Raw genomic sequence first — 56,060 nt, forward strand, 5'->3', positions numbered from 1 at the left:
AGCACAAGAGACAACGGCAGCTCGTTGACGCCGACGTTGAAGGCTTTGGAAAGAGCCAGAGCGATCTGGACCGCGGAATAGGCATCGTTGCACTGGCCCACGTCCATGAGTCGAGGCAGGCCGCCGATGGTTCCCAGGTCTTTGTCAAAGAAGCGAAATTTGCCACAGGCGAGGGTCAGAACCACGCAGTCCTGGGGAACCAGTTCCACGAAACGAGTGTAGTAGTTGCGGCCAGGCTTGGCGCCGTCACAGCCGGCCACCAGGAAGAAATGGCGAATGGCTCCACCCTTAACCGCTTCAATCACCTTGTCGGCCACGCCAAGCACGGTGTTTCGGGCAAAGCCTACCATCACGTGGGCTCCGTTGGTGTCTTCGGAAAATCCGGGAAGTTCCAAGGCCCGTTGAATAACCGGCGAAAAATCCCAACGGTCCACGTGGCACACGCCTGGCCAGCCCACCACGCCACTGGTGAAAATGTTGTCCTTGTAGCTTTCCTGAGGCTTCTGAAGACAATTGGTGGTCATAAGAATCGCGCCGGGAAAGGCGGCAAATTCCTTGGCCTGGTTCTGCCAAGCGGTGCCGTAGTGGCCATAGAAATGTTCATATTTCTTCAATCCCGGATACCCATGACATGGCAGCATTTCCCCGTGCGTGTAGACGGTGATGCCTTTGCCTTGGGTTTGTTTGAGCAGTTCTTCCAGATCCTTCAGGTCGTGACCTGAAACCAGAATGGCTTTGCCCTTGCGATGCCCCAAAGGCACTTTGGTGGGCACGGGATGACCATAAGTGCCCGTATTGGCAGCGTCCAGAAGCTCCATGGCGCGAATGTTGATCTCCCCAACGCGCAGGACGCGACCGACCCAATCGTTCAAAGCGAGGTCCAACCGGACGGTGTCAGCGAGGATTTCCTGCAGCCCCGCATAGACCGCCTCGTCTTCCTGGCCCAGAATCTGGGCGTGATCAGCATAGGCGGCCACGCCGCGCAGCCCGAAGATCGCCGTGTGCTTCAAAGATCGAATGTCCTGATTGGGTTCGGGGTCCTTGTCAAAGCCGACGGCTTCCCCCTGGCGAACCATTTCGGCTACAGAGGTCGCAGGTTGCAGAGTCGCTGGGCCTTGCGCGAAGTCGACAAATCCTCCAGCCGCCTTGACCCGGGCCTTGAGCTTTTCGCGCATTTCCACGGTTTTTTGGATAAAGCGAGCGATATCCTCGGGGTCAAAGTTCACGTTGGTGAGCGTGGTGAAAAGGGCCTCACAGGTAAAAACGTTGACTTCTCGGTCCGAGACGCCGACCTTGCGGCCTTCCACCGCCACCTGGCTCAGCCCTTTGAGCGCATGGGTCAAAAGATCCTGCAGAGCCGCCACATCGGGCTGTTTGCCGCACACCCCCAGCTTGACGCACGCTTCATTCTTGGCCGTTTGTTCGCATTGATAACAAAACATGGGTGCCTCCTTTTGATGGGGTTCAACCTGCGGCCCTCAAGAGCCGCCTTTCCTTGCTGCACGATGGCAGCATAAGGGGTAGAGGCATCCAAATCATTGACCTAGGTCAAAAAGGGTCTCTTTTTTCACAGATACTGCCCGCCCAGTTCATCGATGAGCGCATCGATGGGTTTGCCGGTTTCTTGTTCCAATTCTCTGCGCGCCCTCGCTAGCCGTGGGCGATAGGCGGGAAGGTCGTCCACGCACCGAAGCGCGCCGCCGTAGCGGCCCAATCGATACAGAATGCGATCGTCGTCGGAAAGGGCCAGATACTGGTCGATAATATCCAGGAGCTTGGGCTTGTCGTGAGGAAAAGTTCCTTCCAGGTTTTCCAACAGATTTCTCATGTGGTCCGACGTGAGGGTGCTGTGAAGGCTGTGCAGGTTTTCAATCATGAGGCGGATTTCCCTCACAACGTCGTCGTCGCTTAGGGTTTGAAACGCGCCCGATTGAAGATGCTCCCACAGAGGCGTGTTGGGGGGTACGCGCAAGGTGCGCAGTCGAATGAAGTGTGGATCGATAGCTTCCAGCACACGTGCCGTTTCCAGCGCGTGCTCCCGGCTCCATTGCGCGCCGCCAAGACCGGGCATGACGTATTCCGAAAGCGTCATGCCGGCTTCTTTGACTTTGATTCCGGCTTCGATGTGTTGCGCCGCGGTGGCTCCTTTGTCCATGAACTTCAGCACCGTGTCGGATCCACTTTCTAACCCGATGTGCACACGGTCCAACCCCGCTTCGCGCATTTCGCGCAGTTCTTCAAGACTCTTTCGCGCTAAGGTGGCGCTGCGGCCGTAGCTGGTCACGCGCGTGATGCCTGGAACTCTTTCCTTGAGGTAGCGCAGGGCTTCCACGAAATCCTTGGTGCGCAGGACGGGGTTGTTGGCATCCTGAAGGAAAACGGTGCCGTCCCCGTGATAGAGCCACACGGCGACATGGCGGTAGGTGCCGCTCTTGGTGGAATCCGTAAGAATGCGCTGAAGAACCGCCTCACTGACGGCGCCCCCTTCCCCCATGGACCAGGACAGGGCTTTGACGTCGTCCACGATGGCGCGAACCGTATCGATGTCAGCCTTGATCTCGGCCAATGAGCGGCGGCTAAAGGCCTGTCCCTTGTAAACGGGGCAAAAGGCGCAGCGGTTCCAGGGGCAGTTTCTGGTGAAGCGCAGAAGCAGACTGCGGGATTCACTGGGTGGTCGAATGGGTCCTTGTTCAAAGTCAAAACGCATACCAAACCTCCATGGTCGGGCCAAAGTCGCCCAATGGTTGAGTTTCTTCAACGGTGTCAGTATACTGTACAAGGTGTTGTGCCCCGAGAGTCAAGCCACGATTCGACGAGGAGTTTAAGGCATGGCGGAAGAAAAGTTCACGGCCGTCTATCTCATGGTGAGGCAGGAGGAACTGCGCCCCGAGGATCAAGGGTCCTACGAAAGGCCGCTGGCGGAGCAAAAGGAAGCCTGCCTGGCTTTGATTCAAGAAAAACTTCCTCCGCAAGAACAGGAACCCGTCAGCTTTTACACACGCCGCTCCCAGCTCTTCATGGATATGGAACGCAAAAAGGTCAAGCGGCTCGTGGTTTATGAAGTGGAGCGGTTAGCGGCAAACAGGCAGGAACTGGAAGGCATTCTCTTTGAGTGCCGATCGGCAGGTATTCCAATCCTTTCGGTGCGCTGAAAGCACGCAAGGCCGGTAGGGTTTCCTCCGGCCTTGCCCAAGAAACCGCATCAGGCGATCTTGACCTCCACCTTTCTCGGTTTGGCTTTGTCCACCTTGGGCAGGGTGAGGGTCAAGACCCCGTTCTTCATGGCTGCTTCGATCTTGGATTGATCGATGACGCGACCCAGAGTGAATTGCCGGAAATAGTCGCCCACCCCGTATTCGCGAAGCAACATTGTTTCCCCTTCACCTTCTAAAGTCACCGTGCCGCGAATCGTCAGCTGATCGTCGCGAAGATCAATATCCACATTTTCCGGCGAAACACCAGGCATGTCCGCCACAAGCTTCAGAGCATCCTGCGTTTCGTAAATATCCACCGCCGGAATGTAGACGGGAATGTTTCGAGTGGTTTCCGCTTGGGTCTGCACTTCCTGTTTTTCCCTTACCTGAAGGTCCTTGTCGGCCATGATCGTCACCCCCTTGTGCTCTCCTTCATGGACGTCGGCATCTCAAACGGTTTTGACAGCGATCTGTTTCGGTCGGACTTCCTCGGCCTTAGGCAGTGTAATCTTCAGAATGCCGTTCTGAAACACCGCCTCCACCTTATCCACGTCAATGCGCGTCGGCAACGTCAAGCTTCGACGGAACCGGCCGAATTCCCTTTCTCGGCGGTGATAACTCACGTTTTCCTCGGCTTCATGGCTCTTGCGCTCCCCACGAAGCGTCAGGGTGTCCCCTTCCACCGAAATGTCGAGATCACTCGCCTGAATTCCGGGAAGTTCAGCGCGCACATAAAGATTGTCCTTGTCCTCACTGACGTTCAGCAGAGGGAAAACGCCCATCCTTAACGGGCGAATACCCCGAAATCCCGCGAAGAGGCGATCCATCTCGCGACGAAGCCGATCCATTTCACGTTCCATTTCCTCAAAAGGTCGAAAGAGATCTGCTTGGTCGGACCAACGCAGCAATGCCATGGCGATAGCCTCCTTTCATATTGAATTTACTTGGAAAAATGTGTTTGTTTCGATCGAAAATTAAGTTTCTTGGGCAAACCTGTCAAGATGGGTCCCGAAACATTGACAAGATGTGAGGAATCTTCTAGGAGTCCGACGATGGCAGCAACGGGGCAATGAGGTGGACGCCGAGTGAAGACGTTTGAAAAGGAAGATCCTCGACTGGAAGGGATCGGCTGGGTGCCCGATTCGGGACCGTGCTCGGGCGTGTACGTGTTGGCGCGCGGCCGGGTTCTCATCGATGCGGGCAACATGATGGGGCTCGTGGATCATCTGGAAGAGATGGCTCCTTTGGACTCCTTGGCGCACATTCTTTTGACCCACACCCACTTTGACCATGTGGGGGGGATGGCGGAAATTTATCAAAGAACCGCGCCCGATGTGTTTGTGCATGCGGTGGCGAGGGAATACGCGAGGTTGCTGCGTTCGCCTTTTCCGGAATTTTTTCAGGCCCTTGAAGATGCGGGAAAAATTCACAGGGTTCACGACGGCCAGGAGATTGAAGGGACGGGATTGAAGGCTTTGCATGCGCCGGGGCACACGGCGGGTGATCTGTGTTTTTATCATGAAGAGGCGCAGGCTCTTTTCAGCGGCGATGCGGTGCTGCCTTTTCGCCTGCGCTTCTCGGCGATTCTTTCCAAGCCGGATGATCTTTGTGGGGGCCGCCTACAGGACAAGGTGAAGAGTCTTCGACGACTCCTAGGCTTACCCGTCAAGCACCTCTTTCCTGGGCATGGCGAACCCGTGCTTCATACAGGAGCGAACCAGATCAAGATCGCTTTAGTGACCCTTTACCAGACCCTTTATGAAAATCCTCCCGAGAAAGCGTGGCTTCTCATGGCCCAGGATCTGGCCGACATCGGGCAGCCTGAGGAAGCTGCGGAATGCCTCAAAAAAGCCAGAGCCCTGGCTCCAGCCTCCCAAGACGTGGCGCGGGTGAGCGAGTTGTTAGGCCTCAGCGCGTAGGGTTCTCAGCCCACCATAAACAACAGGCGCACGCGAAGCTCGAGCGCGCCTGTTGTTAGGGCACAAGATTTTCTGTCCTGTCTTCTACTGGCCGGTTCCGAGAATCAAGACGATCTGGGTTTTTTCTTCATCCTTGGTCACGACCACGTGAAATACCTTGTCGCCTTTGCGCCAATGCCCTTGTATGCCTTCCGCGTGGTTCATTTCCATTTGCGTTTCCCAACCCGATTGACTGAGGGCTTGCTTGTAATAAGCGTAGACCTTTGGCGACGGGTCCGTTGAGCTCAGAACAACTTGCGATCCCTGAGGGGTTTTCATGGCCATTTCCACCTGGGAGCCCGGATATTGGGTCACGGCGCTCTTAATGTCGTTGGGGTAGTCCACCTGGGCCGAAGCTGAAATGGCCGCCAAAACACATCCTAAAACCAGCATGAAAGCAAAGAGCCGTCGTTGCATGAAAGCCTCCTGAATCCTTGGGTTTTCGGTGGCTCGTAGGCCGTGCCACGACGGCCCCTAGCGTTCCGCTGATTTTAGGATTCAGAGAGACTTTCAGCAATGAAAAACTGGGTTGAAGTGAATCATCTCCACCAGAGATCAAACCGGTCCAGGTTCATGACCTTGTTCCAGGCCGAAATGAAGTCCTGGACAAATTTTCCTTGGCCGTCGGCGCAGGCGTACACCTCGGCGATGGCTCGAAGTTGAGCGTTGTGCCCGAAGATCAAGTCGACGCGGGTGGCCGTCCATTTGAGGGTTCCTGAATCACGGTCGCGCCCTTCAAAGAGGTTTGAATCCTGCGTGCTGGGTTGCCATTCTGTGCCCATGTCCAGCAAATGGACGAAAAAGTCGTTGGTGAGGGTTCCTGGCCGTTGGGTCAAGACGCCGTGGGGCGCCTGCTTGTAGTTGGCATTGAGGACGCGCAGCCCGCCGACGAGCACGGTCATTTCCGGAGCGGTGAGGGTGAGAAGCTGGGCCTTGTCCACGAGCAAATGCTCGGCCGGAATGCTGTAAGGGGCTTTGAGGTAATTGCGAAAACCATCATAGAGAGGTTCCAGCACGGCAAAGGATGCCACATCCGTTTGTTCCTGCAGGGCATCCATGCGCCCGGGTGCAAAGGGAACCGTGACGTCGAAGCCAGCCTTTCTGGCAGCCTCTTCCACGGCGGCACAGCCCCCCAAAACGATCAGGTCGGCCAGGGAAACTTTCTTACCCCCGGAAGCGCCGGCGTTGAACTCCTTTTGCACTGCCTGAAGCACATCAAGCACCTTGGCCAATTGCTCTGGCATGTTGACTTCCCAGTCTTTTTGCGGGGCCAGGCGAATGCGGGCTCCGTTGGCGCCGCCGCGTTTGTCGGAACCTCGGAACGTGGAAGCCGCAGACCACGCGGTGTAAACGAGCTGGGACACCGAAAGGCCGGAGCTGAGGATCTTCTTTTTAAGCTGTGTGACGTCCTCGTCGTCGATCAGGGGATGGTCCACAGTCGGAATGGGATCCTGCCAAAGAAACTCTTCGGCCGGAACGTCTGGGCCCAGGTACCGACTGCGCGGCCCCATGTCCCGGTGCACCAACTTGAACCAAGCGCGGGCAAAAGCGTCGGCAAACTCGTCGGGATGTTCCATGAAATGCCGGGAAATCTTTTCATAGATGGGATCAAACCGCAAAGACAGATCCGTAGTCAACATGGTCGGGGGATGTTTCTTGGTGGGATCGTGGGCGTCGGGCACCACCGCCGGCGCTCCTTTGGCGACCCATTGGTAAGCCCCCGCCGGACTCTTGGTTAATTCCCACTCATAGCGGAACAAGTTGAAAAAGAAATTGTTGCTCCACTTGGTGGGCGACACGGTCCATGTGACTTCCAGCCCACTGGTGATGGTGTCAGGGCCTTTGCCCGTCCCGAAGCTGCTCTTCCATCCCAGACCCTGCTGTTCAATGGGTGCGGCCTCAGGTTCCGGACCCAAATGGGATGCCGGGCCGGCGCCGTGGCACTTGCCGAAGGTATGCCCGCCGGCAATCAAAGCCACTGTTTCTTCGTCGTTCATGCCCATGCGCGCGAAGGTCTCACGAATGTCCTTGGCCGCCGCCACTGGATCCGGATTGCCACCGGGGCCCTCAGGATTCACATAAATGAGGCCCATTTGCACAGCCGCCAGAGGGTTTTCCAAATCGCCTTGCGCCGTGTGGCGCCGGTCCTCGAGCCATTGGCCTTCAGAACCCCAGTACACACTTTCATCCGGCTCAAACCAATCCACCCTTCCGCCGGCGAACCCGATGGTCTTGGCGCCCATGGATTCCAAAGCCACGTTGCCGGCTAAAATCATGAGATCCGCCCACGAGATCTTGCGGCCGTACTTTTGCTTGATGGGCCACAGAAGGCGGCGTGCTTTATCCAGATTCACGTTGTCTGGCCAGCTGTTGATCGGCGCGAAGCGTTGCTGACCGGAGCCGGCGCCACCGCGCCCGTCCCCAATGCGGTACGTGCCCGCACTGTGCCATGCCATGCGAATGAAGAGTGGACCATAGTGGCCAAAGTCCGCCGGCCACCATTCTTGGGAGGTCGTCATCAGATCCCGAAGGTCCTTTTTGACGGCTTCCAGGTCGAGAGAGAGGAATTCTTTACGGTAATCAAAATCTTCGCCCATGGGGTTCGCCTTGGGACAGTTCTGATGAAGCATCTTGAGGTTTAACTGGTTGGGCCACCAGTCCTGAATGGATTTGGCTTCGGTGGCGCCGGGAGCCGAGCGTTGAGGGCGATCGTGTTCCATGGTGTCTCCTTTCTTTCTGGTGCTTTCTTGAATGGACGCCGTGCCCCCTTTGCTGAAACAAGGCGCCTCGTTTCGGACGCTCTTTTTCAACAGCGCGGGCAACGTGAACGTTTGTTTACCCGAGAATGTTCCCTTGGGGAGCCGCGGACGCCGCTAAATGTCCTGGCGCCTTGCGTGCTCGGACCCTCGGCAAGGATCAGGGCATTCTCAGGGCCGGTTGTCGACACCTTCCCTTCGTTGGCACTCGGGGCAGATGCCGAAAAAATCCAGGCGGTGCGAGACAATGGCAAAACCCGTCTTTTGAGCCATTTCCTCCGCCAGCTCTGCAATGCTCACCAATTCAGGGTCCATGATGGTCTTGCACCGCAGACAGATCACGTGAGGGTGTGGGTAAGGCTTCAATCCGTCGTAGCGATTGCTCATGTTCGGAAAACCCAATTCCAGAACTTCATGGAGTTCCTTCAATAAAGAGACCGTCTTGTAGACTGTGGCCAAGCTGGTGGTGGGAAACTGGCGGCTCACCTCCGTGTAAATGTCTTCGACGCTGGGATGGGCTTGGGTGGACACCAAGGCTTGCACAATGGCCAGCCGCTGGGGTGTCATGCGCAACCCATGTGCCTTGAGCGTGTCAACCATGTGTTGCAACCGCTCAACCGGGTCATGGCCTGAGGGGGTTGGCACCATGCGCCCAATCCTTGCGTCTCGAGGAATAGTTAGGGAAAAATCATTCTCAAAAGAGAAAAAACCTTTAAAGACAAAAAATCAAGAAAAAAATTGTTCGGGATTCAAAGCCAAGGGCTGGGGCAGCTACTGGCGTGAGTTCACACAGAAGGGATGTGCGTCCATGCCAGAGCTATTTTCGGCGTGAAGTTGGGTTGGGAAAGGATCAAAGAAAAAATTTGCATGCGAATAATGTGCATGCTAAAAAAACGTGAAAATTCTCTCAGCGTCAAAGGAATGGCCATGCTTCTTCAAGACTGTTTGTGTTTTCAGCTGGCTTCTCTGAGCCGATCCATGGCGCGCCATTATCGCGAGCGCATCACCCCCTACGGACTCACGCACACCCAGTTTTTCATGCTCTTGGCGCTCTACGAGGAAGAAGGGGCCACCTTGAGTGTCCTTGCCGAAAAGACCCATTTGGATCGTCCCACGGTCACGGGCTTGATCGACCGCTTGGAGCGGGACGGCTGGGCCGTGCGGCAGGCCGATCCGCAGGATCGCCGGTCTTTCCGCGTCTATCTCACTCCAAAAGCCAAGGAACATCGGGAAGTGCTGCTTCGAATCTACCATGAGGTCAATGGAAGGCTCTTGGAACAATTGGGAGTCGAAGAGTGGAAGCGGTTTCGGACCTTGTTGGAACGGTTGGGGTTTGGGGATGACGAAGAGAGTTCGACCCCTTTGTGACGATCCCCCGAACCGCCGACGATGCTTTTCATCCGCCAAGGGGGCTTGGCCCGAAGAGAAGGGAAAACTTTCTCAAAGAGCTGAAGGTCGAGAAGCCTGAATGCCTATGAAAATTCTTGCCATAAATGGAAGCCATCGCAAAGGCTAGAACACGGCCACCATGCTCGAAATTGTCTTGGAAAAGGCGGCAAAGGGTGGTGCCCAGACGGAACTGGTGTAGCTGGTGGACTACAGGATTGAGTATTGCCTGTCTTGCCACCGATGTCTTGGCGAGGCGCGCTGTGCCATTGAAGACGACGACATGGCCGCGTTGGCGGGGAAAATGATGGCTACCGACGCTTTGATCCTTGGTTCTCCCGTCTACTTTGGAAACGTGACCGGAAGGCTGAAAGTCTTTATGGATCGAACGCGTTGGCTCCACATGCGGAAAAACCTCCTGGCGGGAAAGCTGGGAGCTGTCGTGACCCATGCGGGATTGCGTCAAGGCGGGCAGGAAATCACCCAGGTGATTCTCGAGCGTTTCTTGATTTCGCATGGTTTGCGGCTGGTGGAGCCTCGAGGCCCGGGCCGCCCTATTTACAATACCGGAATCTCAGGAACCCTTTTTGACGCCGTGGATCAGGGACGGTTTCGGTGGAAAAAAAGCGTCCTGGACGATGCCCTTACGGTGGAAATGTGTCGGGCTCTTGGCCGAAACCTGGTTGACCTCGGTGCCTCAATACCTGGCTCAGGCAAGGCCTTTTCCGATAGCGTTATTGATAAGGAGCCGGGGGACGCTTTTCCTGGGAGCGTGGGCCTCTGGCCTGCAAGAATGAAAAGCAACCAGGATACCCATTCATGAACACGATATCAGGACGTTGATCTGCGGCCGTCAACGGCTCATCGCTTCCGCACGGATGCTCGGGGAATGAGAGAAAAAAAGGAGGGGAGCATGTGGGATTCAAACCGAGAGGGGTTCGAAGCATTCCATGCCATGTTTTATCCTCGAGCCGTGGCTGTGGTGGGGGCCTCCACTCATCGCGGCAAGGTGGGAAATTTCGTGTTGCGGTCGGCCTTGGCGTCCCACGTGGAAAAAATTTATCCCGTGCATGCCGGAGGCGCCCGTGAGATTTTGGGCGTCAAAGCCTATCCGTCCATTGGGGATATTCCCGACGACCATGTGGATCTGTTCCTGTTTGCCATTCCCCATGAGCACATTCTTTCCAGTTTTGAAGCAGCAGTGGTCAAGGGATGTCGTGGCGCCGTCATTTACACGGCAGGTTTTCGAGAAGCGGGCCAGGAAGGCCTTGAAAAGCAGCGGCGTTTGCGGTCCATGGCCGATGAGGCCGGCGTCAAGATTATCGGGCCGAACACCATGGGGTTTTATCGAGTCGACAGCGCCATGAACGCCACCTTCATGCCGGTGCTTTCCGATTTCTTTCAGGAAAAGGGGCGCATCACGGTGGTCAGTCAAAGCGGGGGGGTTGCGGGCTTTGCGGCCATTCGCTTTGTGGAAGACCGAGTGCCCATGGGCACGCTGGTGTGTCTGGGGAACCGGGCCAACGTAGAATTTGCGGACATGCTGGACTTTTGCGCCCACGATAAGGAAACCTCCGTGGTGGCTCTTTTCATCGAAGGTCTAGACGACGTTCGGCGTTTCTATGAGTCGGCGGCTCGGTGTGCGGCTCAAAAGCCCGTGGTGGTGCTGGGAGCGGGCTATTCGGCGGCAGGTCAAAAAGTGGCGCGATCGCACACGGGAAGCATGGCCCGGTCGGAAGCCATCTATGACGGTGTGTTTCGACAGGCGGGGCTGATCCAAGTGCGCACGGTGGAGGAACTGGTGGACACGGCCAAAATCCTGGATATCAGCCCTCGTCCCCAGGGAAACCGTGTCGGTGTCATCACCCACACCGCGGGGCCGGCGGTGTTGGCTTCGGATGTGCTCTCCCACAAGGGTCTCGTCCTGGCAGAACTCAGCAAAAAGACCCAAAAGGCCTTGGTGGCTCGAAAGGTGCTCGCTCCTTTTACACCTCCGGAAAACCCCGTGGATTTGACCACCTTTGGCTACCTGGACCGCCGGCTCTATGGGGATGTTTTGGAGCTCTTAGGGGAAGACCCCGGCGTGGATGCTGTGCTGGCCATTTGCATTTCGGCCTTGGGGGATCCATATGTGGCACCGTTTCCCATGGAAGCCTTTGGGCGAAAGGCGAGACAGATCGGAAAGCCCGCCGTTTTTGTCTGGGGGGCACCGTCTTGTGCTTCGGAGGAATTTTTGGCGTGGAAAAAAGCTGGCGTGGCCGCCTATGCCACGGCGGAGCGAGCGGCAGCGGCTTTGGCCAATCTTTGGGCAGCGAGCCGGCGTGGCCGCGAGGTCCAAAAGGCCGTTAAAGAGAAACCTCTGCCGGAGTCCTTGCACCGTTTTGTACAGGATTTGCGTTCCCTGGGCCCCAGGCTCTGTGGGGAAACGGAAACCAAGGAGCTTTTGCAACGGGCGGGCCTGCCCACGGCGCGCACCGTGGTGGCCGCCACGGAGGAGGAAGCCGTAAGGGCGGCCGAATCAATGGGCTACCCAGTGGTTTTGAAGATTGTTTCTCCGGATATTGTTCACAAGAGCGATGTGGGCGGCGTGCAATTGGGCCTCAACGATGAGGACGGCCTGCGTCGAGCCTTTCGGGCCATGATGGAACAGGTGAGGCGGGCCGTGCCCGAGGCGCGGATTCTTGGAACGGCCGTGCAGCCCATGGTGCCTGAGGGCCTTGAGGTCATCGTGGGGGGATTTCGGGACCCGCAGGCCGGGCCGGTGGTCATGTTTGGTTTAGGCGGCATTTGGGTGGAAGCCTTCAACGATGTGGTTTTTCGACTGGCTCCGGTGTCAGTTGATGAAGCCCGGCGCATGATCGAAGAGATTCGAGGGAAAAAAGTCCTCGAAGGCCTTCGAGGCAGGCCCTCGGCAAACAAGGAAGCCTTAGCCCACCTGATTGTTACCATCGGTCAACTGATGGACCAATTACCCATTCAGGAAATCGACGGCAATCCGGTCATGGTGCACGGCAACACCTACACCATTGTCGACGCGCGGATGAGCGTGTTCTAGGGATCTGGCAGCTTCTTCCAGGGATCCTGTTGCATAAGCGGCGCAAGCCGGGAAACCTCTTGGCGCTTTGCGGCGCGACTACAGAATTTAACAGAGAGTGCATTTTGCCGGTCAACATCCCAAAAGGCTGACCGACGAAATGCGCCTGCGTGCCTTTTCGAGTTGGTCATGTCCATGTCGCAAATTTTCAAAATGGGCGGGCAGAATGAGCGATGGGTTCCGGGGGATTGCCTGAATGCAAAGGTTTTCGTACCGAGATGTGAGGCTGCGCTTTGTCCGGGGACGGCTTTGGATCGGTCTTCGAGTCCAAGAATCCGCCGAAGTGCTGTGGCGGATTTTCACGGACACGCGGTGGTGGCCTCTTTGGGGCCCCAGTGTTCGACGGGTGCAGGTCCGAGGGTCCACTGTGGTGGTTCACCAAGGCCTGCGTGGCCGGGTCTGGACCGTTTTGGGTTTTTCTGTACCCTTTTTCGTGGACCAGGTAGGTCCGGGATATTTTTGGTCCTGGCGCGTGGGCGGAATACGAGCAACCGGCCATGAAGTGCGTCCTGAGGGTTCTGGAGCTTCATGGCTTGCCTTTACCGTGCCGGTGTGGGGGATTTTCTATCTGCCGGTGTGTGTGCGAGCGGCCACAAACGTGGCCAGGCTCGCCCGCCTTCTTTCTTCTCACGCCTCGGATCATGAGGACCCCGCACCGATTAACGGCAATTCCTTTTCCACTGAAAAGAAGACGGCGAATTCCTTGGCGCCCGGTTCTTCTGAGCGAGTAGGATAACTTTTTCTTCGCAGAGATTCGATAAGCTGGGGATCTTCGGATTCCCGCACTTTAATGAGAAACAACCTCTTCCCCTTGTATCCACCTCCATCTTCTCTGAACACATAGGCCGCTCTCGGGTTGGATTGCAGATTGTGATGGGTGAGTCGGTCTTTCATGATAAATACCAACGCGCCATCATCCATCACGTGAGGTCTGGCATAGACGGCCCCGTCCACATGGCCTTCCGCGTCGGCCGTTGCCAGAACGCCGAAGCCTTTGGTCTGCTCGAAATAGCTCTTAAGATCCATGGTCTGCTCCTGTGCAGCGTCAAGATATGAAAATGAGACTCTATAGCACCCTGCACGACCGTTTCATCAGGGTTCCGCCATCATTGCTGCTAAACTAAGAGTTTTTTTTCAAAGAGCAAGGGAACGCCTTAAGGTCCAAACGAGCTGAAAGAGCGCTCATGCCGTTGCCATTCGTGCCGTCGTGACTATTCCACTTGAATGGGCTCTGCCTTTTTCTCCGGGCTTGTTTTATTTTTTTTCTTTTCCAACTGATCGATACGTTCGTCGATCAGGCTGCGCACCGCGCGAAGCACTTCAATGCGGGCATTGGTTAGATGGTTCCAAAAGGGCCCGCCGCGGCCGCTGGTCTTGGCCATCGTGCGCATCATCTGGCACACGGGGCAGTGGCATCGGATTTTATCATTTTGTGCATGCTCTTCATGCCGGCTCATGAGCTCCTCCAAAAGTTATGGTCAAGGTTTCGTGCTCCAATCGAGCTTTTTCCGGGTGGAGTTTGGCGAAAGCTCGCGGTAGCACGAGGTTTTTTTTGAACGCGCCCATGCGAATGATGAGTTCATCTCCGACTTTGCTCAGTGCAAGTTCCTCGCGGCTCACAAAGGGAAAGTGCAAGCGCACCATGTGGCATCCATTTTCAGCAAGAAAGCTAATGGGCTGATGTCGATACAGAATCTGGTGAGGCGGTGTTTCTCCGTAGATGGCTTGACCTAGGGTTTTCAGTCGCTCGTATCCCAAGGTTTCCCGTTCATAATAGGGAGCCTTGAGGAGAGGGATGGGTTGAAAGGCTGTGGTGACCAACTTTAGGTATGCGTGTTGCTGTTTGAGAAGGGCTTTGAGGAAGGGATCGCGGGAGTCTTCGCTCAGAACTCGATTGATGACGATGGCGTCGATGCCCAGTTGGTGCAGGGAAAAGAACATGAAACTTCGCTGGGTTTCTCGAATGACCATTTTTTCCAGGTTCGTCACGAGGCGAACGGATGTCGTTTGTGTGTCGGTCAAAATGGCATCCACGCCGCGCAGACGCTGAAAGAGTCTTTCAATGGAGGCGAAGTAAGCGTCTTCGGGAAGAGGCACATCGGAAAAGCGATGCACCACGGGGCGTGCCATACGAAAGAGGTTTCGTTCCACGCGAAAGATCTTTTCCATGTACCATTCCAGCGCTTTGGGCACACTGACAAAGCGAATGGATTCCGCCGTCGGGGCGCAGTCCAGAATGAGCACGTCGTAGGTTTTATCCCTGGCGTAACGGTTGACGTACAGAAGGGCGCTCACTTCTTCCATGCCGGGAAGGACGGCCAATTCCTCGGCGAGCACTTGATCCAGTCCGGAAATGTTGAGCAGAAGGCTTAAGTACCGATGCACTTCGCCCCAGTGTTTCTGAATCTCTTCGTGCACGTCCAGTTCTTGGATCCACAACCTTTCGGCCACTTCCACAGGGTGACCTCGATTGACGTCCATGAGACGCCGGTCTAGGTCAAAGGCGTCACTCAGGCTGTGGGCGGGATCCAGGGACATGACCAAGGTCTTGAGTCCCCGCTCAGCCAAGAGGACACCCGTGGCCGCCGCCACGCTGGTTTTGCCGACGCCGCCTTTTCCTGCAAAAAGGAGTATGCGCATGGTTGAAATCCGTTTTTGAGTGCATGCTTGCCTAGGGCTTCGAGGGTTCGCTTGTATGGAGATTACATCGAATTTTTTTTGAGTTTCAAGCCCGGCAACGAAAGGTGAAGCATGTCGGCTCGTTCTGAGCGCGGCAAAGAGTTCGGCGGTTTGGAGAATGAGGCTAAACCTTGTGGTATTGATCCCAGCATGGGGGCTGCTCTTGACTGAGCCCTGGAGCGGGCGTAGAAACACGAAGCTAAACGGCTTACAAGACAGGATGGACAGAGGGCCTCCGGCCTTAGCTGGTCCCAGAGGATTTTTTATGGATGTATCTATTGTGATTCCCGTCTACAACGAAGCCGAAAACGTGCTCCATTTGGCCGCCGAAGTCGAGCAGGCCTTGAAGCCGTTGAACGGGTGCTGGGAATGCCTGTGGATCGATGACGGGTCCACAGACGATACGTGGGACAAACTTCTTTTGGTGGCATCGGCCCACCCGGGCGGCCCGCATCGCTTGTGCGCATTGAAAAAAAATGCGGGCCAATCTGCAGCTTTGTGGGTGGGGTTTCAGAGATGTCGGGGACGCTTCATCGCCACCTTGGACGGCGACGGACAGAATGATCCCCGAGACATTCCCCGGCTTGTGGCGTTGCTTGTGGATGGCCGTTACGACATGGTTCAGGGATATCGAGAGGCCAGAAAAGACAGCCTGAAGCGCCGGCTGGCGTCCCGCATTGCCAATGGCTTTCGAAACCTCATCACGGGAAAATCCGTTCGCGATGTGGGATGTTCCACGCGCGTTTTTCGGCGGGAATGCCTGCCGTACCTTCCACCTTTTAAAGGCTTGCATCGGTTCCTGCCCACCTTGCTTATGTATCAAGGCTTTCGGATTGCCGAGACGCCCGTCAACCACAGGCCCCGGCGTCGTGGCACGACCAAGTACGGCATTTTCGACCGGCTTTGGGTCGGGCTCCTGGATATCTTTGGCGTCAGTTGGCTGCGGGTTCGAGGTTTTCGGTGCCAAGTGGTCCGCACTTTTCCGGAACAGGACACACACCATGAGTGAGGAAAAAATATGGCTTGGGATTGGGTTTTCGGCACAGGCCTTGTTCTCGGCCAGATTTTTGGTCCAATGGATTGCCAGTGAAAGGTTAGGCCGAAGCGTGGTTCCCATATCCTTCTGGTATCTGAGCTTATGCGGCGGGGCTCTTTTGTTGGCCTATGCTGTGTGGCGCCGAGATCCTGTTTTCATTTTGGGGCAAGGAACCGGCTTGTTCATTTACGGTCGCAATCTGTACCTCATCCACAAAGAGAGAACACAAGGGAAGAAATTCCAATCTCATGGGAAGGGAAAGCGCGAATAGCCAAGGATGGCCAAGACCGTTAAAGGGTTTGCTGCTCTGGGCTCTTTTGTGTGCCGTGCTGGGGACTCTGGCTTTTCAGGGTACACGAGGTCTCTATGAGTCCACCGAAGGCCGATATGCCGAATGCGCCCAGGAGATGCTCGTAACCGGAGATTTTCTTCGGCCCACCTTGGACTATGCGCCCCACTGGACTAAACCCCCTTTGGCTTACTGGGCCGTGGCGGTTGGTGTGAAGCTTTTCGGTCGCAACGCCTGGGGGGCGAGAGCGTATCTGGTGCCGACCTTTGTGCTCACCGTTTGCGCCGTGTATTGGCTGGCTCGCTGGTTGTGGAACCCCGGCGTCGGAACCGTGAGCGCCTTGGTTTTTGCGACCTTGTGGGGCCCTATGGGTGCGGCCAACACGGTCAACACCGATTCCTTGTTGACACTCTGGGAAACCTGGGCTCTTGCCTGTTTCTGGTGGGGTGTGCGGACTCGGCGCGTAGGGCCCATCGTGCTTATGTGGTGGTTTTTCGGCATGGCCTTCCTGACCAAAGGGCCTCCGGGTCTTCTTCCTCTTCTGGCGCTGATTGTCTTCAGAATGCTTTCCCAAGACCAGGAAGTGCGAGGGGTTCGGCTGTGGGTTCCAGCAGGCATTGGCCTGGGATTGGTGACGGCTCTGTGGTGGTACGTATGGGCCGTTGCTCATTATCCAGGGCTTACGTCATATTGGCTCAAGCACGAAGTGATCGGCCGGGTGGCAACAGATGAATTCAAGAGGCATTCTCGTTGGTATGAAATGTTTACGGTTTACTGGCCTTTCCTATTGGGGGGGGCTTTACCCTGGCTTGGGCTCGTGTTGTGGATAGAGCGTCACCGTATCGGGGTGTGGTTTCGACGCAGACGCTCCGAAGGCGAGCAAGGGACCCTTGACGGCATCAAGGCATGCTGGAAAAATCTTTCGACGGAAGCCCGATTTGTGGTTTTTGCCCTTCTCATTCCGCTGAGTGTTTTTTCTCTGAGTCGTTCACGGCTCCCTTTGTATGTACTTCCTTTGTTTCCAATTCTTGCCTGTGCCATAGGCTGGAAAATCCGTAATTTTATTGATCAGGGGCTGCTCACCCCAAAGCGATTCATGGCTTTGGCTCTTGCTGGCACGGTCGTCATCGTTTTTGGCAAAGGCATCATGGCCACATGGTCGTCTAAGAAAGATATGGGCACGTTGGCCCGGGCCCTTGAGGCGGCGTGGCCCGAAAGCGAGGGTGTGCGGAATCAACCGCTCTACGTGTATTCAAAGAGACCATTGCACGGCTTGCACTTTTACTGGGGAGATCCCTTTATCCGCGTGTATTCCAAGTTCAATAAGCCTACCCCGCCAGGTTATTTCCCTCCTTCTGTTTTGACGGACCATCAAGCGTCGGGCATGTGGCACCCCTCTATGCAAAAACACGTGCTGACGCCCCGGGAAACGGAACCGTATCTAAGGGGTTGGCTTTGCCAACAAGGCTACCAGGGGAGCACAAAGTCGTTGACGCCCCATTGGATTCTTCTTGTGGTGACCCCTGGGCCCTGTGGGGTCACATCTTGATTTATGCCATTTTGAATCGAAGCCGTGAGTTCGCGGACAGCCCTCAAAGGGACGCGGACCTCATGGGCCGCTGCGTGGCCGTCAGCCCATACTAGATTTTCGTCGATACCAATACCAGGCCGACGGATGGCCCTTTTCTTCCCCAATGACGTAGCGTTCTCGGGTGAACTCGCCCCCGAATAGAGACTCCACTTCATTCACGGAAATGCCCCACAGACCGCCCCGCCAGGGACGCGGAAGCCAGGCGTAGAGCATGTACCAGGCGCCCGGGGCGGTGAGTCGTTCCAGTTCCCGAGCATATCGACGACGGCCGTCTTGGCTCAAAGCGAAAAGGCAGCCGATGTCCAGAACGTAGTCGTAAGGGCCCTGAAGCGTGGCCAGGTTGGTGACGTCAGCAACGTAGAAAGCGATGGTGAGACCGGCCGAGGCGGCTTTGCGTCGCGCTCGGCGAATGGCTTGCGGTGAAAAGTCCACGCCGGTAACCTGCCAGCCGTGCCGTGCCAAAGTGATGGCGTTGGTTCCCGTACCGCACCCCAAGTCCAGGGCTCTTCCCGGAGGAGTGTGGGCGAGAAATTCCATGACCTCGGGGGGTGTGATACCGGTATCCCAGGGCGTCTTGCCACGAAGGTAAAGCCACTCAAATCCCCAGCGACTTCTCAGAATTCGGTCTCGCAGGCGCTGCCACATGCCTTGCCTCCTGAACCCCTTTCGGGTTCTTCACAATGGGTCGAAGGTGTGCCATAGTGCGGCGTCAATCCGCAGAATTTGTGCATACCACAAGTGTTAAGGAAAGGAACAGAGTGTGTCCATTTCCAAATGGGCTTTTGTTGTGGCCGCGCCGCATAGTGGATCGGGCAAGACGACGGCGACCCTGGCGATTCTGGCGGCACTGAAGCGGCGTGGTTTGACAGTTCAGCCCTTCAAGGTGGGTCCGGATTTCATCGATCCCGGCCTGCATACGTGCGTGACCGGAACGGTGTCCAGGAACTTGGACGGGTGGATGCTTTCTCGGCAGGTCAACGAGGCCCTCTTCAGACACTTTCTTCACGCGGCCAACTGTGCAGTGGTTGAAGGGGTCATGGGGCTTTTTGACGGCTACGACGGCACGACGGAAGCGGGCAGCACGGCTGAAATGGCCAAGTGGCTTCACCTTCCGGTGATCCTGGTGGTGGACGCTCGCAGCATGGCTCGAAGCGCGGCAGCGCTGGTTCATGGGTTTTGCTCCTTTGATCCGGCCCTTCATTGTGCCGGAGTGATTTTCAACCGCGTGGGCAGTGAAGCCCATCTGCAGTTTCTTCGCGAAGCCATGGCATCTTCTTCAAACCTTCCCGTGTTGGGAGGTCTGCCTCGAGATGAGGTTCTGCGATTGCCGCAACGGCATTTGGGGCTTGTGACGGCCGAAGAAAATCCGCTTAGCCAAGATTTTGTGGATCACTTGGCCCGTTGGGCCGAAACCCATATGGACTTGGACCGATTGCTGGCGGTGACCACTCTAAACACTCAGATGACGGTGAATCCCAAGCCTTCGAACGTATGTGCAGGCGGGGTTTTTCTTGGGGACTTTGGCCGGCCATTCCCTTTTACGGGGCGGCGTTCTCGCGATTCAGACCCGTGCGCGCAGCCAGTACAGCGTCCCACCGATTTCGAAAATGCCGAAAAGCATGGACATCACGCACGCACTGAGACGTTTTCACAGAAAGGATTGCCGGACCAGCCACTTGGGGATGCCTCATGGCCTCTGCACGGCTCCCATCCAAGGCCCCTGATTGCCGTGGCCCGAGATGCCGCCTTTTGCTTCTATTATCAGGACAACCTGGATCTTCTGGAAGCCTTTGGAGCTCGGCTGCACTTTTTTTCTCCATTGGCCGGAGAGACCTTCCCTGAGGACACGGCGGCCCTTTACCTGGGGGGCGGATATCCCGAAGTGCACGCCAAGGCGCTGCAGCGCAACGAGCGCTTTTTTGAGGACCTTCGACGGCTGGCCGCCTCAAATCGGCCCGTTTACGCCGAATGCGGCGGCCTGATGGTGCTCAGCCGTTCCATAGAACTTCTTTCCGGCGAAAAAGTACCGATGGCGGGAATTCTTCCCTTTGGCACGCGCATGCTTTCCAGGCGAAAGGCACTCGGGTACGTGGAAGTGGTTTTGACCCGTGCGTGCCTTTTGGGCGAGCCAGAACTACGCATGCGCGGTCATGAATTTCACTATTCCGAAATCAATCCGCAGGACTCGCTCACGAGTTGTGCCTGCTGCTACCGGCTCAGGGTGCGCAAATACCGCGAGGAACAAAACGAGGGCTATCAAGTGGGATCCGTTCTGGCCAGTTACGTGCACCTGCATTGGGGCAGTGCTCCTCAGGCCGCATCGTTTTTTGTCGAAGCAGCTCGAAAGGCTTTGGCTCTATGAAGACGCCGAGGGCGAAGACACTGATGTTTTTGGGAACGGGTTCCGATGTGGGCAAAAGTGTTTTGGCCGCGGCCTTTTGCCGGATATTCAAGCAAGACGGTTACGCCGTAGCGCCATTCAAGGCCCAGAACATGGCTCTCAATTCCTACATCACCTCGGACGGCGGAGAAATGGGGCGTGCCCAGGTGGTGCAGGCGGAAGCCGCCGGCATTGAACCGCACGTGGATATGAACCCCATTCTCCTCAAGCCCACTTCGTCCATGGGCTCTCAGGTCATTGTCCTGGGCGAAGCGGTGGGGAATTTTAGCGCCAAGCAATACTACGCCTACAAGAAAGCGTTGGTTCCGGTGGTGCGCAAGGCTTTTGAACGGCTTGCAGCTCGATATGATGTTGTGGTTCTGGAAGGTGCGGGAAGTGCGGTGGAATTGAACCTCAAAGATCATGACCTGGTCAACCTAGCCATGGCTCGGTGGGCTCAAGCCCCCTGTCTGCTCGTGGGAGACATCGACCGCGGCGGCGTTTTTGCGTCGCTTCTGGGTTCGTTGATGCTCATGGAAAAGCAGGACCAAGAACGCATCGCCGGACTCCTCGTCAATAAATTTCGCGGTGACCCGGACCTCTTTCAGCCCGGCGTGCGCCTCCTTGAAGAACACTCAGGTCGGCCGGTGCTTGGGGTTGTGCCGTATTTTGATCATATTGCCGTCCCCGAGGAAGACAGCGTGGCTTTGAACCGGCGCATGGCACAAGGCGTGGACCCCAGTGATGCGTCCCGGCGGTGCCGCATCGGCGTGGTGCGGCTACCGTACATTTCCAACTACACGGACTTTGATTGCCTCGAGCGGGATGAGCGGCTGCACGTGGTCTATTTTGATAGACCCGCCGATGTCTTTTTGTGCGATGCCGTGATCCTTCCGGGAAGCAAGAACACCATAGAAGACATGCTTGCCTTGGAACGATCCGGAATGGCCGACGCGCTGCGGGCATACCACAAGGCGGGCGGCGTTGTGGTTGGGATTTGCGGCGGCTATCAAATGCTGGGCCGACGGATTACGGACCCTCATGGTGCTGAAAGTCGCGTGCGGGAAGCTCAAGGCCTGGGATTCCTGCCCATGAGCACGGAGATGGCTTCAGAAAAATTAACATCTCAAGCCGTGGCCCGTCTTCGTGGCCCCAATCCTTTGAGTCCCACCGACCTTTTTCCCCTTTACGGGTACGAGATTCATATGGGCCGATCCCGGTTTGAAAGCAACACCGCTGTGCCGGGGCTTTTCGAGGTGGTGAGCCGCAACGGCGTCACGGTTCCTAAAGAGGAAGCCACCGATGGGGCCTGGACCGATGAGGGGCGCGTGTGGGGCACATATCTTCATGGCATCTTTGACAACGACACCTTTCGCGACCGTTTTGTGGCCTTCCTTGCCGCACGAAAAGGAATGGCCGACGGCATGGGTTCGAAGTCTTTTCGTTTTTCTCAATGGAAGGAAGACCAATACGATCAGTTGGCGGATTTCGTTCGCCGTCACTGTGACGTGGACCGCATTTACCGCATCATGGGCTTGAAATAAGGACCACCTTTGTCAGCACTGCTCTCTTTTTCGCCTGTTTGCCTTGTGGCGGCTTTCGTCTTGGACCTCCTTTTTGGAGATCCGCCGGCGTGGCCGCATCCCGTGCGTTGGATCGGGCGTGCGGTGGAAGGGACGGAGCCCTTTTTTTATGGAAAACATAGTGCGCCGGCGGTGCAGCGCCTGCGAGGAGCCCTCTTTTGGCTCTTTCATGTCGCGGGGATTCCCATTTGTGTTGCCGTTCTCCTCACCGTAGCGTCTTGGGTCCATCGTGGCGTGGCGATCCTGTGTGGTGTGTGGTTAGCCTACACGACCCTGGCCACGCGAAGCCTTTTCGATGCTTCCAAAACCGTCGCGCAGGCTTTGCAAGCCGGGCGGCTGGATGAAGCTCGCCGACGTCTTTCCCTCATCGTGAGCCGTAACACGGAACATCTGGACGAAGAAGGTGTGTGGAGAGCCCTTCTGGAAACGGTTTCGGAAAATTTTTCCGACGGCATTCTCGCTCCTCTCTTTTATTTGGCTCTCGGTGGGCCCGTGGCGGCCATGCTTTACAAAACAGTCAACACGTTGGATTCCATGGTGGGCTACCGGAACGATCGGTACCAGGACTTTGGATGGTGGGCGGCGCGTGCCGATGACGCCTTCAATTGGCTCCCTGCACGGCTGAGCGCCCTGGTGCTCTTGGGAGCCGGGGCCTTGTGCGGTATGGATTGGCGGAGAGGTTGGGCGGTCATGCGTCGAGACGCTCGAAAAACTTCAAGCCCCAATGCAGGCTTTCCCGAAGCGGCCGCGGCGGGGCTTTTGGGCGTCATGCTGGGAGGTCCTGCAGTCTATTTTGGGCATTCCGTGATGAAGCCCACCTTAGGGGATGCTTTAAGACCTGCAAACAGGGAAGTTTATCAGGGCATGATCCGTTTGCTCTTCGTGGGAGCGGTTCTCGGAGCGATACTGGCAGCGGCCGTTCGGTTCGCCATGGACACATGAGGAGCTCGGCGTGACGATACAGGGAAAAAACGGCGAGGGAATCCCAATTCACGGCGGCAATGTATTTGAAACAGCGCGGCAACTGGGATGCGCCCCGGAAGACCTTGTGGATTTCAGCGCCAGCATCAATCCCTTGGGACCTCCTGAAGGGCTTCTGGACGTCTTGGTTCAAACCTTTAAGCGCGTGCAACACTATCCGGACATGACCAACAAAGCTCTGGTAGATGCCTTGGCCCGGCGTTTTCAATTGGATCCCGATCAAATTGTCGTAGGCAACGGATCCACCGAACTCATCTACATACTTCCCAAGGCCATGGAAGTGTCCAGAGTGCTCGCGGTGGTGCCCACCTTCAAGGAATATGTGAAAGCCTTTGCCCTTCACGGATGCCAAATGAACTTGTGTGTCGCGGAAGCGGTCCACGACTTTCAGCCGACATTGCACCAATTGGGCCGAGCCATGGAGGTCTTTCAACCCCAGGCCATCTTGGTGACGCACCCTGGAAGCCCCTGCGGATCTTTGATGCCGCTCAATGTACGGCGATTTCTTTTGGAAGAGACGGGACATCGAGGCGTCATCCTTTTGGTGGATGAAGTGTTTGTGGATTTTTGCGAACATGAATCTTTTCTGCCGGCCCTAAGAGGGCACGAGAACTTGGTGGTCATTCGATCCATGACCAAGTTTTACGGCATTCCGGGATTGCGCCTGGGATATTTAGCGGCGTCTTCGGCATGGGCCGCACGCCTGCGACGCCATGTGCCTCCGTGGTCCGTGAACACCCTGGCCCAAGCTGCGGGAGTGCATTGTCTGCAGCACGAGGACTATCGTCAAAAAACCCTGGATGTGGTTGGCGCGGAAAGGGTGCGTTTGAGCGAAGCGTTGGCCCGCATTCCGGGGTTCACAGTGTTTCCGTCCGCCGCCAACTACCTGCTCGTGCGCCTCGACCCCTGCCTGGGAACGGCTGCCGCACTCAAGGAAGAACTTCTCGTGCGCCATCGCATGCTCATTCGAGACTGCGCCAATTTCGACGGATTGACACCGCAGGACTTTCGCGTCGCCGTGCGGCTTCCTCACGAAAACGATCGCCTCATCGAGGCTCTTACCCAGTGGCGCCGATCCCACGACGTCGTAGGCTCTTGGAGCGCAGAAGGGACATCCTGATGGAATCCTACGCCTATGAACTGATCAAGAAGGAAGGCTACAAAGAGGGTGTTCGTTCCAGAATACTACAGGACATACAGCAGGGCACGGTGGAGGCCAGGGACACTATGTGCTGGCGACTTTGGAAGAGGACGTTTTGAAACTGTTCCCCGAACATCCTTCACGCCCTTCGAAAGATAAAGACCCGAGTGCCCTGAAACTGCTCTTAAGGAAAGCTCTTCGTGCCGATTTCCGCAACGATCTTCGCAGAGCTCTTTCAGGCTTTCTTGATGAGCCGCTAGCAAGCCCCGAAGGCTCTGTAAACGCTTGAAAAAAGCGCTGCAAACCATTTTGTTTTTCGCAAACTTCAGGGGGGTATCCAGGCGAGGAAGGGGTCTTTCAAGCTTGAATCTGCCCAGGATTGGGGCAGCTGGGGGGATTCCATGGCTGGACTCTGGAGAAGTCCAGCCGCGGCATGTGGAAAAGAAAACCCGCGCCACAGAGGCTTGCGCCTCGCGGGCGGCGGTTTGGGTCAACGTTTGTGAAACTGGGCCGCCCCATTGGCTCCGTGAGAGGGATTCCTGAAGGGGCGCTCAGGGAGGTGTCGAAGCCAAATGGGCTTCCTCCTTAAGGAAATGCGTGTGGTACTCGTTGTCGGTGAGGTGCTTTCGCATGAGGTTGGAAAGCATGTCGAAAAGCTCGGTTATTTCCCTGTCGGAAAGGCGGGGGATGAGGATGTGCATTAGATCATCGTCGGAAAATTTTTGCAGGTAGACCATGAGAGATTTTTCATCCAGATCCCGCGAAAACCCAAAAGCCACCATCCCGTCATACGTTTCCACGAAACGGTGGGTATGTTTCGTTCCCATGCCGCAGCGCCTCCCTCGCGTACCGTTCACGACAGATCGTTCATGTAATAATCCAGCCCGAAATGGGTGATCTGCTCTTCGCCCATAAAGTAGCGCAGCGTGTTTTTGAGCTTCATGAGCTGAATGAACAAGTCGTGTTCGGGATACAGCCCTTCTCGATGCATAGGGCTCTTGAAATAAAAGGAAAGCCATTCCTGAATGCCGTACATGCCGATGCGTTGGGCCAGATCGGCAAAAAGAACCAGATCCAGGCACAGCGGCGCAGCCAGAATACTGTCTCGGCATTGAAAATCCACTTTGATTTGCATGGGATAACCCATCCAGCCGAAAATATCGATGCAGTCCCAGCCTTCCTTGTTGTCCCCGCGGGGCGGGTAATAATTAATGGTGACCTTATGATAGTAGTTCTTGTACAGGCTGGGGTAGAGTTGGGGTTGCAGAATGTATTCGAGGACCGAGAGTTTACTTTCTTCCTTGGTTTTGAAGGAGTCTTTGTCGTCCAAAACCAAGCCGTCCCGGTTGCCCAAAATGTTTGTGGAATACCAGCCTTCCAGGCCCAGCATGCGGGCTTTGAGTCCCGGCGCAAGAATGGTTTTCATGAGGGTCTGACCGGTCTTGAAATCCTTGCCGGCGATAGGGACCTTCTTTTCCTTAGCCAGCGTCACCATGGCGGGAATATCCACGGTGAGGTTCGGAGCCCCGTTGATGTAGGGAATGCCGCTCTCCAGAGCTGCCAGCGCATAGATCATGCTCGGGGAAATGCGAGGGTCGTTGTTCTGCACGGCTTTCAAAAAGGCGTCCAGGGATTGGTGTGGTTCTTCGGGTTTGAGGTACACTTCCGTGCTGCCACACCAGATCATGACGCATCGGTCGATGCCATGGGCCTGCTTGAATTGGGCGATGTCTTCCTTGACGGCTTCCGTGAGGTCCCGAAGGCTGGATCCCGATTTCACGTGATTTCCGTCCAGATTCTTAACGAAGCGGCGGTCAAAGACTGCCTTCATGGGCTGCACGGTTTCCAGAAAATCACGGATCGGCTCCAGATGTTCCCTTCGCAGCACCTTGGCAAAAAGGGCCGCCTCATACCCGTTGGCTTCGTAGATGTCCCAGCCGGCAAAAACGAGGTCGTCCGGGGAAGCCAGAGGCACGAAATCTTTGATGCGCGGCGTGCGATATTCATCGCGTTTGCCCAGTCGAATGGTTCCCATTTGCGTGAGAGATCCGATGGGTTCTGCGAGGCCTCGGCGAACAGCTTCAACGCCGGCCATAAAGGTGGTGGCCACAGCTCCGCCGATTCCAGGAATGAGCACGCCAAGCTTACCGCGGGGTGTTTCGATGTCCTCTTTGCGCTTGAGGTCTTTTGCCAGCACGGTTTTCCTCCGATGTTTTCAAAAATCCATGGCCTACATGGTTGTCGCGTACGTCCCATCGTTGTGTTACGCCAGCACGGCTTTCCTATAGGCCTCGGTTTCTTGCAGTGTCAAGGCAAAGGCCGAGCGTCGGGCTTCCATCCTTCCAAAGCCAGAAGGGCTTTCTTGATGTGAATGCCTCCCGAGTAGCCGCCCAGGGATCCGTTTCGTCCGATGACGCGATGGCAAGGGACCACAATGGCCATGGGGTTCCTGCCGCAGGCTTGCCCAACGGCGCGGGCTCCCTGCGAAAGGCCCAAACGGCGCGCAAGGTCTCCATAGGAAAGGGTTGCCCCGTACGGAATGCGACACAGTTCCTGCCAAACCCTATGCTGAAAGGATGTGCCCACAATCCAGTCTAAAGCAACGTGGGGGTGTTCTCCCCCACCGGCAAGGTACGCCGTCAAAGCTTCGCGGGCCACCGAAGACACCCCATTGGGTTGCCACATGAGCTTTGTGCCCGGAAATAGGCGGTGAAGATGGGTTTCGGCGGCTCGTTGCACATCCGTGGAGGCCACGTCCATGCCCTCTCCTTGAAAATCGACGGTGAGCACGTGACAGGCGCACAGACCTTTGGATGTGGCCGCCGTCAGAAACCATCCCCAAGATGGAAAAAAGAAAAGGTCGACCCACAGGGAATGCATGAGCTCTAGTCCTCGTCCATGAGAAAATCTGTGATGTAGGGGTTGGTTTCCATTTCTCGACCGATGGTAGACGTGGGCTGGTCGCCATAATCGTGCCCCGGCCAGATGATGGTTTCGGGAGGCAGGCGCGTGAGTTTGCGAAGGGATTCCAGGAGTTGTTCAAAAGAGGCGCCGGGAAGATCGGTGCGCCCCACGGCGCCCACAAAAAGGGTGTCCCCCGTAAAAAGATTACCGTCGATGAGAAGACAGCACGCACCGGGCGTATGGCCCGGCGTGTGAATGAACTGCATGGTCAAGGACCCAAAGGTTATGGTGTCGCCGTCCTCAACACGCACATCTGCTGGAGGACTGATGGGAAAGCCCATAGCTCGGGCAAAGGCCTGGTTTTCAGGTATCTGAAAGAAATCGTCATCTAGAGCGTGCATGACGATGGGAGCACCCGTGAGTTCCTTCATGCGCCGATTGCCACAGGTGTGATCCGCATGCCCGTGGGTGTTGACAATGTAGCGACAAACGGCTCTATTGGCCTGAAGCCATGCCGCCAGTTCCTCCTCATTGCCCGCGGGATCGATCAGAACGGCATCGCCTGTCGCCTCATCCATCACGAGATAGCAAAAAACCTCCATCATGCCGACCGGCTTTTGTAAGATTTTCATGGCTTCCCCCAATGCAGCGCGAAATCCTTGCAACGTGGCAGGACAACCCCTGCAGACTCTGAATCCCGAAACGTAAGGGAGACTAAAATGGCTCAGGATTGTTTGAAAGTCAAAAGATCTTCAAAGACTCGCCCTTCTTGCCACCGCGAGGCTCGGAACAACCTTCCCAAGAAGTTGTATGTGCTGGAGTGTCTGGTGAAACCCGGGTGCGAGGGTGGGGGGGTGTCGGGAGAGGGTCTTGTGGGATGTTGGCGAGAACCGCCTTATGTGTATTGCTTTTACGATCGCAAAGTCACGCAGCTCGTGGTGGCGCATCTTGCGTCCAAGGGCTTTCACGTCACCGGGCGCTACGAGATCAACTACGACCAGTGGCAAAGACTCCCGCCCCAATGTGTGACTGTGGGACCGTTTCGCATCCTGTGCGCATCCCCTTTCGACAATGAACTTTCGGCCCATTCCCTCGACATCATCGTCCAGCCTGGTTTAGTATTCGGGTCCGGCATGCATCCCACGACCCAACTGTGCTTGAACCTTCTCGCCCGAGTGTTTGCCCCGGAATCCATGAAGACCGTGGTGGATGTGGGAACCGGCACAGGGATTCTGGCCCTCGCAGCGGCTCGACTGGGCGCTCAACGGGTGCTGGCCCTCGATGTGAACCCGCTTGCCACGCAAGAAGCCGCGGCCAACGTTCGAAAAAATCGCCTGGAACATCAAGTCTTAGTTGTCACGGCAAACAGCCTGGACGCCATCGGCAACTTTGGCGAACTCCTTCTCCTTAATCTGGAATGGCCAAACTTGCGTGCCGTGTTGCGCACCGACGGCTGGAAACGCTTTCCTTGGGTGATCTGCAGCGGCTACCTTCAGAGCCAAACACAACCCTTGGAATGCGTATTCCTTGAAACCCACACGCTGCACAGCCATGCCGTTCAAGAAGACTGGGCCGCATCCTTTTGGACTCGCTCCCCCTCATGTCCTTAAACCCCTTGGGTTTCCTGAAGCGCCCTAGAAGTCGGCCGCGCCGCCTTCACAGAGGCCCATCGTGCCGGTTTTCAGACATGCCCCCGTGGCTATCCCTCTGTGGAATCGTCCCAGAGCGCAGTAAGAATTATCGGCGTGCATCCGTTCCAAGGCCACCCTTTGAGGGTTCGTTGTTGACAAACTTTGGGTAGTCCAATAAAAACAAATGACCCCGAAGGTGGAGAAACTTTCCCATTCCCTTAGTTATCCTTCCAGCGCCTGTGGCTCCAGCACCGGGATCCACTCCGTTCACGCGGCGCGTGTTCACACGAGGGGGGAGCGCGCAGGGCCTATGGGCTGTGTTCGCATACGGAGTCTTATTTATGCGGGATGAAAGATAAACAGTTTTTGTTCGGGTGAGGCAAGGAGGCGGCCATGGATTTTGAACTGAGCGATGAACAGCGCATGATCAAGGAAACGGTGCACAAGTGGGCTGTCAATGAGCTGGGTCCTATTCAGGAAAAGGTGGACGATGAGGATTGGTTTCCTCCGGACTTTTTCAAGAAATGCGCCGAAATCGGCATTCTCGGTATCACCATCGATGAAAAATACGGCGGCCTCGGCGGCGACGTGCTCATGCAGACCCTGGCCGTAGAGGAAATGAGCCGCATCTGTCCCGCGTTAGCCATGACCTACGCGGCCCATTCCAACCTGTGCATGCACAACATCTATAAAAATGCGAGCGAAAAGCTCAAAGAAAAATATCTGCCCCCCATGGTTCGCGGAGAAAAAATCGGCGCTCTGGGGCTCACCGAACCCAATGCGGGCTCCGATGCCATGAGTTTGCGCACAAGGGCGGAAAGAAAAGGCGACAAGTACATTTTGAACGGCACAAAGATGTGGATCACCAACGGGCCCATTGCCGACGTCATCCTGGTCTATGCCAAGACGGCTCCGGAAAAGGGGGCCAAGGGCATCAGTGCATTCATTGTGGAAAAGGATTTTCCCGGCTTTTCGGTGTCTCGAAAGATTAAGAAATGTGGTATGCGCGGATCCCCAACGGGTGAGCTGGTCTTTGAAGACTGCGAAGTCCCGGCGGAAAATCTGGTGGGTGAGGAAAACATGGGAGTCCACGTCATGACCAGCGGTCTAGATGTCGAGCGCGTTGTTTTGGCTGGCGGCTCCATAGGCATGGCCCAACAAGCTCTGGACTACTCGATCCGTTATGCGGCCGAAAGGGAACAGTTCGGGCAGCCCATCGGCAAGTTTCAAATGATTCAGCAAAAGCTGGCGGACATGTACGCCCGCACCGAGGCGGCTCGCCTTTTGGTGTACCGGGCAGCCCTGGTGGCCCAGAACGCGCCCCGAGGGGGCAAGGGCACCGAATTGACCCGCCAGGCCGCGGCAGCCATTCTTTTCGCCTCGGAAACGGCCACATGGGTGTGCAACCAAGCCGTTCAAATCCACGGCGGTTACGGGTACTCTCTAGAATTTCCCGTGCAGAAACTGTGGCGCGATGCCAAGCTCTACGAAATCGGCGCGGGAACCAACGAGATTCGACGGATCGTGGTGGCTCGAGAACTTCTTCGGGAAGCCTTTGCTCGAGCCGGCAAGGTTTAAAGGGCAGATCAAGAAGACCTTGCCCGTGGATGAAAGGCTGAAGATGTGCGCCGTAGAGGGAGGGGGCCATGGAGCAGCCGGTGGTTTTGGAGGAGCGCAGGGATCAGGTGGCGATTCTCACGCTGAATCGACCGGAGGTCATGAATTCTTTCAACTTTGCCATGCTTCACGGGCTTCGGGACAAAATCGAAGCCCTGCGTTTCGATGCCGAGATTCGCGTGGTGATCGTTACGGGGGCGGGAGACAAGGCTTTTTGTGCGGGAGCGGACCTAAAGGAGCGGGCCACGCTGTCCGACGATCAGGTGAAAGAGTTTATTTTCACCATTCGCAATCTTTTTACTGCCATCGAAGAATTGCCTAAGCCGGTTATCGCTGCGGTGAACGGGGTAGCCTTGGGCGGTGGCACAGAACTGGCCCTGGCCTGTGACCTTCGCATCGCGTCCGAGACGGCCACTATGGGCCTGACGGAAACGCGGCTTGCCATCATTCCCGGCGCCGGGGGCACGCAGCGGCTGCCACGGCTTGTGGGGCGAGGAAAGGCCAAGGAGCTCATCTTCACCGGACGCCGTGTGGGTGCCGAAGAAGCTCTTCGCATTGGCTTGGTCAACTCTGTGACCCCACCGCAAAAGCTTAAGGAAGAATGTTTGGCCATGGCCGCCATGATCTGTGAAACGGGCCCCATTGCCATACAGCAGGCCAAGTACGCCATCAATTACGGAATGGAAACAGATCTGCACACGGGCTTGGCCATTGAGTCCAATGCCTATTGGGTCACCATTCCGACGGAGGACCGTCTAGAAGGTCTTGCAGCTTTCCGGGAAAAACGCAAACCCATTTACAAGGGCCGATGAGGTGTGAGGGGTCAAGCCATCCTGCGCGAAGACATAAAGGGTGACGCCATGAGCGATCCGCGAGCGGAAAATCGGGCTTTTTGGGAAAACGAAGAGCTCAAACTTGATGAAAGGGTCTATGAAGCCATGTGGCCCGGCGGAGAAGCGGCGGTGCAACGCCTGGCCAAACAGGGCAAACAGCCGGTCCGGCAACTCATTCAGAAGCTCATCGATCCCGGAACGGAATTCTATGAATTGAGCCGATTGGCAGGCTTTGGCATGCACTACCCTGAGGTGGACGATGTGCCGTGCGGTGGTATCGTGACGGGCATCGGCAAGATCTATGGCAACTGGACCATGATCATTGCCAACGACAGCCGAGTCAAGGCCGGAACCTATTTCCCCATCACCCTAAAAAAACACCTGCGCGCTCAGGCCATTGCGGAGCAATGCGGCTTGAACTGCGTGTATATCGCCGATTCCGGCGGTGCCTTTCTGCCGATGCAGGCGGACGTGTTTCCCGACGACGGCCATTTCGGGTCCATGTTCTACAACATGGCCCGCATGTCCGCCAAAGGCCTGAAGCAAATCACTTTAAGCACGGGGGGCAACACGGCCGGAGGCGCCTACATCGTTTTCATGGCCTGCCAGGCGGTCATGATCGAGAAGCTGGCCTATTCCTTTTTGGGTGGTCCTCCATTGGTCAAGGCGGCGACCGGCGAAGTCATCTCTGCGGAGGATCTGGGCGGTGCCCGCGTGCACACGCAGATTTCGGGCGGTGCCGACCATTTTTGTCGGACCCAGGACGAGGCCATTGAAAAGGTTCGAGAGATTCTGTCGCTGGAACCTCCCCAAAAGCTGCACATTCACCGCTACGCCGAATCGCCGCCCCTGGTGCCGGTGGAAACCATTTACGAAGAGCTTCCGGCCAAGATTCACCAGGGCATCAACGTGAGGGTTGTGATTCAGGCCTTAGCCGACGACAGCCATTTCATTGAATACAAAAAGAACTATGCTCCCGGCCGTGGAGACAACATCGTCACGGGAAAGATTCGCCTTAAAGGGATTCCCGTGGGCATCATCGCCGCCAACGGCTTGGGAATCATTTTCGTGGAAGCGGCTCGCAAGGCCACCGAATGGATCGTGCGCTGCTGTCAGGAAAAGGTGCCCTTGCTCTTCATGCAAAGTTCCCCGGGCTACATGGTGGGTTCGGAATCGGAACATATGGGCATCGGCAAATACGGCGCGGACATGGTTCGGGCCGTCTCCTGCGCTCAGGTTCCTCGCATTCAGTTGGTCATCGGCCCGGACAACGGAGCGGCCAACTACGGCATGTGTGGTCGAGCTTACCGACCGCATTTTCTGTTTGCCACCATGAGGGCGAGAACGTCGGTCATGAGCGGGCGGTCGGCGGCCGAGGTGCTCCTTTCCATTGAAGAACGGAAGAGGGCTGCGAAAGGAAACCCTATGAGTGACGGCGAAAAACAGGCCTTTCGCTCCCAGATGATTGAAAAATATGACGGAGAAGCCCATCCGTTCTTTTGTGGGGCTCGGCTTTTGAACGATAGGGTTTTGAAGTTTCGAGAAATCCGCGACTGGCTGGCTATGGCCTTTGAAGTGAGTTTGCTCAAACCCATACCCGATCCGGCTTTCGGCAACCTGCGGTTCTAAAAGAGCTGAGACTCCCCTTTGGGTCGCCATTGCCGACCATGAAGGAGCTTTAAAGGAACCGTGCTCAGGGTGCCGAAGGTGTGAAACCGCCTTATATGCCGCCAAATGAGGGATGCCGTGCACCGCGAACACGCCAACCCCGATTCGACACGCAAGGAGGAATCAGAATGGCCGTTATGAATTATCCAAAGAAGGTGGTTTTGGGCGACATCACGGTTCGAGACGGCTTTCAACACGAGGAAAAGTACATTCCCCTTGAGGCCAAACTCTGGGTGGCCGAGCAGCTGGTGCTGGCGGGTTTTCGGCGCATTGAACTGACTAATCTGGGCAACCCGAAGGGCATGCCCCAGTTCAAAGACGCTGACGAACTGCTCAAGCGCTTTCGAAGCAGCAAGAAAATCGCGCAGATGATTCAGGATGTGGAAGTCACCGCCATCACCATTCGAGAAAAGGCCGTGGAACGCGCCATCAAAGCGCGTCAGGAAGGCTACGGGCCCGATCGCATCCTGCTCATGGTCTCCACGAGTGAATCGCACCATAAAAAGAATTCCGGGCTTTCACTGGCCGAGTACTGGAAAATGTGTGAAGAATACATCCCCAAGGCCCATGCGGTGGGCATGAAGGTGTGCGGTACGGTGAGCACCATATGGGGCTGTCCCATCGAAGGGCCTACGGAACTCAAAAAGGCCGTAGAATTCACCAAGCGCTGGCTGGACATTGGGGCCGACGACATTGAACATGCCGATCACGACGGTTCGGCGCCGCCCAACAAAGTCTATGAATACTTTTCCATGATTCTGGACGCCATTCCGGACACGTCCAAGCACATCGCCCATTTCCATGTGACCCGAGGTTGGGGCCTGGCCAATGTGCTGGCCGCCCTCCAGGCGGGCATCACCCACTATGAAGGCACCTTGGGAGGCATAGGTGGGCAGCCGGCCAACTTTGTGGATGGCGTGCCGGTGGCCGGTACGGGTTCCTACTACTATGTGGACCCTTCCATTGTGGGTCTGGTGTGCATGGAAGACATGGTGGTCATGATGGATGAGATGGGCATCGATACCGGAGTGGATGTGGATAAGGTTCTGGAAATCGGTCGTTGGGTGGAAAGGATCGTGGGCCGCCGGCTGCGTTCCGAATGTGTGCGCACGGGGCGCATTCCCAAGTCCATGACCGGCCGCGGATAGAAGTTCTTACCAAAGGGAGCCCTTTGCGGGCTCCCTTCTTTTTGCTCTTTTTTCACATTGGTCTTGTGCGTGCCCACCGCTTCGCTGGTGGTGGATTTCCTCAAGATTGTCATTGCCTTTCTCACAGGCCGTGCCGTATTCATGGAGCGAAACGATCTCATGGGGGGATTCCATGGAATACGGCATTCGTCGTTACGAATCCACGCAAAGGCTGTGGTGGTTTGCTTTTCTTCTCATGTGCCTTGCGGCGGGATTTCCGTTCTCGGCTCAACTGCGCTCGGCCTTTAGCCCTTCGTTGCCGCACGGTTCCCTGAAACCTCAAGAAGCCTTGCAAAGGGTCGACTTTTGGCTGAGCGCGCCTTGGGCGAACCAGGGCCTTTTGGGATTGGTGATTTTCTACCTGTTCGGCGTCCTCTGTGCCTGCCTGATGCTGCGAGCCTTGTGGCTTCTCGTTCAGGTCTGGGGAACGTTTCTGGTGGCTCGCTCGCTCAGGAGGCATGTGAAATCCGACGCTTCGGGGAAGAATTCGGGGCGAGCTGATTGGTTTGAAGACAATGCGCCTCATGTCCTTTCGCTGATGGCTCTGGCTCGGGATGCCTCCCGCCTGCCCTGGTCCCTTTTTTCCTTGGCCCACAAGCGGCTGCGCCTTCTTGTTTTTGACGGCCGAGGCACGCCGTCTTCTAATGAGATGGTGCATCGAGAGCAGCGGCTGGAAGGGTTGGACTGGCATCTCGTCCTGTCATCTTGGGACGCCTTTCGATCCATCAGCCGAGCCCTTCCTCTGTTGGGGTTTGTGCAATCTTGTTGGGTGTTTTACCTCTGGCTTCAGCCCGTCATTGACGGTGCGCTGGATGCGGCGAGTAACGCCGTGGTGGGTATCGCCAGCCTCTTGGCCCTCGTGCACACCGTGGCGGCCACCCTGGTCTTTGGTTTGGGCTTCGGGTTCTTGTCACGATTGGAAAGGCTCTACCTCTCGCGTCTGGACGGCCTTTTTTACGACCAGCTACTTTCCCGCATGCCCCTGCACAATGCGGACACCCTGGTGATCCTCAAGACCCTGAGCACGTATTTTCGTAAGCTTCAGGAACGAATCAAGAGGCTGGAGGAAGCCCTGCTTCAAGACCGCCTATGACAAAGACGTGGTGGCCATCAATGCAGAATGTCCGGGGAAGACTCATCAATGGGCATGATGCCCATTTGCCGAAGCAGCCTTCGATCCCGAGGGCTCTTGGTCTTGAGCCATCGTTCGTAAATTCTCAGAATGCCTCCGGCGTGTTGCCGGCCCGACGTGTCTCCGATTTCGGCGAACAGATCCACGAGGCGCAAAAACTTTTCACTGAGTTCCTGAAAGACCCCCTCAAAGCCCCAGTCCACTAAGCGCATGGCCAGCAGCGATTCCAGGGATCGGTACGCCGTGCTGCCGATGGCGGCGTAGTAGTCGATGTCCACAAGGCGCCGATGAAAACTGTCGGAAAAAAATCCCGACACAAAAAGGGTCGTGTCTCCGATTTGCCGTAAAATGCGCGCCCGTTTTTCGCTGGAAACACCATAGCTTTCCAAAAGGGCCTGGGCAAAGGGTTTATCCCGTTCTCCCCATTCGGGTTCCTGCAGCGTTGATGCCTGGGCGTAGCGGGACAACAAGTCCACCAGGTAAAACTGGGCCAGCTGGGAAATTTCCACGTCCAGGTCCTGAGACGCCTTTTCCACGGCATCCTTAAAGTATTCCAGAAGACTGCGGGTTTCCAACAGGGTCATGCCCACCTCCTGGCAGAATCCCTTCGAAATTGTTCACAAGGTTCTCCAAGGCCTGCGCCCCCTTGCCATATTCTTCGGCGCATGGCGCGCCCGCCAAAAGCCTTTTCACCATGGTTCGGGACCGGATGGTGAACTTTGATGAAAACGTTGCCGTGGGCAAGAACCAGGCCTTATCGCCGCATTCCGGTCCACGGACCCTTGTGGAGTGTTGCCTAGGAAGAATGAAATGACGGATTGGATGCCTTGGGTTTTGACCCCTACCGCCACAGGCGGCCAAATTCCATTGATATTATGGCCTAGAAATCGTGAGAGGATCAAGGGCCAGGCAAGAAAATCGGGGAACGCTGTGTCCTTGATTGAAGACCTAAGAAAAATGCAGGCCGCCGCTTTTCTTTCGACGCTGGCGTCCCATGACAAGACCGATGATCCAGCCGCACAAAAGCACCAAGGCTCCTATTATAAACCAACGAATGTTTTGGGAAACCCTCAGGCTCTCATTTTCCTGCGCCAACCTTTTGGCCAAGGCCTGACTTTCCGCCAGTGCCGCTTGCGTTCGCTCGAATTCCTCCTTGAGTTTCAAATAATCGGCGGCCCCTTCACGAAGCACCTGGTGTTCTTTTTTGAGCGCTTCCAGTTCTCGAGAGGTTTTTTCCAGAGTTTCGGTGAGTTCCTTTTCCCGCGTCTGATACCGCAGCCATTGGGAATCGGATTCGGTCAAGGAGGACTTGATGGCCGTGTTTTCCTGGCGCAATTGAGCGGCTTGCTTTTCCCAGGGCACGCGTTCCATAAGATAACGGTTGATGACCCATCCTTCCTTGTCTTTGGCCGGCCCGTCCAGAACGCGCACAAAAGCCCAGCCGGCATCGTTTTTCTGAAGCACCTGAACCTCCTGCCCGGAACGCAGCATGGCCACGATTCTGTGGGAGGTGCTCGGTCCGGTGCGCAGCGTGATTTCAAACTCATCTGTGACATAAGCCGCCCAGGCTGTACAGGAAACCAGGATCAGCGTCGTGCCGACCGCTGCGGTCCACCACCGGCGCAAAACGCCACGATTGCCCACCTCAACTCCCCCTTTGGTCATACCTCATCGGTGCAAGATCCTTGTCCATTGCGGCAGGGCGCGGCCCACCGTCTGGATGAAACGACACAATTGGCAACTATAATAGGCCCCCCAAAGGTTCGGCAAGGAAAAGCTGAAAGGCTTTTCGGGAAGGAAAAAAGTGACAAAATTATCCTCCGCTACTGGCGCAGGCGCCATGGATGATTAACTTAAGGATCAAAGCGCATCTTATGAAAATCGCTTTGGTTTGCAAGATCTCTTGGCAGCAAGGAGGATGAAGGATATGGCCCGAGCAGTGGGGATTGATCTTGGGACCACCAATTCGGTGGTGGCTGTTTGGGAAAACGGCAAAACCACGGTGATTCCCAACGCCGAAGGGTCTCGCACGACGCCCTCAGTGGTGGCGTATATGGAGGACGGCCAAAGGCTGGTGGGGCAGGTGGCGCGTCGTCAAGCCATTCTGAACCCGCAGGCCACGGTGGCGTCCGCCAAGCGTTTTATCGGGCGTCGTTGGGATGAAGTGCAGGAGGAATCCACGATTGTTTCGTACAAAGTGGTTAAGGGGCCCAGTGATGCGGTTCGGTTTGACATTCGAGGCAAGTTGCTGGCTCCTGAAGAAGTGTCCGCCCAGGTTTTGAGAAAGCTCGTGGACGATGCCTCCAAGTATTTGGGGGAAAAAGTCACCGAGGCGGTGATCACGGTTCCGGCCTATTTCAACGATGCGCAGCGCCAGGCCACCAAGCAGGCCGGCGAGATTGCTGGCTTAAAGGTGCTTCGCATCATCAATGAACCGACGGCGGCCGCCTTGGCCTACGGATTGGAAAAGAAGGAAAACGAAACCATCCTCGTCTTTGACTTAGGGGGCGGCACCTTTGATGTGTCCATTCTGGACGTGGGCGACGGGGTGTGTGAAGTGCGGGCCACCGCTGGGGACACCCATTTGGGCGGCGATGACTTTGACAAGCGCATCGTGGATTGGTTGGCCGAAGAGTTTCAAAGGGACACGGGGATCGATCTTAAAAGGGATCGCCAGTCCCTGCAGCGGCTTTTCGAAGCGGCGGAAAAGGCCAAATGCGAACTTTCGTCCACTGTGGAAACAGAAATCAATTTGCCGTTCATTACAGCGGATGCCACGGGGCCAAAACATCTGGTGAAGAAACTGACGCGGGCCAAGTTTGAGGCGCTGACGCGGGACTTGGTGGAACGGTGCATGGGTCCGGTTAACCAGGCCCTGGCGGACGCCAAACTCACCGCCACGGACATCGACGAAGTGATTCTCGTGGGAGGATCCACGCGCATTCCGGCGGTTCAAGAACTGGTCAAGCGGCTGACCGGAGGCAAGCAGCCCAACATGAGTGTCAATCCAGACGAAGTGGTGGCCGTGGGCGCCGCCATTCAGGCGGGGATTATTAAGGGCGAGGTGGACGATGTGCTTCTGCTGGATGTGACGCCCTTGTCCCTGGGTGTGGAAACCTTGGGCGGCGTTATGACCAAGCTTATTGAACGCAACACCACCATTCCGTGCCGCCGCGAAGAAATCTTTTCCACAGCCGAAGACAACCAAACGGCAGTGGACATCGTCGTGTTGCAAGGGGAGCGGGAGATGGCTCGAGATAACCGCGTGCTCGGCCGCTTTCGCTTGGAAGGCATTCGACCGGCGCCGCGCGGCGTGCCGCAGATCAAGGTGACCTTTGACATCGATGCCAACGGCATTCTCAATGTGACGGCTCGGGATGAAGAGACGGGTAAAGCGCAAAAGGTGACCATTTCCGATTCCACGAACCTGGATAAGAGTGAAGTGGAGCGCATGCTGCGAGACGCTCAGGACCACGCGGCCGAAGACCGCCGGCGCCGTGAAACCGTGGAGGCTCGAAACCAGGTGGACTCTTTGGCCTACCAACTGGAACGCACCCTCAAGGATCTGGCCGACAAGGTGCCCGTGCATGAAAAGGCGCGCTGCGAGACGCTCGTGGAAGAGGCGCGAAAGGCCGTGGCGAATGAGGCCACATCCAAGGAGCGATACCAGTCTTTGGCTAGTGATCTGCAACAGGCACTGCATGGCCTGGCCGCTACGGCGTATTCGCAAACCGGGTCGGCCGCGGGAGGTTCCAGAGCGTCCACGGACGACGATGTCATCGATGCGGAGTTCACCCAGAAATGAAGCCGCTCAGGATGCTGAGCCTCTGGGCGGGGCCAATGGTGCGGGGCGCACCAAGGCGGTGCGCCCCGTTTTTTGAGCTTTTTCCCTGGAACAATGATAAGGAAAAGGAGAACGGGGGGCTGCGCCCTGAATCGGGCGATGCCGAAATCACGGAGAGATCGAGGTGACGTCGCATGGCGGTCAAGTTCCGAGATTACTACGAAATCCTCGGGGTTTCTCGAAAGGCAAGTCAGGAAGAGATTCAGCGAGCCTACAGAAAGCTGGCGCGCAAGTACCACCCGGATGTGAACAAGGAGGCGGGTGCCGAGGAAAAGTTCAAGGAAATCAACGAGGCTTATGAGGTCCTCAAGGATCCGGAAAAGCGTGCCAAATACGACCAGTTGGGAAGCCACTGGCGTGCGGGTCAGGATTTTCGACCGCCTCCGGGGTGGGATGTGCATTTCGATTTCGAAGGCGGACCCGGCCAACAGGAATTTTTCTGGTCAGGCAGCGGGGATTTCAGCGACTTTTTTGAAATGCTTTTCGGCGGGCAGAGCTTTCGGCGAGCTCAGGGTGCGGGGCGAACTCGGCCCGGGGCGGCGTGGCGTCAGCCGGGAGCAGATCGCCATGCCACGCTGCGCATCCGTTTAGAGGACGCATTCCATGGGGCCACCAAGACCATTTCGTTTGAGGGAATGACTACCGCCATTGACGGCACGGTGCGTCCGGAGGTGAAGACTCTTGAAGTGAAGATTCCCAAAGGCATCTTGCCGGGTCAAAAGATTCGTCTGGCCGGACAGGGCTTCGAAGGGGTGAGCGGAGGCCCGGCAGGGGATTTGTACCTTGAGGTGGAAATCGAGCCTCATCCCCTCTACCGGTTGGAAGGTCGGGACCTGTTTGTGGACCTTCCCGTGGCGCCGTGGGAAGCGGCCTTGGGGGCCGAAGTTCCCGTCAGAACTTTAGGCGGCACCTATGCGCTCAAGATTCCCGCAGGATCCCAATCGGGGCAAAAATTGCGGTTGCGTGGCAAGGGCATGCCCAATCCTCGAGGGGCGCCGGGGGATTTATACGCGGTCTTGAAGATTGTGGTGCCCAAGAAGCTCACTCGAGAAGAAAAGACCTTGTTTGAAAAGCTCAAAGACATATCAGGCTTTGACCCACGGGCATAAGCCGCGCAGCGTTTGACGGAATCGCGCCACCGATGAAAAGACGTGGTGAGCCGACGTGGCCTTGATGTGCATCACGACTTCGCCGCTTTCACTCAAGGCGTCAAAGCGATGGCGAAAATATTGTCGAAAAACCTTTGAGGCACAGCCTAAGGCGTCTCAAAGGAAAGGGGTAGCGTTGAAGGAATTCCCCAGTGGGGGCGGTCCAGCGTGGAATGAGGAGGCCGGCGTCATGGTGGAAAAACGCTTTTGTATCGTTCGAAGGAGCACGTTTTACGGATCCCATTTCTGGGGACTGACCTTGGCCGAGTTGGCATCCTTGTGTGGGGTGCACCCGGATCTTATCATTCGCTTTGTGCACCTGGGACTTTTGGATCCTCTGGAAGAAAGGGATGGAGTGCCCAGTTTGTTTGCACCGTCTTCTGTGGACAGGGTGCACAAGATTGTGCGGTTGCGTCGTGATCTCGGCATCAATTACGTGGGTATCGGTGTGGTGCTGGACTTGATGCACCGCATCGAAACACTGGAATCCCGGTTACGTGAACTGGAAAGAGCGATGATCGGCTGCAGGACAGAACGGCCGTGACCATAGAACACTGAGGAGGCCCAACCATGAATCTCAATAAGTTTACCGTTAAATCGCAGGAAGCTTTGCAATCGGCCCAAACCAAGGCCGTCAAATACGGGCATGTGGAGGTGGACGGGGAACATCTTCTGGCGGCACTGCTGGAACAACCCGAAGGCTTGGTGCCGCGGCTTTTGAAACGCATGGATGTTCCTTTGAGTGCGGTGCAAGAGGATGTGGTGGAGGCGTTGGAAAAGAAGCCGCGCGTGAGCGGCCCCGGCGCGGAACCGGGCAAGGTCTACATCACGCAGCGCCTCAATAAACTGCTGGTCAAGGCCGAAGAAGAGGCTCGCCACCTCAAGGACGACTACGTCTCGGTGGAACACCTTCTTCTGGCTTTTGTGGACGAAGGCACCTCGACGCCTTCCGGCCGTGTGCTCAACAAACACGGCGTGACGCGAGACGCCGTGCTCAAAGCGCTTACGGCCGTTCGAGGCCACCAACGGGTGACCTCAGCAGATCCGGAATCCACCTACGAGGCCCTGCAGAAATACGGCCGGGATCTCGTGCAGGAAGCTCGCAGCGGAAAACTGGATCCCGTCATCGGCCGAGACGGTGAAATCCGTCGGGTTATTCGCATTCTCAGTCGAAAAACCAAGAACAATCCCGTGCTCATCGGGGAACCCGGTGTGGGCAAGACGGCCATCGTGGAAGGATTGGCCCATCGCATCGTGCGCGGCGATGTCCCAGAGGGGCTTAAGGACAAGACCATTTACGCTCTGGATTTGGGAGCTCTGGTGGCTGGGGCCAAGTACCGAGGGGAGTTTGAAGAGCGACTTAAGGCCGTGTTGCAGGAGATCAAGGAATCCGAAGGCCGCATTCTGCTCTTTATTGACGAGTTGCACAACATCGTCGGGGCCGGAAAGGCAGAAGGGGCCATGGATGCCGGCAACATGCTTAAACCCATGCTGGCCCGCGGAGAACTCCATTGCATTGGGGCCACGACCCTGGATGAATACCGCAAGTACATCGAAAAAGATGCGGCGCTGGAGCGCCGTTTTCAGCCGGTGCTGGTGGATCAGCCGTCGGTGGAGGACACCATTTCCATTTTGCGAGGCCTTAAGGAGCGCTTTGAAGTGCATCACGGCGTCAAGATTCAGGACAGCGCCCTGGTGGCCGCGGCGGTGCTTTCCAACCGCTATATTTCCGACCGGTTTCTTCCCGACAAGGCCATCGATTTGGTGGATGAAGCCTGTGCCATGATTCGCACGGAAATCGATTCCATGCCGGCGGAACTGGATGAGGTGACGCGGCGGGTGATGCAGCTGGAAATCGAGGAAGCCGCCCTGAAAAAGGAACGGGACAAGGCCAGTCAGGAACGCCTGGAAAATCTTCGCAAGGAATTGGCCGAATTGCGGGAAAAGGCCGGGGCCATGAGGGCCCAGTGGGAAGCGGAAAAGGAAGCCATTAAGAGGGTGCAAACGCTTCGGGAAGACATCGAGCGAGTGCGTCACCAGATCGAAATCGCCGAACGGCAGTACGACCTGAATCGCGCGGCCGAACTCAAGCACGGTCGCTTGCCCGAACTGGAGCGGCAGCTCAAAGCCGAAGAAGAACGATTGAGCGCGCAGCAGGGCGGAAACCGCCTGCTGCGGGAGGAAGTGACCGACGAGGAGATCGCAGAGATTGTTTCCCGTTGGACGGGCATTCCGGTCTCGCGTTTGGTGGAAGGGGAGAGGGAAAAGCTGTTAAAATTGGACGAAGTGCTTCACCGCCGCGTCGTGGGCCAGGATGAGGCGGTGCAGCTGGTGGCGGATGCGGTGCTGCGAGCCCGTTCCGGTATCAAGGATCCGCGACGTCCCATCGGTTCCTTTATCTTCCTTGGCCCTACGGGCGTTGGCAAAACGGAACTGGCCAAAACTCTGGCGGAAGCCCTCTTTGATTCGGAAGACAACCTGGTGCGCATCGACATGAGCGAATACATGGAAAAGCACACGGTGTCGCGCCTCATCGGTGCGCCTCCGGGCTATGTGGGCTACGAAGAAGGGGGGCAACTCACGGAAGCTGTGCGACGCAAGCCCTACAGCGTCATCCTTTTCGACGAGATTGAAAAGGCGCACCATGACGTCTTCAACGTGCTCTTGCAGATCCTCGACGACGGGCGGCTCACGGACGCTCAAGGCCGCACGGTGGATTTCAAGAACACGGTCATCATCATGACCAGCAACATCGGATCCCAATATCTTTTGGATGGTGTGACCGACCGTGGTGAAATCGAGGAGCACGCGCGGGAAAGGGTCATGGCGGATCTGCGACGCCATTTTCGGCCGGAATTCCTGAACCGTGTGGACGACATCGTCTTGTTCAAACCGCTCACCCTGGATGAAGTGAAAAACATTGTGGGGCTGCTCACCAAGGACTTGGAGCGGCGCCTCAAGGACCGTCGCATACGGTTGGAAATCGGCGAAGAGGCTCGCGAGTGGCTTGCTCGAGCGGGGTACGATCCGGTCTACGGGGCGCGGCCTCTCAAAAGGCTGTTGCAAAGGGAGCTGGAAACGCGCATCGGCCGAGCCCTTATTGCGGGAGACATTTTGGAAGGGGCGACGATTCAGGTCCATGTCAAAGACGGCCGCTTGGACGTCGCTCATGTGAACCCGCTGAATGCCGACGCCGCCTAACCACCGGGATGCCGTGACCACCGTGTGCGTGAAGGAGGACCCTTTTCAAGAGGAGCCTCAGGGGTTATGCCTGTCAAACAGGTGATCTTCCCGGTTGCACACGCTGAGGAAGCCGCAGGCCTTCTTGGTGTGGACATGATGGGCTGCTTGGCTGGCAACAAAGGCTTTCGCCCCGGTCGCGCAGACATGGCTTCGTTCCCGGGAGTGCGGCCTGCGGCCCGCCTGACGTGCCGGCATCGCGCTTGCGCTCCCCGGGGCGATCAAAGTGCCTTGACGTGCCAAAGGCGGCCGTATCAAAGGAGCCGTTCATGAAAGACCTTTCTTTGGCCTCCAACGCGACCTACATCGAAGAACAGTATCATCGATGGCACGCCAATCCTCAGAGCGTTCCTGAGGATTGGCGATGGTTTTTTGAAGGTTTTTCCTTGGGGGTGGCTTCGGAAGTCGCGCCGTCGGTCGAAGCGGTGGCCGGTCCCGAAGATATCCATCGTCACATTCGCGTGGCGGAGCTCATTCGGCGTTATCGCGAACTGGGCCACCTGCTGTCCTGCGTGGATCCCTTGGAACCCTGCGCTCTGGAGCATCCCTTGCTCACTCTCGAAGCCTGTGGGCTGGAAGCAGCGGACCTGGACCGCGTGTTTTTCACTCCGGAAATTGCTTTCTGGGACAAGGCCCTTCTGCGGGATGTGGTGGCCTTGATGAAGGAAACCTATGCCGGCTCGGTGGGTGTGGAATTCATGCACCTCACGGATGCGGAAGAGAGGCGCTGGTTGCAGGAACGCATGGAATCGACCCGCAATCATCCGCCATTTTCCACGGAAGAACGCCTTCACATTTTAAAAAAGCTCTGGCAAGCCAACCGCTTTGAGCAATTCTTGCACAAGACGTATTTGGGCCAGAAGAGGTTTTCCCTGGAGGGAGCCGAGACCGTAGTGCCCATGCTGGACGGCCTCATTCGCCATGCGGCCGTGCAGGGCTGTGAGACTTTGGTTTTGGGAATGGCGCATCGAGGCCGGCTCAACGTGCAGGTGAACGTCCTGGGGAAAAGCCCTGCCGCGGTTTTTTCGGAATTTGAAGAAAGCTGCGATACGGAATCGGAAACAGGCAGTGGTGACGTCAAATATCATAAAGGGTTTACGGGCTGGGTGAGCGTCTCCGAAGACGGCCTCAAAAAGGTGCGAACGCTTCTCCTTCCCAACCCGAGCCATCTTGAATCCGTGAACCCCGTGGTGGAAGGCTTGGCCAGAGCCCTGCAAGACGCTTTGGACCATCGCGGCACAGACCGGGTTTTGCCGGTGCTTATTCACGGCGACGCGGCCTTTGCCGGCCAAGGCGTGGTCTATGAAACCCTGAATCTATCCCAGTTGGCCGGGTACCGCACCGGAGGCACCCTTCACCTCGTGATCAACAACCAGATTGGCTTCACCACCGTGCCGCAGGAAGCGCGATCGACGCGCTATGCCACCGATGTGGCCAAAATGCTTCCGGCCCCCGTTTTTCACGTGCACGGAGAAGACCCGGAAGCGGCGGTGCACGTGATGCAATTGGCCTGTGATTACCGGTACCGATACGGCAAGGACGTGGTCATCGACGTGGTCTGCTATCGCCGATATGGGCATAACGAAGGAGATGAACCCTATTACACCCAGCCGACCATGGTGGAAAGAATTCGCCGACGCCCTCCCGTCAATGAGCTCTACGCGGCGCGGCTGCAAGAAGCGAAGGTGGTCTCGGCGGATCAAATTGAGGAATTGGAAAAAAACACCCTGGCCGGCCTGGAAAATGCTCTCAAGGAAGCCCGAGCCACCGGCTGTGTGCTGGCTGAGGACTTTGGACTGGAAGCGTGGAAAAGGGCAGCGACAAAAGAAAAATCTTACGCGGAAGGCGTCCCGACGGCCGTTTCCGCCGAACGCCTTCTGGCCATTGCTCGAGCGACCCACACTTACCCCGCCGGTTTTCATGTCAATCCCAAGCTGGAAAAAATCCTTGATAAGCGGCGGGAAAAAGTGGAATCGGGAAAAGATCTGGACTGGTCCACCGGAGAACTTCTGGCTCTGGGATCCCTACTTCTGGAAGGCCATCCAGTGCGCTTGAGCGGTCAGGATTGTGGCCGCGGCACCTTTAGTCATCGACACGCGATTCTCTATGATGTCCAGAGCGAAGAGACCTATGTGCCCCTCAATCACCTGGCGGCGACCCAGGCGCCCTTCGTGGTGGTCAACAGCAGCTTGTCCGAATACGCCGTGTTGGGTTTCGAATACGGTTATTCCTTGAGGGATCCGTCCACGCTGGTGCTCTGGGAAGCGCAGTTCGGGGATTTTGCCAACAATGCCCAAACCATCATCGATCAGTACGTCTGCGCTGCGGAAGCCAAGTGGAACGTCTCCAGTGGCCTGGTCCTGCTCCTTCCTCACGGATATGAAGGCATGGGGCCGGAACATTCCAGCGCTCGATTGGAACGGTACCTGCAACTGAGTGCCCAGAACAATGTGCGGGTCTGTCAACCCACTACGCCAGCCCAGTTCTTTCATCTTGTGCGCCGCCAAGCGCTTCATCCTCACAAGAAACCCCTGGTGGTCATGACCCCGAAAAGCCTCCTTCGGCATCCTCAAGCCGTCTCGCCTCTCAGCGACTTCGTGGGCGGCCGTTTTGAATCGGTCTTGGATGATCCGCACGCGCCCCCTTTGCCCACCTATGGCATCCTGTGTACGGGCAAGGTCTACTATGACCTGGCGGCGTTTCGCGAAAAGGCGCAACGCGACGACGTGGTGCTTCTGCGCCTGGAGGAAATCTATCCATTTCCTGAAGAAAAGCTGAGCGCTTTGTTGGGTGCGTACGGTTCCGTGCGGCGTTGGGTCTGGGCGCAGGAAGAGCCGCAAAACATGGGGGCATGGTCTTTCGTGTGTCCGCTGCTGCACAAGTTGCTGGGAGAAAAGCCCACCTATGCGGGACGGCCGGCATCGGCGAGTCCCGCCACGGGATTTCATCGCCGCCACAAGGAAGAACAAGAAAGGCTTGTGGCAGAGGCTTTTCAGGACTCTTAAACTCCAAAGATGGAGTCGGTCATGGATCTCGATATTGTCATTCCGGAAGTGGGAGAATCCGTTCGTGAGGCCGTTCTGGCGGAATGGTTTGTCAAGCCGGGTGAGCGAGTCGGCAAGGGCACGGTACTTTTTGTTCTGGAAACGGACAAGGTAACCTTGGAAGTACCTGCGGACGCGGACGGCGTGGTGGAAATTCTGGTGCCTGCCGGACAAACGGTCACCGTGGGAACCGTGGTGGGTCGCCTTCGTGCGGAAGCTGAGACCATCCAGCCGGCGGAAACGGTAAAGACGGCACCTGAACCCGCCGAGGCCCCATTCGCGCCAACGCCGCCTGCACGCGAACCCGCCCAGGACCATGAACCCGTGGCAGCGGCGCCCGCCCCAGAGGTTCAAAAAGCCGCGGCGGTTTTGTCGACGCTTCGGCAGGAACAGGCCGAGGCTTCTTTGCCCTCGGACGATGTTTTCCCCTCCGTATCCAGACTGGCGTCCCAAATGGGCGTGGATCTCACCCAGGTTTCAGGGACAGGGCCGGGCGGAAGAATCACTCGAGGCGACCTCTTCCTGTTTTTGGAATCCCAAGGGCGTTTCGTTACCCCGTCTTTTTTCGCCTCCACCGGCGTTCCGGGCAAGGAATCGCCGCCCACAATCCTTGAAAAGAAAGAGTCTCCAGTGCCATCCCTCATCAAGGATGGACGTGATGTGCCGCCTCAGGCCGGTGTTCAGGAGAACGGCGAAGAGACGCGCAAGCCCATGAGCCCCATTCGCAAGCGCATTGCGCAAAGGCTTCTCCAGGCCAAACAGACCACGGCCATGCTCACCACCTTCAATGAAGTGGATATGAGCCGCGTGGTGGAGTTTCGGCGCCGATACAAGGAGGCGTTCAAAAAGAAGTACGGCGTGTCGCTGGGGTTCATGAGCTTTTTCGTCAAGGCCTGTGTGCAGGCCCTTAAAGAAATTCCAGAGGTCAACGCCTTTATCGACGGGGAAGACATCGTGTACCACCGCCATGTGCACATGGGCATTGCGGTGGGCGCGCAACGTGGGTTGGTGGTGCCCGTCATTCGGTACGCGGATCGTTTGAGCTTTGCGGATATTGAAAAGGCCATCGATGATTTTGTTCAGAAAATTCAAGCGAATCGACTGCAGTTGCGCGATCTTGAAGGGGGAACCTTTACCATCAGCAACGGCGGTATCTACGGATCCCTACTGAGCACGCCCATTCTGAATCCTCCTCAGAGCGCCATTCTGGGGTTGCACAAGATCGAAGATCGGCCCATCGCCCTGAACGGCCAGGTGGTCATTCGACCCATGATGTATGTGGCTTTGAGCTACGACCATCGCCTTATTGACGGCCGTGAAGCGGTGACCTTTCTACGAAGGGTCAAGGAAGGGATCGAAGAGCCAGAGCGGCTGCTCGTGGGCATTTGAGTCTGAGGGGTGAAAGGGGAGTCCGAGATGGCGGAAAATCAATTCGACCTGTGTGTCCTCGGTTCAGGGCCGGGGGGCTACGTGGCCTGCGTGCGCGCAGCCCAATTGGGCATGAAGACGGTCTGCGTGGAAAAGGACGAACGCCTGGGCGGCGTCTGTTTGAATGTGGGCTGTATTCCCAGCAAAGCGCTTTTGGATTCCAGCGAGTTCTATGATCTGGCTCGTCAAAGGTTTGCCGAACACGGCATCGGGTTTGAGGGGCTGAGCCTTGATCTGGCGGCCATGATGGCGAGAAAAGACAAAGTGGTGCACGAGCTCACGGAAAACGTGCGCAAGCTTTTGGAACGCCATCATGTGTCGGTCATTCACGGAACAGGACGGCTGACGGGACCCGGCCGCGTGGTGGTGGACCTTGCGGATTCTTCCAAAGACCCGGTGGAACTGAGAGCCCGTTCGGTGATTTTGGCCACAGGCAGTGAACCTGTGGCCGTGCCCCAGGTGACCTATGACGGCCAGTGGATTGTGTCCTCCACCGAGGCGTTGGCGTTTGCCGAGGTGCCCCAAAGGCTTGGCATCATCGGCGGAGGCTACATCGGGCTGGAATTGGGATCGGTGTGGAACCGCTTGGGATCGCACGTTACCGTCATGGAAATGCTTCCCCGCATTGCGACGCTTTTGGATGCCCAAGTGTCTCGATCCTTGGAACGCTTCTTGCGACGGCGCGGTTTTCGATTCCTTTTGGAAAGCCGCGTGCTGAAAGCTTCGGTGGAACAGGGGGAAGTGGTCGTGCGCGTGCAGACCAAGGAAGGGGAAGAACGGCTCGTCTTTGACCGCCTTTTAGTCGCCGTGGGCCGTCGGCCCCGCACGCGAGGCTTGGGTCTGGAGGCCGTGGGGATCGCCATGCATGACAAAACAGGGCATGTTTTGGTGAATGCGCGGTATCAGACCAGCGTCCCCGGCATTTATGCCATCGGGGATCTCATCGCCGGCCCTGCTCTGGCCCACAAGGCGTCCGCGGAAGCCATTGCGTGCGTAGAAGGCATGGCCGGCATGGACAGCGAAGTGAACTATGATGCGGTTCCCGCCATCATTTACACATGGCCAGAAGTGGCCGCGGTGGGCAAAACGGAAGAAGAACTGCGAGCTCAAAACGTGCCTTACTGTGTGGGGACTTATCCCTTCACCGGGGCAGGCCGCGCCCGATGCATGGGGGAAACCGAGGGGTTCGTCAAGGTGCTTTCGCACGCGGCCTCCGGCCGCATTTTGGGAGTTCACATCATCGGCCCTCGAGCGTCGGACATGATCGCCGAGGCGGTGCTTGCCATGGAATGCGGGGTTACGGCCGCCCATGTGGGCCGCATCATGCACGGACACCCCACGTTTTCCGAAGCGCTTCAGGAAGCGGCGCGAGTGGCCACGGCCTGCGCCATCTATGGCAAGGATTGATCTCTGAAAAAGGCGACGGTGCGTCTTTCGGACCAGATGAAGCCGTCAGGGGAAAAGTCGTAGAAACCCACGTGGCTTCCATGACGTGGTGTTTCCAAGAACAGATAAGGGTTGCGATAAGCTTCCTGGTACGGAAAGCATTCCGGACTGAGAAAAGGATCGTCCAAAGCGTTCACGATCAGCGTGGGCACGGTGATGGAATTCAAGAATGGTTTGGAGCTAGCCTTGGCATAATAGTCTTGGGCGTCTCGAAATCCGTGCAAAGGAGCCGTGTATCGGTTGTCGAAATCTTCAAAGGTGACGATGCGCTCATAGCCCCTCGTGTTCAGTGTTTCCGGAAAAAGGTCTTCCTTGGCTTCAATCTTTTTGCGAAGCCTTTTGAGAAATCGTTTGAGATAGATGCGGTTGGAGGGCCGTGAGATGGCTTTGGCCGATGCAGCCAAATGGCACGGCACGGAAAAGACAGCCGCCGCTCGAAGCTGCGGTGGGACACGGCGAGCGCTCTCTCCGAGATATTTTAAAATCAAGTTTCCTCCCAAACTGAACCCCACCAGCACCACGGCGTCATAGCATGGCCGTTCCAAAACATGTTTCACAACCTCATCTAAATCCTGCGTAAATCCGCTATGATAAAAAAAAGGTTTTCGATTGGGTTCTCCGCTGCATCCTCGATAATTGAGGGCGCACACGTCCCAACCTGCTCTATTGAGCGCTCGGGCCATGCCCAACACATAGGGCCGGCGCGAGTGCCCTTCCAGGCCATGGCATAAAATACAAACAGAGGAAGAGCCGACGCGAGACCAGTCCAGATCGAGGAAATCGCCGTCAGATGTTTCCAGCCTTTCGCGCCTGTAGACGACACCGGGCACAAAGCGCACTTGGTTTGCTACGATCATTTGCAGATGAGGATTCCTTAAAAAGCGCGGCGCACAATAGCAGCACGGAAGCACCATCGGTTCCCCTCCGAGGATAAGCGAAACGCAAGCGGTTGGCCGGATTAGTATGAGGCGTTTTCATACACCGTGGCGCCCTCGTAAACAAGGGGCTTAAGTACGGTGAGTCTCCAAGGTGAGCGGCGCCTTGACTTTCACCTTACTTTCACTCTATGCTTTCGGAAAAAACGCTTTTTTTGAACAGGAGGTTTTTCATGAAACTGACGGCGGCACAAAAACGCGTCTACGATTTTCTGCAAGCCTACATGATCCTGCACGGCCATGCGCCGTCGTACGAGGAAATTCGAAAACACTTGGGGTTTCGGTCCTTGAATGCCGTCTACAAGCACGTGAAGCAATTGGAAGAGCGAGGCTATGTGCGAAGCCTTGGGAAAAACCGAAAGCGCGCTCTGGAACTCGTGGAACTTCGCAGCGGCGGAAGGTCCGTTCCTTTTTTGGGCGTGGTGGCCGCGGGTACTCCCATTGAAGCGGTGGAAGTGCCGGAGACGGTGGAGGTGCCCGAAAGCCTTTTGGCCGGCGGAGAACATTTCGCTCTGAGGGTTCGAGGCGATTCCATGATCGATGAAGGGATTCGGGAAGGCGACATTCTCATCGTCAAGAAGCAGCCAACCGCCGAAAACGGGCAGACGGTCGTGGCCTTGGTAGACGGGGAAGCGACGGTCAAGCGGTTTTTCCTGCACGATACGATGGTGGAGCTTCGGCCGGCCAACAGAGCTATGGCTTCTTTGATGGTGCCCGCGGACAGCGTCTCCATTCTCGGCGTTGTGGTTGGCTTGGTCCGACACTATCGGCATCGGTTGGGCCTATGAGGCATCCTGCACCGATGCTGATCGTCGTTGGAAACCCGATGCACCCAAACTGCTAGGGTGATCCGTTCTCGGCACTCCAAAAAATCTTCGTCACGACGCATGGCACCGAGGTTTTTTTGACCTGGCACGCAGCCTGCTTTAGGGAATGGGACGAAGCCGCTTGATCGGGCTTTGGTTTTTGAAGCTTGAGTCTAAAGGAGGACATGCGATGCCAGGATTAGACAGAACAGGACCGTGGGGCATGGGTCCGCGAACGGGTCGAGGCTTGGGCTGGTGCGCTGGGCCGGCGGGAGCGGGGCCGAGGACTGCGGCCTATGGATGGGGCTTCGGCCGTGGCGGCCGAGCTCGAGGAATGCGTTGCGGTTGGGGCCCTTGGGGTGCGTTGTGGCGAGGTCCACTGGGTCTTGGATGGGGCTGGTTTGGCGCTCGCCCACTGAGCCGCGAGGAAGAGCTTCAGTGGCTCAAAAATGAAGCGGCGTCTTTGGAACACGCCTTGGAACAGGTTCGAAAAACCATGGCGTCTTTGGAACAGGAAGGCCAGGCGTAATGTCAACCCAGGTTTGTCATGCTCAACGCTAGGTCGACCCGATGATTCGGGGAGTCTTTTTCCTTCACAGCGTGTCCATCTTCCTGCTCACTTATTTCCTTCAGCGTCGCGCTCTTGAACACCACAAGGATCTCTTCGACGGGGCAGGCCTCTGTGCCTGCCCGTCCTCCGTGCCGAAGGTAAGGTTTGCCACTCGAAGTCGCCAGACTCTAGACGTGCCGACGATCTTGTCGGCGAAATTTTGGCGATGAGCGCCTTGGGTTTTTTTACGCGTTGGGCTTGCGTGCTGGTCTTCAACGGCGTCGAACATCTCCCAGGAAAGATGAAAGCATCAAGTCTTCGTTTATCCGCATCCTTCGAGCCGCGCAGGGTGTCGGCCATGGGCCGGAGCTTGGTTTTCTGTTTGAGAGCGGCGGCGCTTTTGAGTGCCTCTGAGTTGGTCTTTCGCTTTGCTTTGTTCGACCTCCAATGGACCTTGCTGCATCTGAATCGACGCCTCCGAACAGGAGCGGTGAGCCGTACCTGCAGCCGCAGCGATGGTCTTGCACGTTTCAACAAAACAGAATCTTAACATACTGAGTCACATCGACTCGCCGCTTGGTCGCAGCGGCTTGTCGCTGAAGTGCCATAAGCTCGATGGGATGCCCTGTGTCTGCGGTGCGGTAGCTCTCGCCTCAAGGCGGACATCGAAAAAGGTAACTATTCTGGATAATGAGTAAATCTTGACCCGTGCTGCCATTGCAGGCGACCGTGTGGAACACGGGCACCTTCTTTTCCGCAAACGCCACATACCATCTTCTTCACCCTCCAGAACGATAGACCAATCTTGTCTTCCGTATGCAGGGTCAGAACATACGGAAGTTAATGAATCTTTTCGAGAATTTGCTTCAAGGCGCCATGGAATGTGATCCGGAAAGGGAAGATTCTCATTCGCGGTCAGGGTTCTTTCCGGATCCGCCGCACTGGGGACACACGGCGTTAGCGTAATCGGCGCAGCACGCCCCGGGGCCAATGACGGGTTCGACGCCGCAGATGAGGCCCGTGCCTGCGCAGCGAGGACAAACGGCATGGCCTGCTGTGCTCGCTAGTTCCGAAGCGGGAATCTTGGCTTGGGGCGCGGAAACTTCCGAGTTTTTGTCCACTGTGCGCTCCTTTGTGTTGTTTGTTGGCTTTTCAAAACCACAGTGACACGTTAAAAACATGGAAACAAGGCCTTGGCGCCGAACGTTTGTCCACTTCAAAGCGTGGTGATTCGTCCATGCGTGCGCCCAAAGTTCTTTTTGTGGAAGACGACGCCTCTTTGCGGTTGACCCAGAGCCTCTATCTGGAACAGGAGGGCTTTGCGGTGGTGGTGGCGTCGAGCCGTTTCGAGGCGCGGCGGGCTTTGCGTGAGGAGGCCTTCGATGCCGTGGTGACAGACCTGCGACTGGGGGATGCCAGTGGCCTCGATGTGTTGGCCGATGTGCGGGAACTGAGGCCGGAAGCGGAAACGGTGGTCATCACGGGCTACGGGTCGGTGGAAAGCGCCGTGGAAGCCATGAAACGCGGCGCTTATGACTACTTGACCAAGCCAGTGGATCCGGAAGCGCTGGTTCGCGTTCTCAGAAAAGCCCTGGAGCGGCAGCGGTTGCGCCGGCAGGTGGATCACCTCACGCGCCGCTTCACGGAGGAAGCGGGGCTGAACCGCATTGTGGCGGAAAGTCCAGCCATGAAGGCCGTCATGGAACGGCTGGATGACGTGGCCGCCAGCGACGCCCCCGTGCTCATCGAGGGGGAAAGCGGCACCGGCAAAGAGCTTATGGCCAAGTGGATTCATCAGCGCAGTCGACGCGCAGTAGGGCCTTTTGTGGGCATCAATTGCGGAGCCCTGCCGGAAACCCTTTTGGAAACGGAACTCTTCGGGCATGTGCGCGGGGCTTTCACCGGAGCCCACCAGCCCAAGAAAGGGCTTTTTGAGGCGGCCGACGGCGGCACTCTCTTTCTGGACGAAGTGGGAGAGGTTTCTCCGGCCTTTCAGGTGAAGCTACTGCGAACCCTTCAGGAAGGAACCGTCCGCCGCGTAGGCTCGGTGAAGGAAACTCCTGTCGATGTGCGCATCATCGCCGCAAGCAACCAAGACGTGGCCCGCCTGGTTCAGGAAGGCCGTTTTCGGCAGGATCTTTATTACCGCATCAAGGTTGTCCCCATTGTCTTGCCTCCCCTGCGCGAGCGCCGCGAAGACATCCTGCCCCTGGCTCATTCCATATTGGAAAGGTTGAGTCGTCGCATGGGGCGCAAAGTCCCAGAGCTCACCGATCAGGCTTGCCGGCGCCTCCTCGACCATGCGTGGCCGGGCAATGTGCGCGAATTGGAAAACACGCTGGAGCGCGTGATGATCTTTTCCAGGGCAGATCGCATCGATGCCGGGGATCTTCTCTTGGAGCCTGTGGAATCCTCGATGGGTGTGACACCGGCTGTGCCGAGGCCTCAAGCCGCCTGTTCACCGAAAGAGATGAAAGAACCAGAAAGTTTTCAGGAACTTTCCTTGGCCGAAATGGAGCGGCGCCACATTTTGGCGGTCCTTCAGCGATGCGGCAACAACAGGACCAAAGCCGCCGCCGTGCTCGGCATCGGCACCAACACCCTTTGGAGAAAGCTGAAGAAATACGGCCATGAAGCCTCTTGAACAACGGGGTCTTCACAGTCTGACCCCCGAGACACTTCTCGCTGTACTGAACAGCATGGAAGACCAAATCTATGTGGTGGACCGCGATTATCGCATTCGGTTCATGAACTGGTCTTTGCGGCGCCATATGGGGGATGGTGAAGGGGCTCTGTGTCATGAATTTTTTGGGCACGACCGGGACACGTGCGACGAATGCCAACATGGCATGAGTTCCTTTGAACCGGAACGTCGCCGGGAATGGACCTCGCCGACGACGGGTCGCATCTACGAAGTGTCGGTATCGCCGGTGCACGGGCCTGACGGGAGTATCTTCAGGCTGCATATCATGCGCGACATCACGGAGCGCAAAGACCTGGAAAAGGCGCTTCAGGAGCATTCCAAATCGTTGGAAGCCAAAGTGCAGGAGCAAGCTCAAAGACTTTTTCGAAGCGAAAGATTATCGCTTCTAGGAGAAATCGCAGCCGGACTGGCCCATGAACTCCGCACCCCGCTCGGAGCCATTCTCACAGGGGTAAAGCTTTTGGAAAAAGAGCCCGTGGATCCTTCCCGCAGGGTCATGATTCTGGATTTGATCAAAAAAGAAACTGCTCGGCTCGAACGAAAACTCGCCGAGTTCCTGCAATACGCCAAGGGGCGCCTGCCGGGAAAGAAACCCACCGACGTCGGTCGGCTTTTGCACGATGTGGCAGCGCTACTCGCCGCCGACACTTCTTTGACCGGCCGGGTTCGCATTCGTGTGGAAGCGGCGCTGCACAGGGATCTTTTTCCCATGGACGCGGACCTCATGAAAGAAGTCTTGATCAACCTTGGCCAAAACGCCCTGCAGTCCCTCGGCGGTTCGGGGGAGCTGCTTTTCGAAGCTAAGCCCATTCCTGAAGGTCTGGAAATCCTGGTTCGAGACAACGGCCCGGGTATCGCCTCCGGCGACATGCCCCACATTTTCAAGCCGTTTTTTACGCGTCGCGCTGCGGGGACGGGATTGGGTCTGGCCATCTGCAAGGACATCGTCGAAGCCCACGGGGGCCGAATCACCGTGAGCAGTTTGCCCCATGTGCACACCACCTTTCGCATTCTTCTCCCCCGCTGATCCTTCCAATGTGGAAAGCACCCCCCACCAATCATTCCACGATGGAATACCCCGACCGGAAAAGGCAACCCGAGGCGGGGAAAACTCGAAGGTTTTTTGACAAGACCGTTTCCTGAAAAAGTGGCGATGGCCATGGGCCCGAGGCCGCGCAGGATTCGGCGGGCAGGCCGGGTGAAAATCTGGTATGCAATTTGCCTTAAAGCCATGCGCCGTCGAGAATGCATGCCGTGCCTTTTCATGCGGCGAAGAGATGACAAGAATGGCCGATGAAGACAGGGGTCTCGGCCAATCAAAAAAGGGAGGACGACCATGGCCGAAGTCAAGGAAAAGAAGCAGAAGGCGTACAATTTTCGTGATTTTTCCACGTGTGAGGCGACCATACAGATGCTGCAGAAGGCGGCGTCGGATGGGGTGGAGACGGCGTTTCAGCGGGCGGCGGAGATGAAGGCGTGTCCCATAGGGGCGGATTCGGCGTGTTGTAAGCATTGCGCCATGGGGCCGTGTCGGTTGAATCCGAAGGATCCATATTCGAAGGTTGGGGTGTGCGGGGCGACCATTGACACCATAGCGGCGAGGAATTTTGCGCGGATGGTGGCGTCGGGTTGTGCGTCGCATACGGACCATGGGATGACGATGCTGGATGTGTTTCGGGAGGTGGTGAACGGGAAGATTACGGACTACAAGATCAAGGACGAGGAGAAGCTTCGCAGCGTGGCTCAAAGCGTGGGGATTGAGGTGGAAGGCCGCGAGACCATGGAGATTGCGAAGGATCTTTATGAGGAGTTGGAGCGGACCTACACGCAGGTGGAGGGTGAGATTCCTTTTGTGAGCCGGGTGCCGGAGAAGAC

At 56.7% G+C, this 56,060-nt stretch carries 49 protein-coding genes and 1 pseudogene (1 of these 50 only partly in view); 31 read left to right on the forward strand and 19 right to left on the reverse strand.

The window, feature by feature from the left end; all coding sequences use genetic code 11:
• Together hcp and EDC27_RS15475 are read right to left on the reverse strand one after the other, a co-directional pair.
• Positions 1 to 1,442: the 5' portion of a hydroxylamine reductase gene (hcp, locus tag EDC27_RS15470; protein ID WP_123291538.1), read on the reverse strand. The gene continues 190 nt to the left of window position 1, outside the view; only the first 1,442 of its 1,632 coding nucleotides appear in the window; its start codon is at positions 1,440 to 1,442; the stop codon falls past the left edge of the window.
• 125 nt (positions 1,443 to 1,567) lie between these two features.
• Positions 1,568 to 2,707, reverse strand: a complete 1,140-nt coding sequence (locus EDC27_RS15475; RefSeq protein ID WP_123291539.1) for a radical SAM protein — start codon at positions 2,705 to 2,707, stop codon at positions 1,568 to 1,570.
• 121 nt (positions 2,708 to 2,828) lie between these two features.
• On the opposite strand from EDC27_RS15475, the gene EDC27_RS15480 reads away from it, so the two are divergent.
• Positions 2,829 to 3,152, forward strand: coding sequence for a recombinase family protein (locus tag EDC27_RS15480; protein ID WP_123291540.1), 324 nt, complete (start codon positions 2,829 to 2,831; stop codon positions 3,150 to 3,152).
• A gap of 50 nt (positions 3,153 to 3,202) precedes the next feature.
• Here the strand turns inward: EDC27_RS15480 and EDC27_RS15485 are convergent, their stop codons facing one another.
• Positions 3,203 to 3,601, reverse strand: coding sequence for an Hsp20/alpha crystallin family protein (locus tag EDC27_RS15485; protein ID WP_123291592.1), 399 nt, complete (start codon positions 3,599 to 3,601; stop codon positions 3,203 to 3,205).
• 42 nt (positions 3,602 to 3,643) lie between these two features.
• Positions 3,644 to 4,108 (reverse strand): Hsp20/alpha crystallin family protein, encoded by a 465-nt coding sequence (locus EDC27_RS15490; RefSeq protein ID WP_123291541.1) that lies wholly within the window; start codon positions 4,106 to 4,108, stop codon positions 3,644 to 3,646.
• A gap of 171 nt (positions 4,109 to 4,279) precedes the next feature.
• Between EDC27_RS15490 and EDC27_RS15495 the strand changes: the two genes are divergently transcribed.
• A complete protein-coding gene (locus EDC27_RS15495) occupies positions 4,280 to 5,113 on the forward strand; it encodes an MBL fold metallo-hydrolase (protein ID WP_123291542.1) in 834 nt (277 codons plus the stop codon).
• Positions 5,114 to 5,197: 84 nt separating this feature from the next.
• Here EDC27_RS15495 and EDC27_RS15500 read toward each other — a convergent pair whose 3' ends face one another.
• The 3 genes from EDC27_RS15500 to EDC27_RS15510 all read right to left on the reverse strand — a co-directional run bounded on the left by EDC27_RS15500 (position 5,198) and on the right by EDC27_RS15510 (position 8,556).
• The gene (locus EDC27_RS15500; protein ID WP_123291543.1) at positions 5,198 to 5,569 is read right to left on the reverse strand and encodes a hypothetical protein; all 372 of its coding nucleotides are present in this window, start codon (positions 5,567 to 5,569) and stop codon (positions 5,198 to 5,200) included.
• A gap of 122 nt (positions 5,570 to 5,691) precedes the next feature.
• Complete coding sequence (katG, locus tag EDC27_RS15505; RefSeq protein WP_123291593.1) at positions 5,692 to 7,872, reverse strand: catalase/peroxidase HPI; 2,181 nt, start codon at positions 7,870 to 7,872, stop codon at positions 5,692 to 5,694.
• Between the two features lie 207 nt (positions 7,873 to 8,079).
• On the reverse strand, positions 8,080 to 8,556 hold the full coding sequence (locus EDC27_RS15510; RefSeq protein ID WP_123291544.1) for a Fur family transcriptional regulator: 477 nt from the start codon (positions 8,554 to 8,556) through the stop codon (positions 8,080 to 8,082).
• Between the two features lie 279 nt (positions 8,557 to 8,835).
• Here EDC27_RS15510 and EDC27_RS15515 point away from each other — a divergent pair, with 279 nt between their 5' ends.
• The 3 genes from EDC27_RS15515 to EDC27_RS15525 all read left to right on the forward strand — a co-directional run bounded on the left by EDC27_RS15515 (position 8,836) and on the right by EDC27_RS15525 (position 12,349).
• Positions 8,836 to 9,276 (forward strand): MarR family winged helix-turn-helix transcriptional regulator, encoded by a 441-nt coding sequence (locus tag EDC27_RS15515; protein WP_170161866.1) that lies wholly within the window; start codon positions 8,836 to 8,838, stop codon positions 9,274 to 9,276.
• 223 nt (positions 9,277 to 9,499) lie between these two features.
• The gene (locus EDC27_RS15520) at positions 9,500 to 10,117 is read left to right on the forward strand and encodes a flavodoxin family protein (RefSeq protein WP_211334939.1); all 618 of its coding nucleotides are present in this window, start codon (positions 9,500 to 9,502) and stop codon (positions 10,115 to 10,117) included.
• A 90-nt stretch (positions 10,118 to 10,207) separates the two neighbouring features.
• A complete protein-coding gene (locus EDC27_RS15525) occupies positions 10,208 to 12,349 on the forward strand; it encodes an acetate--CoA ligase family protein (RefSeq protein WP_170161867.1) in 2,142 nt (713 codons plus the stop codon).
• Between the two features lie 678 nt (positions 12,350 to 13,027).
• Here the strand turns inward: EDC27_RS15525 and EDC27_RS15535 are convergent.
• From EDC27_RS15535 to EDC27_RS15545, 3 genes are all read right to left on the reverse strand, one after another.
• The gene (locus EDC27_RS15535) at positions 13,028 to 13,414 is read right to left on the reverse strand and encodes a pyridoxamine 5'-phosphate oxidase family protein (protein WP_123291548.1); all 387 of its coding nucleotides are present in this window, start codon (positions 13,412 to 13,414) and stop codon (positions 13,028 to 13,030) included.
• Between the two features lie 185 nt (positions 13,415 to 13,599).
• Entirely contained in the window at positions 13,600 to 13,845 is a 246-nt protein-coding gene (locus EDC27_RS15540; RefSeq protein ID WP_123291549.1) for a hypothetical protein, read from the reverse strand.
• Complete coding sequence (locus EDC27_RS15545; RefSeq protein WP_123291550.1) at positions 13,832 to 15,028, reverse strand: ArsA family ATPase; 1,197 nt, start codon at positions 15,026 to 15,028, stop codon at positions 13,832 to 13,834. The genes EDC27_RS15540 and EDC27_RS15545 overlap by 14 nt, the downstream gene beginning before the upstream one ends.
• A 304-nt stretch (positions 15,029 to 15,332) precedes the next feature.
• Between EDC27_RS15545 and EDC27_RS15550 the strand changes: the two genes are divergently transcribed.
• The 3 genes from EDC27_RS15550 to EDC27_RS15560 are packed head-to-tail and all read left to right on the forward strand — an operon-like array spanning position 15,333 to position 17,941.
• Entirely contained in the window at positions 15,333 to 16,076 is a 744-nt protein-coding gene (locus EDC27_RS15550; RefSeq protein WP_211334940.1) for a glycosyltransferase family 2 protein, read from the forward strand.
• Positions 16,069 to 16,374, forward strand: coding sequence for a lipid-A-disaccharide synthase N-terminal domain-containing protein (locus tag EDC27_RS15555; protein WP_123291552.1), 306 nt, complete (start codon positions 16,069 to 16,071; stop codon positions 16,372 to 16,374). Before EDC27_RS15550 ends, EDC27_RS15555 begins: the two co-directional genes overlap by 8 nt.
• Positions 16,352 to 17,941, forward strand: coding sequence for an ArnT family glycosyltransferase (locus tag EDC27_RS15560; RefSeq protein WP_170161868.1), 1,590 nt, complete (start codon positions 16,352 to 16,354; stop codon positions 17,939 to 17,941). Before EDC27_RS15555 ends, EDC27_RS15560 begins: the two co-directional genes overlap by 23 nt.
• A gap of 81 nt (positions 17,942 to 18,022) precedes the next feature.
• Here the strand turns inward: EDC27_RS15560 and EDC27_RS15565 are convergent, their stop codons facing one another.
• On the reverse strand, positions 18,023 to 18,628 hold the full coding sequence (locus tag EDC27_RS15565) for a methyltransferase domain-containing protein (protein WP_123291554.1): 606 nt from the start codon (positions 18,626 to 18,628) through the stop codon (positions 18,023 to 18,025).
• Between the two features lie 115 nt (positions 18,629 to 18,743).
• Between EDC27_RS15565 and EDC27_RS15570 the strand changes: the two genes are divergently transcribed.
• The 5 genes from EDC27_RS15570 to EDC27_RS16140 are packed head-to-tail and all read left to right on the forward strand — an operon-like array spanning position 18,744 to position 24,187.
• Positions 18,744 to 20,345 carry a cobyrinate a,c-diamide synthase gene (locus tag EDC27_RS15570; RefSeq protein WP_123291555.1) on the forward strand — a complete coding sequence of 534 codons (1,602 nt, stop codon included), beginning with the start codon at positions 18,744 to 18,746 and terminating at the stop codon, positions 20,343 to 20,345.
• Positions 20,342 to 21,907, forward strand: coding sequence for a cobyric acid synthase (locus EDC27_RS15575; RefSeq protein ID WP_123291556.1), 1,566 nt, complete (start codon positions 20,342 to 20,344; stop codon positions 21,905 to 21,907). Before EDC27_RS15570 ends, EDC27_RS15575 begins: the two co-directional genes overlap by 4 nt.
• 9 nt (positions 21,908 to 21,916) lie before the next feature.
• Positions 21,917 to 22,888 carry an adenosylcobinamide-phosphate synthase CbiB gene (gene cbiB, locus EDC27_RS15580; protein WP_211334941.1) on the forward strand — a complete coding sequence of 324 codons (972 nt, stop codon included), beginning with the start codon at positions 21,917 to 21,919 and terminating at the stop codon, positions 22,886 to 22,888.
• Positions 22,889 to 22,898: 10 nt separating this feature from the next.
• Positions 22,899 to 24,047, forward strand: a complete 1,149-nt coding sequence (cobD, locus tag EDC27_RS15585) for a threonine-phosphate decarboxylase CobD (RefSeq protein WP_123291557.1) — start codon at positions 22,899 to 22,901, stop codon at positions 24,045 to 24,047.
• Entirely contained in the window at positions 24,047 to 24,187 is a 141-nt protein-coding gene (locus tag EDC27_RS16140) for a hypothetical protein (RefSeq protein WP_170161869.1), read from the forward strand. The genes cobD and EDC27_RS16140 overlap by 1 nt, the downstream gene beginning before the upstream one ends.
• Positions 24,188 to 24,619: 432 nt before the next feature.
• On the opposite strand, the gene EDC27_RS15590 is transcribed toward EDC27_RS16140, so the two are convergent.
• From EDC27_RS15590 to EDC27_RS15605, 4 genes are all read right to left on the reverse strand, one after another.
• A complete protein-coding gene (locus tag EDC27_RS15590) occupies positions 24,620 to 24,895 on the reverse strand; it encodes a cytoplasmic protein (RefSeq protein WP_123291558.1) in 276 nt (91 codons plus the stop codon).
• A 26-nt stretch (positions 24,896 to 24,921) separates the two neighbouring features.
• On the reverse strand, positions 24,922 to 26,265 hold the full coding sequence (locus EDC27_RS15595) for an inositol-3-phosphate synthase (RefSeq protein WP_123291559.1): 1,344 nt from the start codon (positions 26,263 to 26,265) through the stop codon (positions 24,922 to 24,924).
• Between the two features lie 110 nt (positions 26,266 to 26,375).
• Entirely contained in the window at positions 26,376 to 26,948 is a 573-nt protein-coding gene (locus tag EDC27_RS15600) for a methylated-DNA--[protein]-cysteine S-methyltransferase (protein WP_211334942.1), read from the reverse strand.
• Positions 26,949 to 26,953: 5 nt separating this feature from the next.
• Complete coding sequence (locus EDC27_RS15605) at positions 26,954 to 27,604, reverse strand: MBL fold metallo-hydrolase (protein WP_123291560.1); 651 nt, start codon at positions 27,602 to 27,604, stop codon at positions 26,954 to 26,956.
• Positions 27,605 to 27,784: 180 nt separating this feature from the next.
• Here EDC27_RS15605 and EDC27_RS15610 point away from each other — a divergent pair, with 180 nt between their 5' ends.
• The 6 genes from EDC27_RS15610 (at position 27,785) to EDC27_RS15635 (ending at position 35,001) form a co-directional block, all read left to right on the forward strand.
• A complete protein-coding gene (locus EDC27_RS15610) occupies positions 27,785 to 28,582 on the forward strand; it encodes a 50S ribosomal protein L11 methyltransferase (protein WP_170161870.1) in 798 nt (265 codons plus the stop codon).
• A gap of 414 nt (positions 28,583 to 28,996) precedes the next feature.
• On the forward strand, positions 28,997 to 30,181 hold the full coding sequence (locus EDC27_RS15615; RefSeq protein ID WP_123291562.1) for an acyl-CoA dehydrogenase family protein: 1,185 nt from the start codon (positions 28,997 to 28,999) through the stop codon (positions 30,179 to 30,181).
• Between the two features lie 68 nt (positions 30,182 to 30,249).
• The gene (locus EDC27_RS15620; RefSeq protein WP_123291563.1) at positions 30,250 to 31,032 is read left to right on the forward strand and encodes an enoyl-CoA hydratase; all 783 of its coding nucleotides are present in this window, start codon (positions 30,250 to 30,252) and stop codon (positions 31,030 to 31,032) included.
• Between the two features lie 48 nt (positions 31,033 to 31,080).
• A complete protein-coding gene (locus EDC27_RS15625; protein WP_123291596.1) occupies positions 31,081 to 32,682 on the forward strand; it encodes an acyl-CoA carboxylase subunit beta in 1,602 nt (533 codons plus the stop codon).
• 167 nt (positions 32,683 to 32,849) lie between these two features.
• Positions 32,850 to 33,869 carry a beta/alpha barrel domain-containing protein gene (locus EDC27_RS15630; protein WP_123291564.1) on the forward strand — a complete coding sequence of 340 codons (1,020 nt, stop codon included), beginning with the start codon at positions 32,850 to 32,852 and terminating at the stop codon, positions 33,867 to 33,869.
• Between the two features lie 172 nt (positions 33,870 to 34,041).
• Positions 34,042 to 35,001, forward strand: coding sequence for a hypothetical protein (locus EDC27_RS15635; protein WP_123291565.1), 960 nt, complete (start codon positions 34,042 to 34,044; stop codon positions 34,999 to 35,001).
• A 17-nt stretch (positions 35,002 to 35,018) separates the two neighbouring features.
• On the opposite strand, the gene EDC27_RS15640 is transcribed toward EDC27_RS15635, so the two are convergent.
• On the reverse strand, positions 35,019 to 35,624 hold the full coding sequence (locus EDC27_RS15640; protein WP_123291566.1) for a hypothetical protein: 606 nt from the start codon (positions 35,622 to 35,624) through the stop codon (positions 35,019 to 35,021).
• 364 nt (positions 35,625 to 35,988) lie between these two features.
• Positions 35,989 to 36,684, reverse strand: coding sequence for a TIGR04211 family SH3 domain-containing protein (locus EDC27_RS15645; RefSeq protein ID WP_170161871.1), 696 nt, complete (start codon positions 36,682 to 36,684; stop codon positions 35,989 to 35,991).
• Positions 36,685 to 36,967: 283 nt separating this feature from the next.
• Here EDC27_RS15645 and dnaK point away from each other — a divergent pair, with 283 nt between their 5' ends.
• The 7 genes from dnaK to lpdA all read left to right on the forward strand — a co-directional run bounded on the left by dnaK (position 36,968) and on the right by lpdA (position 49,151).
• Positions 36,968 to 38,845, forward strand: coding sequence for a molecular chaperone DnaK (gene dnaK / locus EDC27_RS15650; protein WP_123291597.1), 1,878 nt, complete (start codon positions 36,968 to 36,970; stop codon positions 38,843 to 38,845).
• Positions 38,846 to 39,018: 173 nt separating this feature from the next.
• A complete protein-coding gene (locus tag EDC27_RS15655; protein WP_123291568.1) occupies positions 39,019 to 39,993 on the forward strand; it encodes a DnaJ C-terminal domain-containing protein in 975 nt (324 codons plus the stop codon).
• A 229-nt stretch (positions 39,994 to 40,222) separates the two neighbouring features.
• Positions 40,223 to 40,576: a chaperone modulator CbpM gene (locus EDC27_RS15660; RefSeq protein WP_170161872.1), complete on the forward strand. Its 354-nt coding sequence runs from the start codon at positions 40,223 to 40,225 to the stop codon at positions 40,574 to 40,576.
• Positions 40,577 to 40,602: 26 nt separating this feature from the next.
• Positions 40,603 to 43,233, forward strand: a complete 2,631-nt coding sequence (gene clpB, locus EDC27_RS15665; RefSeq protein WP_123291570.1) for an ATP-dependent chaperone ClpB — start codon at positions 40,603 to 40,605, stop codon at positions 43,231 to 43,233.
• Between the two features lie 308 nt (positions 43,234 to 43,541).
• On the forward strand, positions 43,542 to 46,277 hold the full coding sequence (locus EDC27_RS15675; RefSeq protein ID WP_123291572.1) for a 2-oxoglutarate dehydrogenase E1 component: 2,736 nt from the start codon (positions 43,542 to 43,544) through the stop codon (positions 46,275 to 46,277).
• 21 nt (positions 46,278 to 46,298) lie between these two features.
• Positions 46,299 to 47,705, forward strand: coding sequence for a 2-oxoglutarate dehydrogenase complex dihydrolipoyllysine-residue succinyltransferase (gene odhB, locus EDC27_RS15680; RefSeq protein WP_123291573.1), 1,407 nt, complete (start codon positions 46,299 to 46,301; stop codon positions 47,703 to 47,705).
• Between the two features lie 27 nt (positions 47,706 to 47,732).
• Complete coding sequence (lpdA, locus tag EDC27_RS15685; RefSeq protein ID WP_123291574.1) at positions 47,733 to 49,151, forward strand: dihydrolipoyl dehydrogenase; 1,419 nt, start codon at positions 47,733 to 47,735, stop codon at positions 49,149 to 49,151.
• On the opposite strand, the gene EDC27_RS15690 is transcribed toward lpdA, so the two are convergent.
• Entirely contained in the window at positions 49,136 to 50,047 is a 912-nt protein-coding gene (locus EDC27_RS15690; protein ID WP_245994648.1) for a YheT family hydrolase, read from the reverse strand. The genes lpdA and EDC27_RS15690 overlap by 16 nt on opposite strands.
• A 251-nt stretch (positions 50,048 to 50,298) precedes the next feature.
• Between EDC27_RS15690 and lexA the strand changes: the two genes are divergently transcribed.
• Positions 50,299 to 50,913 carry a transcriptional repressor LexA gene (gene lexA, locus EDC27_RS15695; RefSeq protein WP_170161873.1) on the forward strand — a complete coding sequence of 205 codons (615 nt, stop codon included), beginning with the start codon at positions 50,299 to 50,301 and terminating at the stop codon, positions 50,911 to 50,913.
• A 208-nt stretch (positions 50,914 to 51,121) separates the two neighbouring features.
• Positions 51,122 to 51,460: a DUF5320 domain-containing protein gene (locus EDC27_RS15700; RefSeq protein ID WP_123291577.1), complete on the forward strand. Its 339-nt coding sequence runs from the start codon at positions 51,122 to 51,124 to the stop codon at positions 51,458 to 51,460.
• A gap of 926 nt (positions 51,461 to 52,386) precedes the next feature.
• Here the strand turns inward: EDC27_RS15700 and EDC27_RS15710 are convergent.
• A complete protein-coding gene (locus EDC27_RS15710; RefSeq protein ID WP_123291579.1) occupies positions 52,387 to 52,602 on the reverse strand; it encodes a hypothetical protein in 216 nt (71 codons plus the stop codon).
• 116 nt (positions 52,603 to 52,718) lie between these two features.
• Here EDC27_RS15710 and EDC27_RS15715 point away from each other — a divergent pair, with 116 nt between their 5' ends.
• The 3 genes and pseudogenes from EDC27_RS15715 to EDC27_RS15725 all read left to right on the forward strand — a co-directional run.
• Positions 52,719 to 54,125 carry a sigma-54-dependent transcriptional regulator gene (locus tag EDC27_RS15715; protein WP_123291580.1) on the forward strand — a complete coding sequence of 469 codons (1,407 nt, stop codon included), beginning with the start codon at positions 52,719 to 52,721 and terminating at the stop codon, positions 54,123 to 54,125.
• On the forward strand, positions 54,112 to 55,212 hold the full coding sequence (locus tag EDC27_RS15720; protein WP_123291581.1) for a two-component system sensor histidine kinase NtrB: 1,101 nt from the start codon (positions 54,112 to 54,114) through the stop codon (positions 55,210 to 55,212). The genes EDC27_RS15715 and EDC27_RS15720 overlap by 14 nt, the downstream gene beginning before the upstream one ends.
• A 309-nt stretch (positions 55,213 to 55,521) precedes the next feature.
• Positions 55,522 to 56,060, forward strand: a pseudogene (locus tag EDC27_RS15725) (anaerobic carbon-monoxide dehydrogenase catalytic subunit); the annotation flags it as partial.

It is taken from the genome of Desulfosoma caldarium (assembly GCF_003751385.1).
Classification (GTDB): Bacteria; Desulfobacterota; Syntrophobacteria; order Syntrophobacterales; family DSM-9756; genus Desulfosoma; species Desulfosoma caldarium.

Bases quoted from the DNA above. Each gene is read 5' to 3' on its own strand.
- EDC27_RS15475 (WP_123291539.1), bottom strand. From the start codon at position 2,707: ATGCGTTTTGACTTTGAACAAGGACCCATTCGACCACCCAGTGAATCC.
- EDC27_RS15480 (WP_123291540.1), top strand. From the start codon at position 2,829: ATGGCGGAAGAAAAGTTCACGGCCGTCTATCTCATGGTGAGGCAGGAG.
- EDC27_RS15485 (WP_123291592.1), bottom strand. From the start codon at position 3,601: ATGGCCGACAAGGACCTTCAGGTAAGGGAAAAACAGGAAGTGCAGACC.
- EDC27_RS15490 (WP_123291541.1), bottom strand. From the start codon at position 4,108: ATGGCATTGCTGCGTTGGTCCGACCAAGCAGATCTCTTTCGACCTTTT.
- EDC27_RS15500 (WP_123291543.1), bottom strand. From the start codon at position 5,569: ATGCAACGACGGCTCTTTGCTTTCATGCTGGTTTTAGGATGTGTTTTG.
- katG (WP_123291593.1), bottom strand. From the start codon at position 7,872: ATGGAACACGATCGCCCTCAACGCTCGGCTCCCGGCGCCACCGAAGCC.
- EDC27_RS15510 (WP_123291544.1), bottom strand. From the start codon at position 8,556: ATGGTGCCAACCCCCTCAGGCCATGACCCGGTTGAGCGGTTGCAACAC.
- EDC27_RS15515 (WP_170161866.1), top strand. From the start codon at position 8,836: ATGCTTCTTCAAGACTGTTTGTGTTTTCAGCTGGCTTCTCTGAGCCGA.
- EDC27_RS15525 (WP_170161867.1), top strand. From the start codon at position 10,208: ATGTGGGATTCAAACCGAGAGGGGTTCGAAGCATTCCATGCCATGTTT.
- EDC27_RS15535 (WP_123291548.1), bottom strand. From the start codon at position 13,414: ATGGATCTTAAGAGCTATTTCGAGCAGACCAAAGGCTTCGGCGTTCTG.
- EDC27_RS15540 (WP_123291549.1), bottom strand. From the start codon at position 13,845: ATGAGCCGGCATGAAGAGCATGCACAAAATGATAAAATCCGATGCCAC.
- EDC27_RS15545 (WP_123291550.1), bottom strand. From the start codon at position 15,028: ATGCGCATACTCCTTTTTGCAGGAAAAGGCGGCGTCGGCAAAACCAGC.
- EDC27_RS15550 (WP_211334940.1), top strand. From the start codon at position 15,333: ATGGATGTATCTATTGTGATTCCCGTCTACAACGAAGCCGAAAACGTG.
- EDC27_RS15555 (WP_123291552.1), top strand. From the start codon at position 16,069: ATGAGTGAGGAAAAAATATGGCTTGGGATTGGGTTTTCGGCACAGGCC.
- EDC27_RS15560 (WP_170161868.1), top strand. From the start codon at position 16,352: ATGGGAAGGGAAAGCGCGAATAGCCAAGGATGGCCAAGACCGTTAAAG.
- EDC27_RS15565 (WP_123291554.1), bottom strand. From the start codon at position 18,628: ATGTGGCAGCGCCTGCGAGACCGAATTCTGAGAAGTCGCTGGGGATTT.
- EDC27_RS15575 (WP_123291556.1), top strand. From the start codon at position 20,342: ATGAAGACGCCGAGGGCGAAGACACTGATGTTTTTGGGAACGGGTTCC.
- EDC27_RS16140 (WP_170161869.1), top strand. From the start codon at position 24,047: ATGGAATCCTACGCCTATGAACTGATCAAGAAGGAAGGCTACAAAGAG.
- EDC27_RS15590 (WP_123291558.1), bottom strand. From the start codon at position 24,895: ATGGGAACGAAACATACCCACCGTTTCGTGGAAACGTATGACGGGATG.
- EDC27_RS15600 (WP_211334942.1), bottom strand. From the start codon at position 26,948: ATGCATTCCCTGTGGGTCGACCTTTTCTTTTTTCCATCTTGGGGATGG.
- EDC27_RS15605 (WP_123291560.1), bottom strand. From the start codon at position 27,604: ATGAAAATCTTACAAAAGCCGGTCGGCATGATGGAGGTTTTTTGCTAT.
- EDC27_RS15615 (WP_123291562.1), top strand. From the start codon at position 28,997: ATGGATTTTGAACTGAGCGATGAACAGCGCATGATCAAGGAAACGGTG.
- EDC27_RS15620 (WP_123291563.1), top strand. From the start codon at position 30,250: ATGGAGCAGCCGGTGGTTTTGGAGGAGCGCAGGGATCAGGTGGCGATT.
- EDC27_RS15625 (WP_123291596.1), top strand. From the start codon at position 31,081: ATGAGCGATCCGCGAGCGGAAAATCGGGCTTTTTGGGAAAACGAAGAG.
- EDC27_RS15630 (WP_123291564.1), top strand. From the start codon at position 32,850: ATGGCCGTTATGAATTATCCAAAGAAGGTGGTTTTGGGCGACATCACG.
- EDC27_RS15635 (WP_123291565.1), top strand. From the start codon at position 34,042: ATGGAATACGGCATTCGTCGTTACGAATCCACGCAAAGGCTGTGGTGG.
- EDC27_RS15640 (WP_123291566.1), bottom strand. From the start codon at position 35,624: ATGACCCTGTTGGAAACCCGCAGTCTTCTGGAATACTTTAAGGATGCC.
- dnaK (WP_123291597.1), top strand. From the start codon at position 36,968: ATGGCCCGAGCAGTGGGGATTGATCTTGGGACCACCAATTCGGTGGTG.
- EDC27_RS15655 (WP_123291568.1), top strand. From the start codon at position 39,019: ATGGCGGTCAAGTTCCGAGATTACTACGAAATCCTCGGGGTTTCTCGA.
- EDC27_RS15660 (WP_170161872.1), top strand. From the start codon at position 40,223: ATGGTGGAAAAACGCTTTTGTATCGTTCGAAGGAGCACGTTTTACGGA.
- clpB (WP_123291570.1), top strand. From the start codon at position 40,603: ATGAATCTCAATAAGTTTACCGTTAAATCGCAGGAAGCTTTGCAATCG.
- EDC27_RS15675 (WP_123291572.1), top strand. From the start codon at position 43,542: ATGAAAGACCTTTCTTTGGCCTCCAACGCGACCTACATCGAAGAACAG.
- odhB (WP_123291573.1), top strand. From the start codon at position 46,299: ATGGATCTCGATATTGTCATTCCGGAAGTGGGAGAATCCGTTCGTGAG.
- lpdA (WP_123291574.1), top strand. From the start codon at position 47,733: ATGGCGGAAAATCAATTCGACCTGTGTGTCCTCGGTTCAGGGCCGGGG.
- EDC27_RS15690 (WP_245994648.1), bottom strand. From the start codon at position 50,047: ATGATCGTAGCAAACCAAGTGCGCTTTGTGCCCGGTGTCGTCTACAGG.
- lexA (WP_170161873.1), top strand. From the start codon at position 50,299: ATGAAACTGACGGCGGCACAAAAACGCGTCTACGATTTTCTGCAAGCC.
- EDC27_RS15700 (WP_123291577.1), top strand. From the start codon at position 51,122: ATGCCAGGATTAGACAGAACAGGACCGTGGGGCATGGGTCCGCGAACG.
- EDC27_RS15715 (WP_123291580.1), top strand. From the start codon at position 52,719: ATGCGTGCGCCCAAAGTTCTTTTTGTGGAAGACGACGCCTCTTTGCGG.
- EDC27_RS15720 (WP_123291581.1), top strand. From the start codon at position 54,112: ATGAAGCCTCTTGAACAACGGGGTCTTCACAGTCTGACCCCCGAGACA.